Origin of the sequence: Mycobacterium lehmannii (genome assembly GCF_002245535.1) — a bacterium.
Lineage (GTDB): Bacteria > Actinomycetota > Actinomycetes > Mycobacteriales > Mycobacteriaceae > Mycobacterium > Mycobacterium lehmannii.
Genome location: NZ_NKCN01000015.1, coordinates 1 through 57,069 on the forward strand (window position 1 = coordinate 1; position 57,069 = coordinate 57,069).

Below are 57,069 nucleotides of genomic sequence, written 5' to 3' on the forward strand. Positions count from 1 at the left end.
CCCCGCCACGTAGCGCGCAGCCTGCGTCGGCAGCGCCAGATGGGTAGAAGAGACAGCCCACGCCCCCGCCGGCCGCCCCAGTCGCTCCGGCCGCCAACGTCGCCCCCGGCGTCCCGCCCAGCACAGCGGCACCCGGTGCCGGCACGGTGGGTGCCCCTGCGCCCGTTCCGGTTTCGACCGCACGCGCCCAACGCGAGGCCATTGCGGCCGCCACCCTCCGCGGGCCATCCGGCAGCGATCCCACTCAACTCGCCCAACGAATCGCGGCTGCCCTGAACGTCGGCATCACCGACGTGGGGTTCTACTGGGTCACCGGCCTCGCCAAGGACGGCACCATCGTCGTCGCCAACAACTACGGCCTCGGCTACATCCCCGAGGATGTCAAACTGCCCGACCGCGTCAAGATGGCCACCGCCGACGAAGGGATCCCCGCTCATGTTCGCGGATCCTGGGCGACGTATCCTATTCTCGCACTTCATGGTTGGGCCCAGCACCACAACACCGAACTCCGCGCCGTCATCGCGACCGAGGACCAGTTCAAGGGCTTCGACCCCGGCGCGCCCCGGATCGTCCTGCGTCCCGACGACATCCCCGAGAGTGGCCGGATGGACGGTCGCCATCGCCTACAGGTGATATCCCCCGACGCGGCAAGCAAATTGGCCGCTATCACGCCCACCGGCCTGTCCGAGGTGCTGCCTGCACCGCCCACCGACGCCACTCCCCCAGAAGACCGCCGCGCGCTGCTGTGGTTCGAGGTCTTTCGTCCCTTGCTCAGCAACTCACCCGACCGCGCCCCGGTCCAGTTGCAGTGCTTTGTCACCTATGCCGACCATGCCCAGGAACTGGCGCTGCACCGAGCACATACCGCGACCGATGCCGCCGATCAGCGCACCGCCATCGCCGACTGGATCTACTGGCAGCACCTGAGCGTCCTCATGCAGGACGCGATCGCCACGGACGCCACCGTCTGACCGGCGCCACCGGCTGAGAGCATCAAGCCGAAGTTTGGCACTCACTCGAATGGGCATGCCTCCCTCAGACCACGAGGAGGCGCCCATGCGAGCAGTCACCTGGCAGGGTCGTCGGAAAGTGTCCGTCGACAACGTGCCCGATCCCGCGATCAAGGAACCGACCGACGCGATCATCCGAGTCACCAGCACCAACATCTGCGGCTCGGACCTTCACCTCTACGAGGTGCTCGGCGCCTTCATGAACCCCGGCGACATCCTGGGCCACGAAGCGATGGGCGTCGTCGAGGAGGTCGGGCGCCAGGTCGACGGTCTACAGCCGGGCGACCGCGTGGTGATCCCGTTCAACATCTCCTGCGGCCACTGCTTCATGTGCGACCAGGGTCTTCAGAGCCAGTGCGAAACCACCCAGAACCGCGACCAAGGGACGGGCGCCGCGCTTTTCGGCTACTCCAAGCTCTACGGCGAGGTCGCGGGCGGGCAGGCCGAGTACCTGCGCGTCCCGCAGGCGCAGTACACCCACATCAAGGTCCCCAACGACGGCCCCGACGACCGCTACGTCTACCTTTCCGACGTCCTGCCCACGGCATGGCAGGCCGTGGAGTACGCCGCGGTACCCGAAGGTGGCACCCTGGTCGTCCTCGGCCTGGGTCCGATCGGCTCGATGGCCTGCCGTATCGCCGCACACCGCAAGGGCTGCAAGGTCATCGGCATCGACCTGGTCGACGAGCGGCTTTCCCGCGCTCGCGCCTACTGCGATGAGCTGATCGACCTTCGCACCGACGACGCCGACGAGGTCGTCAAGAGCCACACCGAGGGTCGCGGCGCCGACTCGGTCATCGATGCGGTCGGCATGGAGGCGCACGGTTCTCCCGTCGCCGAAACCATGCAGACCGCCAGCGGCTTCCTGCCCTCGCCCATCGGCCGCGTCGTGATGAAAAACGCCGGCGTCGACCGGCTCGCCGCTTTGAACTCCGCGATCGCCCTCGTCCGGCGCGGCGGGACGATCTCGCTGTCTGGCGTCTACGGTGGCGCCGCCGACCCGATCAACATGATGACGCTGTTCGACAAGCAGATTCAGCTGCGCATGGGCCAAGCCAACGTCAAGAAGTGGGTGCCCGACATCATGCCGTTGTTGACCGCCGAGGATCCGCTGGGCGTCGAGCAGTTCGCCACCCATCGGCTTCCGCTGGAGGACGCCCCCGGCGCGTACGAAACCTTCCAGAAGAAGGAAGACGGCATGGTCAAGACCATTTTGAAGCCCTGATGCCGATGGATCAGCCCGAGACCCTCGTTGCCGGACCACTACCGTCGCGAGTGCTACGGCCACCCCGACACAACGCTTGAGACAATCCGTGTTGTCGCTACCTGATACCCCTGGTTTCGGTATCGCGGGTTCTGGCAACATTACCGACGAGTAAGGAGTTTCCTCCGACTTCGGGTAGGTGGGCATATGACGAGTACTTGGAAAGCTTCAGAGATCTCGGTACTGGCGCAGAGCGAGGGCGGCGGCACCGCCATCCACGAGATCATCCTTTTGTCGATCGTCGCCGCTGTGATCGCGGCATTGATGTTGTGGATCGGCTGGATGCACCGCACGCACAAGATCGAGTGGCTGGCGCGTCTCGGCGACTGGTCCGGTCGCCGCTTCAAGCGGCCGTCATGGGTGGCGCTGCCGATCGCGATCTTCACCGCGTCGATCATCTGCGCGCTGTTCGGGTTCATCTGGGACGTCAGCCTGCACATCGGCAACGGCCGTGACGACGGCGCGCTCGCCAACCCCGCTCACTACTTCATTCTCATCGGCCTGTTCGGGATCTTCCTCGCCGGCTGCACCGCGATGGTGCTGCCCCGCGGCGAGGAAGAGCGCCCCGGCCCGGCCGCGGTGCGCATCACCGACCACTGGTACGCACCGGTGGGCGGGATCGTCATGGCCGGGTGCGGTGTCTACGCGCTGCTCGGATTCCCACTCGACGACATCTGGCACCGAATCTTCGGACAGGACGTCACGCTCTGGGGCCCCACCCACCTGATGATGATCGGTGGCGCAGGCTTTTCCACGTTGGCCGCGGCCTACCTCGAACTCGAGGGCAAGCGGGTCCGGACGCCTGACACGCCGCCCGACGGTATCGGCCTCAAATTCATCCAGTACCTGGCGTTCGCCGGCGTGCTGATCGGTATGTCCGTCTACCAGATCGAGTTCGACTTCGGCGTCCCGCAGTTCCGCCAGGTCTTCCAACCCATGCTGATCGCGGCAGCCGCAGCGCTCGCGTTGGTTGCCGCGCGCTTCTTCCTCGGCCGCGGTGCGGCGCTCATCGCCGCCGTCATTGCCATCGGCCTGCGCGGGATCGTGGCCTTCCTCGTCGGTCCCGTACTCGACGCCCCGATCAACTGGTTCCCCCTCTATCTCGGTGCGGCCGTCGTCGTCGAACTTCTCGGCCTGACCCCACTGATCAAGCGTCCGGTACTTTTCGGTGCCGTGGCCGGACTCGGCGTCGGCACCGTCGGGCTGTGGCTGGAGTCGCTGTGGATCAACGCCGTCTACCACCTGCCGTGGCACACCAGCATCTGGCCCGAGGCGTTGGCGATGGCCGTCCCCGTCGCCATCTTGACCGGCGCCTGCGGTGCATTGGTCGGCATGGTGTTGACCGAACAACGACTCCCGCGGCGGGCGCTCAGCGTGGGGCTGGTCGTGTTGACCGTGCTTGCGATCGGCGGCGCCACAGCCAATGGCCTCCGCTACAACGTTCCCGAGAACGCCAACGCCACCATCGTCTTGACCGAAGCTCCCGGTGACGACGACGCGCGGTTCGTGACCGCCGACGTGCAACTCACACCCGCCAACCTGCTGAGCGAGGATCCGAACTGGGTCTCGGTGCTCGGCTGGCAGGGCGGCCTGCCCAACCATCGAGGCATGTTCGTCGACAACCTCGAGCAGGTCGGGCCCGGGCACTACCGCTCCACCGAGCCGATGCCGGTCTCCGGCACATGGAAGACGCTGCTGCGCGTCCACGACGGCCGGATGCTGGCGGCGGTGCCGATCTACCTGGCAGGCGATCCCGGCATCGGCGCGGAGGAAGTGCCCGCCGAACCGAACATGACGCGTCCGTTCGTCTCGGAGATCACGATCCTGCAGCGTGAACGCAGCCCGGACATCCCCCAGTCGTTGTGGCTGATCGGATGCCTGATCGTGCTCGTGTGCTCGCTCGCCATGGTCGCCGGCATCACCTGGGGTGGCGGCCGCATCAACCGGAGCGAGCCCAGCGGAAGTGAGGCCGAACTACAACCCAGCGCGCAATCATGACGGGCGCGCCGGACAGCGCAGATGTCGTAATCCTCGCCGACCACCCGGTGTGGATCGCGGTGCCCGCCTTCGCCCCGGCGATCATCGTCGCCGGGGTGGTGGTTTACATAGCAGTGAAGAACCGTCGTAAACGAGAAGTCGAATCCAACGGGGAAAACACAACGTGAAACCGACACTCATCCGCTCCAGCGCGGCCTGCATCGCTGCGACACTTCTCGTCGCCGGATGCGGTGGCTCGCGCGATTCCGAACCGGAAGCGAGTAGTCCCGCCCAGTCGACCGTCGGCGCCGGCGACATGCCCGATCAACAGCGCCCGCCCGATCGCCTGACCATCGACGTCACGATCGAGAACGGCAACGTCGACCCCACCAACGCACAGATTCAGGGCAAGGTCGGTGAGCCGATCGTGCTGCGGGTCAACAGCGACGCGGCCGACGAACTGCATGTGCATTCAGTGCCCGAGCACACGTTCAAGGTGGATCCCACACCTGGCCAACAGTTCCAGTTCACGGTCGACGTGCCCGGCAACGTCGAGATCGAACTGCACGACCTGAATCGCGTCATCGCGACCGTTCAAGTCCAGCAGTGATGTCGGGGCCGTCGGTCTCCGTACTGGCCCACGGTCTCGGCGGCTCGACGGATCTGCCGATTCCGTTCACCTACGCGGTGGTCGGGGCCGCATGGGCGTTGACATTCACGTTCGCGGTGGTGGCGCTCGCCTGGAAGAAGCCCAAGTTCGATCCGGCCAATTCCGTTCGCCCCCTACCTCGTTGGGTGACAGCCGTGGTCGATGCGCCCGTGACCCGTTGGGCCCTCGCGCTCGGCGGGTTGGGTTTCGCGGTGTGGGTCGGTGTCGCCGCCGTCCTCGGTCCCCAAGACGCGAGGAATCCACTACCCGGCGTGTTCTACGTCCTGCTGTGGGTGGGCCTGGTGGCGGTCTCGCTGATCATCGGACCGGTGTGGCGAGCGATATCGCCGGTGCGGGCGGTTCTCCGGTTACTGGGCGGGCGGTCGCTGCGCCTGACGTACCCCGCGTGGCTGGGATACTGGCCCGCGGCCTTCGGACTGTTCGCGTTCGTCTGGCTGGAGTTGGCCAGTCCCGATCCGGGTTCCCTTGACGCCATCCGCATTTGGCTGCTGATCTACCTCGTGGTCACACTGGTCGGTGCGCTGGTGTGTGGTGAGCGTTGGTGTACGCGGGCAGACCCGTTCGAGATGTACAGTGTGGTGGCCTCGCGGCTCTCGCCGTTTCGCCGGGACCCCGACACGGGCCGCGTGGCGATCGGCAATCCGTTCGACCATCTCCCGTCGCTTCCGGTGCGCCCGGGCCTCGTGGTGGTCATGGCGGTGCTTTTGGGATCGACTGCGTTCGACAGCTTTTCGGCCATGCCCGAATGGCGGAACTTCGTTGACGACCATTCTTCGTCGACGCTGACCGCCACCCTGATCAAGACGGCCGGCTTGGCGACGTTCGCAGCCGTCGTCGCCGCAACCTTCTGGCTCGCTTCGATCGCTACCGGCGGTGTGGATCGCGACCAGCGCCGCCGGTTGCCCGGGTTGATGGCGCACTCGCTGATCCCGATCGTCATCGGCTACGTGTTCGCCCACTACCTGACCTATCTGGTCGAACGCGGTCAGCAGACGATCATCCTGCTGGCCGACCCGCTGGCACGCGGGTGGAACCTGTTGTGGCTGCAGGACGCAGAGGTCAGCTACTTCCTGTCGCAACACCCTGCCGTGCTGGCGACGCTGAAGGTCGGGTTCGTCCTGGCCGGGCACGTCGCCGGTGTGGTCGCCGCGCATGACCGCGCGCTGCGCCTGCTGCCGTCGGCCCATCAGCTGACCGGGCAGCTGGCGATGATGCTGGTCATGGTCGGCTACACGTTCACCGGGCTGTACCTGCTGTTCGGCGGGTAGCGTCGGGAGGCATGAAGGCGCTCATCATCGTCGACGTCCAGAACGACTTCTGCGAGGGCGGCTCACTGGCCGTCACCGGCGGCACCGACGTCGCCCGCGACATCAGCCAGTTGCTCGCCGACCAGACCGAATACGCGCATGTGGTGGCCACCAAGGACTTTCACATCGATCCTGGCGACCACTTCTCCGACAACCCCGACTTCGTGACGTCCTGGCCGCGGCACTGCGTCGTTGGTACCACCGGTGCCGACTTTCATCCGCAGTTCCGGCCCGATGCGGTCGAGGCCGTCTTCACCAAAGGCGAGTACTCGGCCGCCTACAGCGGCTTCGAGGGCAGCGACGAGGCCGGGACGACGCTGGCCGGCTGGTTACGTGAACGCGGAGTCGACGAGGTCGACGTGGTCGGCATCGCGACTGACCACTGCGTGCGGGCGACGGCGGCCGACGCCGTAGCCAACGGGTTCACCACGCGCGTCCTGCTGGACCTGACCGCCGGAGTCGCCGCCGAGTCGACCGCCAAGGCCGTCGAAGACCTGCGCGCGGTCGGCGTCCAAGTCGTTTAGTCGCCGGCCGTCGGGTCGACCGGCTTACCCGTCCACGACGGCGCCCGGCCCTCCAGGAACGCGCGCACGCCTTCCTTGGCGTCGTCGTGTCCCATCAGCTGCAGGTGGATCTGCGTCTCGCGGGCGCCGACTTCAGACCGGTCGAGGTCGTAGGAGTCCCACAGCAGCCGCTTGCTGGCCGCCACCGACATCGGCGCGGTGTTGACGGCGATGTCGCGGGCGAGGTCCAACGCGGCCGCCAGCACCTCGTCGGCGGGCAGTACCCGGCTGCCCAACCCGAGCTGCACCGCCCTCGTCCCATCGAAAGTGGCTCCGCTCAGCAGGATTTCGGCCGCATTGGCGACACCGACCAGGCGCGGAAGGATCCAGTGGGAATAGGCGTCACCGACCACTCCGCGCCGCACCTGCACGACGCCGTAGCGGCCTTCGACGGCGAAGAACCTGATGTCGCACTGCAGCGCCAGCGTCAGCCCCAACCCGATCGCGTGCCCGTTGACCGCCGCGATGACCGGCTTGGGCAGCGTCCACGCGGGCACATCGATACCGGCCGCGCTGAAGCCTGACCCCGGGGCAGCGAAGGTGGCTTCGCCGGCGGCCAGGTCGGCGCCTGCACAGAACGCAGGCGGAGTTCCGGTCAGCACGATCACCCGCACCGCGTCGTCTCCGCCGAGCCGCCGGTAGGCGTCGGCGAGTTCGTCGCGCATGCCGTCGCCGACGGCATTGCGCTGCCGCGGCCGGTTCAGCGTGATGGTCGCCACCCCGTCCTCGACGCCGGTCAGCAGCGTGCGGTAACCGGGCAGGTCGGGGCGGGCGGGCACGCGTTTCTCCTGGCTGGTGTGATGTTTGTGCGTAGTTGGTTGTGATGCTGCCGCATCGGGCACACCCGTATCGTCTCGTTGTCCGTGTGTGTCGTCGTCTGGAGTGAGAATTGACCCAAGCCCCCGCCCCCCAAGCCGCGTCCCTGGAGGTCTGGCCCGGTAAGGCCTACCCGCTCGGAGCGACCTACGACGGGACGGGCACCAACTTCGCGGTGTTCAGTGAGGCCGCCGAGAAGGTCGAGTTGTGCCTGTTCGACGCCGATGGCACCGAGACCCGGATCACGCTGCCCGAGAACGACGCGTTCGTCTGGCATGGATTCATTCCCAACATCGAGCCGGGTCAGCGGTATGGCTACCGGGTGCACGGCACCTATGACCCGCCGTCGGGACAGCGCTGCAACCCCAACAAGCTGCTGCTCGATCCGTACTCGAAGGCGATCGACGGCAATTTCGACTGGAACCAGTCGCTGTTCAGCTACAACTTCGGTGACCCCGACAGCCGCAATGACGACGACTCCGCTGCCAGCATGCCGAAATCGGTGGTCATCAACCCGTACTTCGACTGGGGCAACGACCGCCCGCCGGACTACGAGTATGCCGACTCGGTGATCTACGAGGCGCACGTCAAGGGCCTGACGCAGACGCATCCCGATATTCCCGAAAACATCCGCGGCACCTATTCGGCCGTGGCGCATCCGGTGATCATCGAGCATCTGCAGTCGCTCGGGGTGACGGCGATCGAGTTGCTGCCGGTGCACCACTTCGCCAACGACTCCACGCTGATCGACAAGGGCCTGTCCAACTACTGGGGCTACAACACCATCGGCTTCCTGGCGCCCGATTCCAAGTACAGCTCCAGCCCGAACCCCGGTGGACAGGTGCAGGAGTTCAAGGCGATGGTCCGCGCACTGCACGAGGCAGGCATCGAGGTGATCCTCGACGTGGTCTACAACCACACCGCCGAGGGCAATCACCTGGGTCCGACGCTGTCCATGCGGGGTATCGACAACGGCGCGTACTACCGGCTCGTCGAAGACGACAAGCGGTACTACATGGACTACACCGGAACCGGCAACAGCCTCAACGTCGGTCATCCACATTCGCTTCAGCTGATCATGGATTCGTTGCGGTACTGGGTGACCGAGATGCACGTCGACGGTTTCCGGTTCGACCTCGCCTCCACGTTGGCCCGCGAGTTCTACGACGTCGACCGGCTGTCGACATTCTTCGAACTTGTACAACAGGATCCGACGGTCAGCCAGGTCAAGTTGATCGCCGAGCCGTGGGATGTCGGTCCCGGTGGTTACCAGGTCGGCAACTTCCCGCCGCAGTGGACGGAGTGGAACGGCAAGTACCGCGACACGGTTCGCGACTACTGGCGCGGAGAGCCCGCCACGCTCGACGAACTCGCTTATCGCCTAACGGGTTCGGCCGATCTGTACGAGCAGACCGGTCGGCGCCCCGTCGCCTCCATCAACTTCGTCATCGCCCACGACGGCTTCACGTTGCGGGACCTGGTGTCTTACAACGAGAAACACAACGAGGCCAACGGCGAGGACAACAACGACGGCGAGAGCCACAACCGGTCCTGGAACTGCGGTGTGGAGGGGCCGACCGACGATCCCGAGATCAATGCACTGCGATCGCGCCAGCAGCGTAATTTCCTTACGACGCTGTTGCTTTCGCAGGGCGTGCCGATGATCGCCCACGGCGACGAGCTCGGCCGCACGCAGCAGGGCAACAACAACGTGTACTGCCAGGACAACGAACTGTCATGGATCGACTGGTCGGACCCCGACACCGATCTGATGGAATTCACCCAAAAAGTGTCGGCGTTGCGCGCGGCGCACCCGGTGTTCCGCCGGCGCCGGTTCTTCTCCGGGCGGCCGGTGCGCCAGCGCGGCGGGGAGGGTCTGCCCGACATCGCCTGGTTCGCACCCGATGGCTCGGAGATGAGCGACGAGGACTGGGAAACGGGCTACGCGAAGTCAATCGCGGTGTATCTCAACGGCAACGGCATTCCCGACCGCGACGTGCGGGGGCAGCGTATCGTCGACGACTCGTTCGTGCTGTGCTTCAACGCCCACTACGAACCGCTCGACTTCGTGATGCCGGAGAAGAGGTTCGGCGACTCCTGGATCGCGGTGATCGACACCGCGGCCGACGACGGCGACGAACCGACGCCTGTCGACGCCGGGCAGAAGGTTCAGGTCGCGGCGCGTTCCGTTCTGGTCCTGCAAGCGGCGACGGAGGAGTAGCAATTCGGCGCCGAAGAAGGTACCCCTACTCGACCACCGGGAAGAACGAGTCGCCGTCTTCGGGGGTGCCGTCGATCTGGCCCATGTCGCGGCCGTGCTGGTCGGGGTCGATGCGCTCGACCTGGTCGTCGGGGCGCAGCTCAGTGTCGCCGCTGGGCTCACTCATCGGCTGGTTCAACTCGGGCTGCTCGGGCTCTTCGGCGGCGAGTTTCTCGTCGAGGCTCTCGTCCACCTCGCCGTCGGCATTGATCTTGTCGGCTTCACGCCACCCCTCTGGCGGATCGACGGTCTCGTCGCCGTCGTCGTTGCGCACGTCGTCGGAGTCCAACGCCTCCGTCGGGCGCAGCGTGTCGCCGACACCGCCGCCGTCGTTGGGTGAATAACCTGGGTCAGGGTTTGCGCTCACAGGTATTCGGTTGCCCACCTGCCCGATGGCTAAACGCCGCACCGCGCGGCGGACGGAGCCCCACCGTCCGCCGACCGAGCCGCGGCAGCCGGCCGTATCCCACCCGGCAATCACCGAAACCGGCTGTGCGACAGGCGTCTTGACCGTCGAAATCCCTGACGGTGACATCCTTTTGTGCTACGGTTTGTCCCACAGCAACCGTGGCCGTCGCGAATGACAGTCTGAGTTGTCACACGCCTGGCGGGGCGAGTAGGAGCCGATGAGCGGCGGCGCCTACCGGCGGCCACGGTTGCCGTCCAATTTCCTTCGTCCCGTAATTTTCGTGAGTGTCAGTAATGCTGGGGCGCCCGCCGTATGCTGCCCTGCATGACGGCCCCCACCAGCACCGGGCGCCGGGTGACCGCTCAAGACTGGATCCAGACTGGTTTCGATGTGCTCGCCGACGGCGGCCCCGGCGCGTTGCGGATCGGCCGTCTGTGTGAGCGTCTCGACGTCACCAAGGGCAGCTTCTACTGGCACTTCACCGATATGCCTGCCTACCGCGACGCGCTGGCCCGTGCGTGGGCCAACCTGCACGACGAACAGCGACGACAATTCGAGGACATGCGCGGCGCCGAGCCCCGCGCCCGGTTGGCGGCGATGATCCAGACGCTGATGTGTCCCGACCAGTGGGCGTTGGAGCGCGCGATGCGGGTCTGGTCGTTGACCGACCAGACGGTGTTGGCCAGCGTCCAGCAGAGCGATGTGCGGGTGCGCAGCGCCGTGCGGGAGGCGCTCGTCGACTACGGATTCGACGACGGCGAGGCCGATCTGCGTTCGGCTCTCCTGTTCGCTACAGGCATCGGCTTGTTGCACGAGGTGCGGTCGGCGCCGCGCGAGCCGGAGGCGTTGAGCGAGCGCGTAATCGACCTCATGCTTCACCGATAGGCCGCGACGGTTTGAGCCCGGTCTTCCCGTCGAGGTACTGCAGCAGGTGGTGGGCGGCGAGTTCGACGTCCTTGTGTCGCCACTCCGACGCCCGGTACACGCACGCGATCAGCCCCGACCGGTGGAGTCGCCGAAAGTCGCCGTAGACGAACGCGTACCGCGCCTTGGTCTCGTCGCGCGCGCCCTCGGTCAGGCCGAGATGCCAGGCCGCATAGTCCTCCCACGAGTGCGTGTCCAGATAGGAGTTCTGCGCCTCGGCGCGCGGCTGTACCTCGCCCCAATCGCTGTCGAGCACGTACTGGCGCGCATCGATGAGCTCACGCGCTTTGGCCATCGCAGCGTCGTTGAGCGAGTACTTGGCCACGGTCAGATCAACCCTCAGATCAGCCGATGATGCGCGCGATCGACTTCATCGGGATCCGCAACCAACTCGGCCGGAAGCGCGCCTCGTACGCGGCCTCGTAGATCGCCTTGTCCAGTTCGTAGGCCGCCAGCAGCTGCCCGGAGTCTCGCGGGTCGGTACCCGACACCTCGGCGTACCCCTCGCAGAACGACGCGGCGTTGCGGTCCACCCACTCGCGGGCCCGCGCACCGAGCTGACGGTCGTGGTCTTCGTCGGATGACTGTTCCATCAACCGTTGGTAGGCGGCGTATTCGAAGGACCGCAGCACCCCGGCCACGTCACGCAGCGGGGAATCCGGTCGGCGCCGTTCCTCGAGCGGCTGACCGGGCTCACCCTCGAAGTCGATCAGCAGCCACCCCTCGGGGATGCGCAACACCTGGCCGAGATGCAGATCACCGTGGATGCGCTGAACGGTGACCGTCTCGTCCGACAGCTTGCGGTATCGCTCCTCGATCAGCGGCGCGTACCGCTCGAGGTCGGGCACGGACTTGGTCGCCGACGCCAACCGCTCCAAGGCCGTGTCGGTCGGGAACGCGGTGGTCTCGGTGCCCAGTTGGTCGGCCAGCGTGGCGTGGACCGACGCGACCGCCTCGCCGAGCCGATACGACTCGCCCGCAAAGTCGCCCCCGACCTCGTCGGCGTACAGGTCCCCCTCGGCGAACAGGTCGCGGGTGCTGGCGGTGGCCATATCCCAGCCCTCGGCCGAGGTGGCCGCGAACTCGGTGACCATGCCGAGCGCGCACGGCTCACCGTCCTCACTTCCGTCCCAGGTGGTCTCGAACGAGCCGAGCAGCCGCGCCACATGCGGGTTGTCGGCGCGGGCCAACACCCGATTCAGCTCGATGTCCGGGTTGATACCCGGCGTGATGCGGCGGAAGAGCTTGAGGATCGCCTTCTCCTCGAACACCACGCTGGTGTTGCTCTGTTCGGCCGACGAGACCCGCGGCGCAGCGCCCAGCGGCAACTCCACACCGGGTTCCTTGACGAAGCGCACGGCCTCGGCGCCGGACCCGACCGTCACTGACGAGTCGATCAGCGACAGCAGGTACTGCGCCGCGCCGGGGTCGTAGAGCGCGTCGTAGGCGGTGCGCTCGCCCAAGGAATCGGCGGACACACCGATCGTCGCGACCTCCGCGTACTCCTCTATCGGACCGGTGTTCCACCGCAACAGCACCTGATAGCGCTCGCTCGAGCCGTCGGTGTAGGACACATCGAGCAGTACAAGGTCAAGGTCCTCGCCCAGGGCGGTGCAGGCCGCCTGCTGCACATTGGCCAACTCGCGGCTGCGGCCGGCGTACCACCGCTGGTGTGGCAGCCACTCTTCGAACGGCAGGCTCATCACTGTTCTCCATGCTCCGGGCTGGGTGCCTTCAGCGAGAACCAGTAGAACCCATGGCCGGGCAGGGTCAACAGATACGGCAACTGGCCGATGCGGGGAAACTCCACGTATCCGGTCATCTCGACAGGCGTGTATCCGTTGTAGGCCTGCAGGTTCAACTCGATCGGCTGAGGGAATCGGGAGAGGTTGTTGACGCAGAGCACGGTGTCCTTCGCGCCGGCCCCGTCGCCTGAGTCCTTCTCGACCTCACGGACGTAGGTGAGCACCGACGGGTTGGAACCGCCCAGTTCGTGGAAGCTCCCGATGGCGAACGCCTCGTGACGGCTGCGCACCGCGAGCATCGTGCGGGTCCAGTTGAGCAGCGAGTTCGAGATGTCCCGCTGCGCTTCCACGTTGACGGCCTGATAGCCGTAGATCGCGTCCTGGTTCGGCGGCAGATACAACCGCCCAGGCGTCGCTGTGGAGAAGCCCGCGTTGCGGTCCGGCGTCCACTGCATCGGGGTGCGCACCGCGTCGCGGTCGCCGAGCCAGATGATGTCGCCCATCCCGATCTCGTCGCCGTAATACAGCACCGGTGAACCAGGCAGCGACAGCAGCAGCGCGGTGAACAACTCCATCTGGTTGCGGTCGTTGTCCAGCAGTGGCGCCAGCCGTCGGCGGATACCGACGTTCGCCTTCATCCGCGGATCCTTGGCGTACTCGGAGTACATGTAGTCGCGCTCTTCGTCGGTGACCATCTCCAGCGTCAACTCGTCGTGGTTGCGAAGGAAGATGCCCCACTGCGCCATCTCGGGGATGTCGGGCGTCTGCGCCAGGATCTCCGAGATCGGGAACCGCGACTCCCGTCGGACCGCCATGAAGATCCGCGGCATCAGCGGGAAGTGAAACGCCATGTGGCATTCGTCGCCGCCGGTGTCCGGATCACCGAAGTACTCGACGACGTCGGCGGGCCACTGGTTGGCCTCGGCCAACAGCACGCGACCCGGATACTCGTCGTCGATCACCTTGCGGCAGTGCTTGAGGAACGCGTGCGTCTCGGGCAGATTCTCGCAGTTGGTGCCTTCCCGCTCGAAGAGGTAGGGCACCGCGTCCAACCGGAAGCCGTCGATGCCGAGGTCGAGCCAGAACCGCAGGACATCGAGCATCGCCTCTTGAACGGCGGGGTTGTCGTAGTTGAGGTCGGGCTGGTGGCTGAAGAAGCGGTGCCAGTAGAACTGCCGTCGCACCGGATCGAAGGTCCAGTTCGACTCCTCGGTGTCGACGAAGATGATCCGGGCGTCGTTGTACTTGTCGCTGGTGTCGCTCCACACGAAGTAGTCGCCGTACGGACCGTCGGGGTCGCGGCGTGATTCCTGAAACCACGCATGCTGATCGGAAGTGTGGTTCATCACCAGGTCGGTGATGACGCGGATACCGCGGCGGTGCGCGGCGTCCAACAGTTCGACGAAGTCCTCGACGGTGCCGAACTCGGGCAGCACCTTGTAGAAGTCGCGGATGTCGTAGCCACCGTCGCGCAACGGCGAATCGTAAAACGGCGGGAGCCAAAGACAGTCCACGCCAAGCCACTTCACGTAGTCGAGTTGCTCGGTCAGCCCGCGCAGATCTCCGATGCCGTCGGAGTTCGAGTCGTAGAAGGCGCGCACCAGCACCTCGTAGAAGACGGCACGTTTGAACCAGGTGCGGTCCTCGGGAAGGATCCGGGCGTGGCTGAAGTCTTCGGCGGTGGGGTGCTCGACGACACCGTCTTCGACGTGACTGCCCTCCGCCGGGTCGTGGTCGGCGGATCCGTCGGATGCTCTGGCACCGCTGTGCTTATCCATACGGCTTTCAACCTACCCACGTCGCGAGGAAACGAATCGGCGGAAAAATCTGCCGTCGCTCACTTCGGTATCGTTCCGGCGTGGCCACACGTGATCACGGCGACCCGGGCGATGCACCGTCGATTCCTCCGCCGCTGACGGAGGTCGTCAACTCCGTCCGCCCGACGGCTGCCGAGGAAGCTCGGACCATCGCCGCATCCACCAATACCGCAACATTGGCGACGCTGACGGCCGACGGCGATCCGTGGGCGTCGTTTGTGACGTATGGGTTGCTCGACGGCGCCCCTGTGCTGTGCGTGTCCAACCTCGCCGAGCACGGCCGCAACCTGTTGGCCGACGCGCGGGCGAGCATCGCGATCGTCGCGCCGACGTCGGAGACCGACCCACTGGCCAGCGGGCGGGTCACGCTCGCTGGGGTGGTGGAGCGACCCGCCGACGATGAACTCGCCGCCGCGCGCGAGGCACACCTGTCGGCCGTCGCGGCCGCCAAGTACTACATCGACTACAGCGACTTCACGTTGTGGGTGCTGCGGGTGCGGCGGGTGCGCTGGGTCGGTGGTTACGGGCGGATGGAGTCGACGACGGGTGAGGCGTATTCGGCCGCGCAGCCCGATCCGGTGCAACCGTTGGCGGCCGGCGCCGTCGCGCATCTCAACGCCGACCACGCCGACACGCTGGTCGCGATGGCCAAGGCGCTGGGCGGCTACCCGGACACCACCGCGGCGACCTGCACCGGCGCCGACCGGTACGGCCTCGACCTGCGGCTCACCACCGAGCGCGGGCTCGCCTACACGCGGATCGGCTATCCGAAGAAGATCGACTCGATCGACGAATTGCGTTCGGCCGCCGTCGAGCTGACCCGCCTGGCGCGGCGCGGCTGAAATACCATCACCTCATGACTGCTGCGGCTCCCTCCGGGCGACCGGCCACCTGGCAAGCGGCGTTCGACCTGATCGCCACCCGCGGCCACGAGCGCCGTGAGGAGCCGTTCAAGTTGGCCAGCGGCCAGCTCAGCCACGACTACATCGACGGCAAGTACGCGATCGACACCGGTGAGCGGTTGACCATCGTCAGCCGCGCGGTCGCCGAGCTCGCCGACAGCCGCGGCATCGAGTTCGATGCGGTGGGCGGGTTGACCATGGGCGCCGACCCGCTGGCGCACGGCGTCGCGATGGTCACCGGCAAGGCGTGGTTCTCGGTGCGCAAGGAGCAGAAAGCGCGCGGTCGCGAGCAATGGATCGAGGGCACCCGCTTGGCGCCGGGTACGCGGGTGCTGCTGGTCGACGACGTGATCAGCACCGGCGGCTCGACCGAGATCGCGTTCGACCGGGTGGCCGCGGCGGGTGCCGTCGTCACCGGCGTGATCCCGATGGTGGACCGCGGCGACATCGCCGCCAAACGCTTTGCCGCGCGGGGCGTGCCGTTCGCCGCGCTGGTCACGTACCGAGACCTCGGCATCGAACCGGTCAGGGACGTCTGAACTCACCCGCGTAAGGTCAGCCGATCGCGGCGGCCCAGTGCTCCGATAGGTACTTGGTGGCGGCCTGGGTCTGCTGGGGTGAGGGCACCGTCACCGGCCCGTCGATGCCGGGCAATGACTCCGCCGCCGCCTTGTCCAAAGTACCGTCGACGGCCATGTTGTCGGCGCGGACCGGTCGAACACCACCGAGTGCGAACAAATTCTGGCCCTCGTCGCTGTACAGGAATTCCTGCCACAGCCGCGCCGCGGCCGGGTGCGGCGCGTCCTTGTTGATCGCCTGGTAGTAGTAGCCGGCGACGGTGTGATCCGGCGGTACGAACACCTGCCACGATGGCAGCTTCTTGCTCTCGGCCGCGTTGATGAAGTTCCAGTCGATTACGACAGGTGTCTGACCGGACTCGATGGTGGCCGACGTCGGGTTGACGGATACGAAGTTGCCCGCGTCGGCCAACTTCTCGAAGAACTCGACACCGGGCGCGATGTCATCGACCGAACCTCCTTGGGACAGCGCGACCATCACCACACCCGAGAACGCGGCACCTGCCTGGGTGGGGTCGCCGTTGAGCGCCACCTTGCCTTGGTACTCCGGCTTCAGCAGGTCGTCGATGCGCGTCACCGGCGGCACCTTCGCCGAGTCGTAGCCGATCGACATGTAGCCGCCGTAATCGTTGACCCACGTTCCGTCCCGGTCTTTGAACGCCGCGGGGATGTCGTCGAAGTTGACCACCTTGTACGGCGCGAACATCTCGGTGTTGGCCAGCGCGACGGACTGTCCGAGGTCGAACACGTCGGGTGCGGTGTTGCTGCCCTTCTGCTGCTTCGCCGCGTCGATCTCCTCCTGGCTCGACGCGTCGGGCTGCGCCGAGTTGACCTTGATGCCGTACTTGGCGGAGAACGCCTTGATGATCGCGCCGTAGTTTGCCCAATCCGGCGGTAGGGCAATCACATTGAGCTCACCCTCGTTCTTGGCCGCCGCCACAAGCCCGTCGATCCCGCCGAAATCCTCGGCCGATGTGGCTTCGGCGGCCTTGACATCGGTCTGTGTCTGCTCGCCGTCACCGCTTTCTTCCGGCGACGCGCACGCAACCGAACCGGCCAGCAGCAGAACGGATGCGGCGAACGAAGCCGCCAGAGTCGTGATCTTCAATGCCGAACCTTCCGATCGTCAGAGCGGTTTGCGACGACGTGCAACTCCCATCGGAGTTTGCCAGACCGTCCGCTTTGCCCGGCGTTAGCATTCTCGTGTGGCGCGACGCGAAGTTTCGGGGGACTTCGACTACCTGATAGACGATCCGGTGGATGTCGCGGATGCCGCCGATCCGGGGCCGCACGCCGACGCCGGGGTCTTCGACCCCGACAAGGTGCCCGGACGCGACATGATGTTCGACGCCTTCGACGAGAACAGCTGGTACTTCGAGCCCGCCCCGCCGCCCTGGTACCGGACGAAACGAAATCTCAGCATCTTGATCGCCGCCACGATCGCGGCCGTCGCGCTCGTCGTCTCCGCAGTCCTGCTGGTGTTCCAACCGTCCGGCGCGCCCGCCGACCAGAAGTCCGAACCGGTCCGCCCGACCGTCCAGACCACGGCACCTGCACGCACCCAACCGCAATCACCGAGCACCCCGCCACCGTCGCCACGGCCTGCTCCACCGCCACGCGTCCAGACGACGGCGGCGCCGATCGCCCCTCCGCCGCCGGCGACCAACCGTCCGCGCACTCCACCGACCAGAGCCGGCCGCGACCCGGAGATCGGGGTGACGCGCACGCCGGTGACCCGGTCGCCGATCAGCGTCGCGCCGCAGCGGCCGAGTCAGCGGTGAGCATGGCCGCGTTCGAGCCCGAGGCCAAGTTCGCCGCGGCGCCCGTCGCGACGCTCGCCACCGTGGGGCCCGCAGGGGCGCCACACCTGGTTCCGGTCGTGTTCGCCGTGCACGCCGGGACGGCCTACACCGCCGTCGACGCCAAGCGGAAGTCGACGCGCAGACTCCGGCGGCTGAGCAACATCGAGGGCAACCCACATGTGAGCATGCTCGTCGACCACTACGACGAGGACTGGGCGCAGCTGTGGTGGGTGCGCGTCGACGGCAGAGCCGAAATTCACTTCAGCGGCGAAGAATTGGCGACCGGATACACGCTGCTGCGCAACAAGTATCCGCAGTATGAGCGAATCGCCCTCGATGGCCCAATCGTCAGCGTGACCATCACGAAGTGGGCTTCGTGGCAGGCCTGAGCGCCAATTCGATCAAGCCCTTGTGCTCGCTGTCGGTTAGGGGAATTGTGGTCTAACACACACTTTGGCGGCGGCAGCGCAGCCGTCGTGGAAGGGAACGTCATGGCTGACAAGACGACACATTCCCAGGGCGCCGGAGCCGCCCCGAGCGCGGACAGTCCGGCCGCCATCCGCAATGTGGTGCTGGTGGGCCCATCGGGTGGCGGCAAGACAACACTCGTCGAGGCACTTCTGGTGGCCGCAGGAGTCCTGACCAGACAGGGTTGCGTTCAGGACGGCACCACGGTCTGCGACAGCGACGACGCCGAGATCGCCCAACAACGTTCGGTGGGCCTCGCGCTCGCGTCGCTACGACACGACGGCGTCAAGGTCAATCTCATCGACACGCCCGGCTACGCCGACTTCGTCGGGGAACTGCGAGCGGGATTGCGTGCCGCGGACTGCGCGTTGTTTGTGATCGCCGCCAACGAAGGAGTCGACGAACCAACCAAGGCGCTGTGGCTCGAATGCAGCCAGGTGGGCATGCCGCGCGCCGTGGTCATCACCAAACTCGACCACGCCCGCGCGAACTACGCCAACGCGTTGGCCGCCGCGCAGCAGGCGTTCGGCGACAAGGTACTTCCGCTGTACCTGCCCGCGAACTCACCGTGCACCGGGCTGATCGGGCTCCTGTCCGAGACCCACTACGAATACGCCGACGGTAAGCGCACCGCTACCCATGCACCCGACGACTCGTACGCCGACGCGATCTCCGAACACCGCGGCCTGCTGATCGAGGGCATCATCGAGGAGTCCGAGGACGAGACGCTGATGGAGCGCTACCTCGGCGGTGAGGAGATCGACCAGTCGGTGCTCATCGACGACCTGGAGAAAGCCGTGGCCAGGGCGACGTTCTTCCCCGCGCTCCCGGTGTGCAGCGGCACGGGCGTCGGCACACAAGAACTGCTCGAGATCATCACCGCCGGGTTTCCCCCACCGCCCGAACACCGGCTGCCCGAGGTTTTCACGCCGCAGGGCAAACCGCGCGCCGAGCTTCCGTGCGACCCGAACGGCCCGCTGCTGGCCGAGGTCGTCAAGACGACGTCCGATCCCTACGTGGGACGGGTGAGCCTGGTGCGGGTGTTCTCGGGAACCATCACCCCGGACTCGACAGTGCATGTGTCCGGCCACTTCTCGTCGTTCTTCGGCGGTAGCGGCTCCTTGACCGGCTCGCTCGCCGCGCACGAGGATCACGACGAGGACGAGCGCATCGGGTCGCTGTCCTTCCCGCTCGGCAAGCAGCAGCGTCCCGCTCCCTCGGTGATCGCCGGCGACATCTGCGCGATCGGACGTCTCAGCCGGGCCGAGACCGGTGACACGTTGTCCGACAAGTCCGATCCGCTCGTGCTGCGGCCATGGAGCATGCCCGAACCGCTGCTGCCCGTCGCGGTGCAGCCACGAGCGAAGACCGACGAGGACAAACTGTCCGTCGGTCTGCAACGGTTGGCCGCCGAGGATCCGACCCTGCGCATCGAGCAGAACCCCGAGACACACCAGATCGTGCTCTGGACGATGGGTGAAGCGCACGCCAACGTGGTCCTCGATGCGCTCTCCCGGCGCTACGGCGTCGCCGTGGACACCGTCGAGTTGCGCATTCCGTTACGAGAAACGTTCGGCGGCAAGGCCAAAGGACACGGGCGCCACGTCAAGCAGTCCGGCGGTCACGGTCAGTACGCGGTCTGCGACATCGAGGTTGAGCCGCTGCCCGAAGGCTCCGGATTCGAGTTCATCGACAAAGTCGTCGGCGGCGCGGTGCCCCGCCAGTTCATCCCGAGCGTCGAAAAGGGCATTCGGGCGCAGATGGAGAAGGGCGTCGGACCCGGCTACCCGGTCGTCGACATCCGCGTCACGCTGTTCGACGGCAAGGCCCACAGCGTCGACTCGTCCGACTTCGCCTTCCAGATGGCCGGCGGCCTCGCGCTGCGGGAAGCGGCCGCGGCGGCCAAGGTGAACCTGCTCGAACCGGTCGATGAGGTGACGGTGCTGATTCCCGACGACTTCGTCGGCGCCATCATGGGCGATTTGGCCGGGCGGCGGGGCCGTGTGCTGGGCACCGAGAAGGTCGGCGACGACCGCACTCTGGTCAAGGCCGAGATCCCCGAGGTCGAGCTGAGCCGCTACGCCATCGACCTGCGTTCGCTGGCCCACGGCGCCGGCACGTTCACCAGGACCTTCGCCCGTTACGACCCGATGCCCGACCACGCTGCGGCCAAGGTCGCATCCTCGGTCTGAATGCATCACCGGGGCCGATCCCCACGCCAGCTGAAGCTGTTGACGTATTTGCCCATATCCAGGGCGATCTGGAGGTTGGCACCGGACGGTTTGCCGAACCCGAAGTCGGGGCTGAACTGGTGGTACGGTCCGACTGCTGCCGCAATCAGCGCCAGGTCGTTTTTCACCGCGGCCACGACCAGAACCCGCATGCGCAGATAGCTGCTGTTGGCGCCTTGCGGCCAACAGTCGGCGACTTCGCCGTATCCCGAATGGAAGCCGACCATCGCGTTGGGAATTTCGTAGGCGGTGCGGGTGTCGGGAAAAGTGGCTTTCACCAACGACTTTGCGATCTCCTGCGCGGACCGGCCCGCAGCGGGTTCGCTGAACAACTGCAGCGTCCCACCGTCACCGGCGAGGAGTTCGGCGGTCACCCCGTTGGGCTCGGTGCTCACCCGGTAGGCCGACTCCGGCGCGGGATAGGACACCGAGAACGCGCCGTCCGGCGAGGTGAACCGAGGGTTGATGGACACCGGGGTGCCGGTCGGCGGACGCCCGCAGTCGGGTGGGCATACGTAGCGCACCGGCGGCTTGGCCATCATCGCCGACATTCCGACGAGGACGGCGGCAATCACCGCGATCACGGCCAACCACGTCAGCACCAGCCGCCTGCGCGACGTGCGGTGCGGCGCCGCGGCCGCGTATGCACCGGCCGGAACCGCATATCCGGGAAAGAAATTCGTCGGTGCGCTCATTCGGGGGCACCGCGAACCGGCCGTGATTCGCGCCTCGCCCGGCGCGAGGAGCGCGACGACGCGCGCGTCGCCACCCCGCACGCGGGGCAGAACGCCATGTCCGGCACGACATGTCCACAGTGCGGGCACAGCAGCGGTTCCTCCGCGCGGATCTCGTCGTGCGCCTCGTGGAGCAACGCCAGGTGCAGGCCCAACCGCAGCAACAGCAGCGCCACCCCCGCCGCCACGAGATAGGCCACCAACATCAGCACCTGCGGGAAGCGGGCGACGTCGATCAGGCCCAGCGCCAGATACACGCCCAGCACCGCGACCGCGAAGCCGATCAGCATCGCGCGCACGACACCCGGGCGTTGGTCGCGTTTGCTCGGGGGCCGGGTGAACCACAGTGCGGCACCGATCAATCCACCGGCCGCCGCAGCGATCAACGGCGCCGCCAGCCCCCGGATGCCCGCCTCGACCAGCAGGCTCTCCATCGGACGCTTGCTCACCACTCCGGTGCCGAACTGCGGAGCCAGCCGCGTGAGCGTCGCCGCCGCGGAGAAACTCAAGGCGCCGAGTGCTCCGATCATGAAGCCGTCCAGCGCTTCTCGTGAGGACGGACGCGTCAGGCGGACGATCACGGCGGGTGTCAACATCAGGACAACTCCGCCGAGCGGAATCGCGACGCCCATGCGCAGCATGCGCTCACCGACGATCGCCGAACCCAGCGCGACACCATAGGATTTGGCGAGCACCGCCCCCGTCAACGACACCCAGCCCACCCCGAGACCGACGGCCAGGGTGACCGTGAGAAGCATTGTGGCAATGGGGAAGTCGCGGAACGCATCCGACTCGCGCAGGTACAGGACGAACAACAGCGGCAGTCCCAGCGCGGCGACCGTCACCACGGCAGCGGGCAACCGCAGCAACGTGAAGGCGATCAGCGCCGCCACCAACACCAGCAGGCCGATCCGGAACGCGGTGCGCGAGCGCTGCGGCAGGTGCGGGAACAGCGAGCTCGCAACCGAGACCTGCAGAAGGTGCTCGTTCGGCGCGGCGCTGAAGTCGAGCGGCCGCAACCAATCCGGGCCTTCCCTCGGCCGCGGCGTCAGGTGACATCCGCACAACCCGCAGTACTCGCCGGCGGGCACATCGGTCTTGCAGATCCGGCATTCTTCGGTCGGCACGGTCTGGTCGTCGCCGGTACTCATGCGGCCGCCTTCTGGAGGATGAGCACGTTGCGCACGAGGTTGTCGACATTCGGGGTGCCCAGGCCGGTCACCAGGTCGTAACCGGGCAACGCGTCCGCGACCGCGTTACCTCCGAGGGTGACGTCGCGGAAGGCCGGCAGCGGGGCGCCCCGCGAGATTCGATACAGCAGCGGGTTCAGGTCGCCGAGCAGGCGGCCGCCGTTGGCGAGCAGGTACTGGTTCATCACCGCGGCCAGGCCGGCCCAGATCGGTGCCGACTGGGACGTGCCGCCACCGACCAACGGCGTCTGCGCAAAGACGATGCGCACGCCGGTGAACGGGTCCGCGACGGCTGCGACGTCCGGAGTCAGCCGGCGGTCGGTGTCGCGGTCGGGCCACACCTCGCGCTGCCAGTCCGGACGGTCGAACACCGCCGAGACACCGCCGCCCGTGCCGACCGACAACGGCACGTCGAACCAGGCCTGCTCGGACAACCACCGCCCGTCGCTGTCCGTGGACAGGGTGGTGCCGCCCACGTCGGTCATCTCCGGCAGCGAGGCGATCGAGTCCAGGCCGACGTCGGACTCGCCCGGCGGCGAGGACCAGTCGTCGCCGCCTTTGCACTCGAGACCGGCGAGGTCGCCGCTGGCGTTGAACGCCGTCGTGCCGTGTGACTGCGCGGTGGCCAGCGCCGAGCGCACGGGGGCTAGGTCGGCGGCGGTGATCAGCCTGTCGCAGCCCCACCCGATGGAGAAGCTCCACACGGCGCCCGGATAACGGCGGTCCGTGTCCTCGAGCATCTGGCCGATGCGTTCGAACGCGCCGTCGGCGGTGACGGTCGGAAGCGCGCTGACCACGACCTTGCGCGCATCGGGAGCGACGGCGTGCGCCACCTGAAGGTCCATCGTGGCTTCCCCGCGCGGGTCGTCGAGTTCACCGATCACCTCGGGGGTGAAGCGGGGCAGGTCGTAGGTGTCGGCGAAGGTGTCGAGGTCGGCCTGGTCGAAGCCGTCGAAGGCGAAGAACACGATCGTGGTGCCCTTGCCGGTGTAGCCCGCAGCGGCCAGCGGAGCGGCGTTGTAGGTGTTGCGCAGCGCCTCGGGGGTCAGGCCCTTGTCCGGCACATCCAGCGGCAGCGTCCAGATGTGCGACGTATGGTGCGGCATGTATCCGAGGATCCGGCCGACCTCAGAAACCTCCTCGCGCAATACATCCGGCACGTGCGGTTGTTGCGGGGACGCGTAGAACACCTGGCCGCGGCGGCCGCGGTAGTCGCGCACCTCGACCTCGAATGCATCGGCGACGGATGCCGCCGGTCCTTCCACCACGGCCCAGTGATGACCGGGACGCCAGCGAACCGAAAGGCCGTGGCCGTGTGCCCATGCGTACACCCCCGCGGGGCGGTGTTCGTCGCGCAGCGCCATCGTCAGCTGAACCCCACTGTCGAGCGAGGCCCCTAGATCGGTCGAGCTCGCCAACAGGTAGGAGTACGGCCCGGCGATCACCTCGCCGCCGAAGCGCGCGGAGACGGGGCGCAGATCGGAGACGAGGACGAATACGCCCGCCGTGATCAGCGCCAGCACGCCGAGATGCCGCACACTCACCGTCCGGCCCCGGGTCGATGGACGGCTAGTGGTCGCCCGGGATCGCCGTCGGGGCAGGGGGTGCGGTCACCGTCGGCGAGAACGGGTTGGGTCCCGGCGAGATGCGCGGCGCCTTGTCGGTGGTCTCGACCGGCGGCGGAGGAGCCTCGGTCGTGGTTGTCGTGGTGGTCGTCGTCGTGGTGGTCTCTTCCGGCGCCTTCTCCTCGGTGGAGCACGATGCGCTGAACATGACCATCGCGACCGCGGCGGTACCACCGGCGACGGCGGCGATACGACGTCCGATCTGAGCTGACCTCATGATTGCAGTCCTAACTGTCCCGACCGGTGCGGAGAAGCTTCAAGATCAAAGCCGGCGTTGGAAACTCTAACCGAAGATCGGGACCCGCGCTCCGTGAGAAATCGCAGCTAGCGACTCTGCGGGACTAGGAGCCGGACTTCAGCGCGCCCAACGCCTCGGCCAGGGTCGGATACAGCGAGAACACCTGATCGAGTCCGGTCAGCTGGATCGGCCTGCTGGTCGCAGGCCCGTCGGCCACCACCGCGAAGCGGGCCGACTTGCTCACGGTCTCGTGCGTCGCGACCAGTGCCTGCAAACCCGCGGACGCGAGGAAATCCACCGCCAGCAGGTCGACGACGAGGGCGGAGGGCTCCTGCGTGAGCGCCTCGGTGATCGCCGCCTGGAACGTCGGGACCGTGGCGAGGTCGACGTCACCGCCGACCGTCAACACAGCGATGCCGTCCTCGTGGGAGATCGAAGTGGTTATCGGCTCAATTCGTGACAACGGTGGTCCTCCGGTAGGCGCCGCCACCACGACGGCAATGGGGCGAGCTTAACGCGTCGCGTCCTGCCATAGATCAGTGCTTCAGGGGAACATGCTGCGATACGCAGGCTAATGTCGGGAAGAGACTTCTGCGCTGGGTGATTCCGGTGTGAGCGCGAGCTGGGAGGGCCGACTGCCGCGAACATGACCGACGCCGCAGACTTCTACCAGCGCTACGAACGTGAACGGGCGAGAGCCGACGATCTCGCCGATCGCGACGTGTTCCGCAGCGCGCTGGTCAACTCGCTGCAAGATGGCTTCTTCGTCACCGATGGCACCGGGTGCGTCGTCGAGATCAACGACGCCTTCGCGGAGGTCACCGGATACGGCCAGGACGGTCTGCCCTATCCGATGCCTCATCCCTGGGCGGTCGACGGCGTCGCGGCCGACGATCGCAGGGCCGCCCTCGTGCGCGACGGCCGCATGACGGCCGAGACCAAGATCAGGCACCGCGACGGACGCACGCGCTGGGTCGCGATCAGCATCAACGCCGTCCCCGACCACAACTCGCGGCGCGGTCTCTATGTCGGCACCATCCGCGACGTCACGGCACCCCGCGCCGCGGCGGAGCGCGACCGGGCGATGGCGCGGTTGGCGACGGCGGTGAGCGTCGCCAAGGACGTCGACGAGGTGCTGGCGATAACGCTCGCGCAGTGCCGCGTACCGCTGGATGCGCAGCGGCTGATCGCGGTGACGTGGCCGAAGGTCAACGGTGAGGAGCCGACCGTCCGGGTGGCCGGCGAACCCGCTGTCACCTCGTGGAGGGACCTCGGAGAGGACTGGCGCCGCACGTTCGAGGACGCCCGCACCTGGATTCCGCTGACGGTGACGCCGGTCGGTGCGGTGCCCAGCGCCGGCACCACCAGGGGCTTCGTCGCGGTGCTCTCCGGGGCGCGGGATGTCGTGCTGTGCCTGGAGCACCAGGTTCCGCGGGTGGTCAGCGCGGAGGACCGGCGCCTGGTCTCGGCGCTCGTCGGCCACTTGAGCGCGGCCTTGCAGCACGTCCGGCAGTTCGAGAGCGCCAGGGAGACGTCGCTGACGCTGCAGCGATCGCTGCTGTCCCCGATCGATCTCCCGCCCGGGTTCGCCGTGCGCTACGAGCCCGCCGTCCATCCGCTGGAGATCGGCGGCGACTTCTACGACGTGCTTCCCGTCGGTGACGGCCGGATCGGAATCGTGGTCGGGGACTGCGTGGGGCGCGGACTCGCGGCCGCCGCCGTGATGGGGCAGTTGCGTGCGTCGACGCGCGCGCTGCTACTCACCGGGGCGAGGCCGTCGACGGTGCTCGAACACCTCGACGCGGTCGCCGAGTTCATCCCCGACGCCTACTGCACCACCGTGTTCGTCGCGATCGTCGACACCGTGTCCGCATCCGTCGAGTACAGCAACGCCGGTCACGTCCCGCCGGTGCTGGTGTCTACAACCGCGTCACCGCAACTGCTCGACGAGGCGAGTTCGGTTCCCCTCGCCGTGGCGCACTCGCGGCCCCGCCCGCAGACGACGCATCCGTTACCAGAGGGCTCGACGCTGATGCTCTACACCGACGGCCTGATCGAACGCCGTGACCGGTCGATCGACTCCCAGATCGACCGGATGTCGGCGGTGTTGACCGATACCGCCAGGAGGCCAATCGAAGGTGTCGCCGACGCGGTGCTGCGGGCGTTGGTGCCTGACGGCGGGTTCGACGACGACGTGGCGATCGTGATCTACCGGTCGCCGAAGGCCTCCCTCGTCATCGACGACACCGCCACCGCGGCGAAGTTGACCGAGATCCGGCACAGGTTGGCTGCGTGGCTGGCGGCCAACGGCGCCTCGAACGAGTCGGTTTCCGATCTCATCCTCGTCGTCAACGAGGCCTGCTCCAACAGCGTCGAGCACGCCTACCGCGGGCACGAGCCAGGGCGCGTGCGCGTCGAGGCCGAGATCCACGACACGGCGATCCACGTGCGGGTCACCGACTTCGGGTCGTGGAAGGCGCCGCCTCCCGATCCCGGCACCCGAGGCCGGGGCCTGTTGTTGATGCGCGCCGTCAGCGATCGCGTGGACCTCGACGGCACGGCGGCCGGCACCACCGTGGATATGACGTTTCAGTTACCGGAGATTCGAGTTTGAACCAGCTCTGCCCGCCTGGACGCCGCTGTCGTGGTATTACAAGTATTGGCAAGGAACGTCTGTCGGGAAGAGGCAGCGATGCGGACTATGTGGCATGCACAGAGGCGGTGCGGCGGCCTCTAGGACATCGGGAGGTTCTGTGATCGGACTCGCTCACACTGCCGTCCATTGGTGTTGACGGTGGGGGACTGAAAGTAGTGACCCGCAACCAGTTCCGGCTCGAGCCCGGGGGCGCTGAGGCGCCACCGGTGGTCACCGCGGTCGGCGAGATCGACTTGGCGAACGTCGACGAGTTCAGCGACGTGTTGACGCGCGCAGCCGCGGACAATTCCTCCGTCACGGTCGACCTCACCGAGGTCACCTACTGCGACAGCGCCGCCCTGCGGGAGCTGTTCTCTCTCGCGGCGAACGCCAAGCTCGAGCTGGTGGTGCCCACGAACGGGCCGATCACCACGCTGCTCGGTATCTCCGGCCTCGACAAGGTCGCGACGGTCACCGTCGTCGACTGAGCGGATCGCCGTGCCAGCACCCAGTTTTCAGCCTCGCCAGCACCCCGAGCTGATCACGCTGTTGCACCGGATCCTCGAACGATTGCAGGCCGACGTGTCGAACACCCTGGGGGTTGCCGTCACCGTCCACGACAAACGGTTCAACGAGCACGCGTCTGCACTTGCGGCGCTCGGTATCGAAGAGAAGATGATCGCAGCTCAGCTGTCTGGGCTGGGCGGCCCCGTTGCCGACGCGCTGACCCATCAGGTGCCGGTGCTAAGCCTCGATCTGTGGACCGACGACCGCTGGCCCGGGCTGACCTTCGATGCGGCCGCCGACCTCGCCGGCGGGATCACGGGCGACTTGAAAGCCGTACACGGAGCGGCGGCGGTGCCGGGCTTCTGGCGCGAGGACGCGGCGATTGTGCTGTCGTGCACGCTAACCGAGCCCGCCTCGGCGGTCACCGTCACGACGCTGGCCGCCTACGAGCAACTCGTCTCGGCGGCCCTCGTCACCACCGCGGCCCAGAACGAGGCCGCGTTCGAGGACCTGCTGGCCGCCCTGCAGTCGCGCGGGGCGATCGAACAGGCCAAGGGCGCGTTGATGGGGTTGGTCGGCTGCGACGCCGAGCAGGCGTGGAGCATGCTGCGTCGCGCGAGTCAGGAGTTCAATGTCAAGCTGCGCGAACTGGCGGTGGCGTTGTTGGAACACGTCAGCGGTCGTCCGGCCCAGCAACCCGGCGTCGCCGAGCCGATCGCTCCGCAGCAGTCGGCGCGTGCCGCCGCTCAGCTGTTGTGGACGGCGATGGCGCACGAGCAGCGTCGATCCAACGGGCCGTAGCGTCTGACGTTTGAGGTCCGTGCTGTCAGCGCCGTGCTGTCAGGGTCCGTGTTTGGCCGCCGCCGCCGCGGCGGCGGCCTCCGCCTCGAGCTCCTCTTCGAGCGCGCCCTCGTCGCGGCCGAGCGCGATCGTGGCCGCAGCCATCGCGACGACGGCGGCTGAGATCGCGATCGCCTTCACGCCGCCGACGGTCATGTGCTCACCGAGGACCACCGCGCCCAGCACGACGGCGACCACCGGCTCGAGAACCAGCATCGTCGGCACCGAGGTCTGCAGGGATCCGGCGTGGAACGCGGACTGTTGCAGGAACACCGCGAGGACGCCCAGCACGAGGAGCAGATAGAGCGCAGGGGTGGTCACCACCTTGCCCACGCCGCCGTTGGCGAGCAGGAACATCACCAGCTTCGTCAGCAGCGCGACGACCCCGAACAGCAATCCGACCGCGACCGCGAGCAGCACCGCACGTTTCCACCCGGCGGTGCGGACGGCCAAGATCACACACGCCGTCACCGCACCGGCGCAGACGACTGCCACGAGAACGGAAAGGGGAACGGACGCCTCGTAGTCACCGGGTCGGGTCTTGGCAAGCACCACGAACACCGCGAGCGCGGCGGTGAGCACCATCGCCCACATCCACTCCCGGCGAGTGACCCGACGGTTGGCGAGCCGGGCGCTCAGCGGCAGAGCAAACAGGAGAGCCGACGTCAGGATGGGCTGAACAAGCAGCAGCGAACCCTTGATCAAAGCGAGGGCCTGGAAGCCATAGCCTGCCAGCGCGGCGGCCGTGCCGGCCCACCACAGCGGCCTGCGCAGCAGCGTCGTCACCATCACGGTGCTGATGCCGTGCTCCTCCGGTACGTCCAAGGTGGCGCGCTGCCTAACCACGATGCCGATCGCCAAGAAGACCGCGGCGAGCAGGGCGAGCAGGACGACCAGACCCTGATCTACCACGAGGGGCCTACCAAAGCGTTTCGCTCCCTTCCGGCCAGGCTGCGCACATCGGACAAGAACAACATACGGACCGCGGGCCTGCGCGCCTGGCTCGGAGGCAGCGACCGTTTGCGAGGTTTGGTGCCCCACCTATCGGGGCATCAAACCGATCATGAATCTGCGACGTTTGCTTGTGCTGGTCGGTGCGGTGGTCCTTCTGGTTGGAGTCATCGCCATGCTGGTCCCAGTGTCGATCTCCGGGCCGGACAACCAGAAGATCTCGTGCGGCAATGCCATCGCCGCGGACGACTCCGAGGCCAGCCAGGCCAACAGCAACGATCCCAACCAGCTGAAGAACCTCCCGATCATCGATGAGCTGACTGAGGATCCGCCGGACTATGTCGCGCAGTGCCACTCGGCGGTGTCCGATCGTCGCATGTGGTCGATTCCGGTCGCGATCATCGGTCTGGTCGTGCTGGTCGCCGGATTCCTGGTCGGCGGCCGCAACGCTCGGGCAGGCTGACGCCAGTCGAGGTCGGCCGGCATCGACCCAGCCGGGCCTTCGACGCTAGCTGGCCTCGCGGTCGCCCGTGACCACCCGCAGTGACGGTGCTGTGCGCTCGGGGGCGATCCGATCGTTGACGGTGGCGACGACGGTGTCGACGCGGTTGACCGCCCGATCGCACAGACCACGGACTCTGTCGCTGACGGAGTCGACGTCATCGGCGGCGCTCAACAGGTAGGAGCGCACGTTGACGCGCAGTCGCTCGCCTGCGGCTCGAGCGCGGCGGCGCAAGTGATCGTCGATCTCGACCGTGACGTAGGGCATCACGCGAAGCTTCATGAACCCACCCTAGACGCCCGCTGTCGATCGGCGGTCTGTGCGAGCGGCCGGCCCGCGGACTCCCGCAGCGTGATGATCGTCGCGAGCGAGACCACCGCGGCAACGACTAAGTACCACGCTGGCGCGAGATCGTTGCCGGTCTCGGCGGTCAGCCAGGTGACCACGTACGGGGTGGTGCCGCCGAATCCGGCGACGCAGATGTTGTAGCCGATCGAGAATCCGCTGTAGCGCACGGTGGTGGCGAACAGTTCGACACCGGCCGACACCGCGGTGGAGACGTAGATCGACTCGATGACCGCCAGACCGCAGTGGGCGGCGATCGCGGCGACCAGCGACCCGGAGTTGAGCAGCAGGAAGAGCGGATAGCCCAGAACCGCGAAGGCCACCGATCCGGCGATCAGCATCGGCCGTCGGCCGATCCGGTCCGACAGCGCGGCTAACGGAAGGATGAGGACGAGTGCGACGAGGCTGGCCAGCGTGACCGACAGGAAGGCGTCGGTCTTGGAGAACTCGAGCGTCTGGATGAAGTAGGTCGGCAGGAACGTGAACACCACGTAGTAGCCGACGTTGAAGACGATGAACATGCCGACGACTTGCAGGATCGGCCGCCATGACGTCGTGAACGCCTCACGCAGCGGCGACTCCGCGACGCGGTCGGTCTTGCTGAGCTCGGCGAAGTGGGGGGTGTCGTCGAGGCGCAGCCGGATGTAGAGGCCGACGAGGCCCAGCGGCCCGGCGATCAGGAAGGGGATGCGCCAGCCGTAGCTCTCCATCGCCTCGGTGGGCAGCAGCGCCTGAAGCAGGGTCACGGTGATGGAGCCGAGCAGAAAGCCCAGCACGCCGGACCACGCCATGAAGGTGATGGTCAGCCCGCGGCGGCGTTGGGTTGCGAACTCCGCGAGATAGACGGCGCCTCCGCCGTATTCACCGCCGGCGGAGAACCCCTGCAGGCAGCGCAGGAGCAGAAGGAGCAGCGGGGCGGCGACGCCGATCGAGGCGTAGGTGGGCAGCACGCCGATGAGGACGGTCGCGCCCGACATCAGCAGGATCACCAACGCCAGGACCCGTTGCCTGCCGATCTTGTCGCCCAGGGGGCCGAAGACGAATCCTCCGAGCGGGCGCATGAAGAAGGCGGCCGCGAATATCGCGAACGTGTTCAGCAGTGCCGCCGTCTCGTTGCCCGCCGGAAAGAAGTTGGCCGCGATGAATGTCGCCAGGAAGCCGTAGATAGCGAAGTCGAACCACTCGACGGCGTTCCCAATCGATGCGCCCGTGATCGCCTTCCGCACATCGCTTGGCATCCGACCTCCCGAAAGTAAGCGCTGCGCTGAGCATTTCGCTTACCGGGCCGGTAAGCGCCCTACGAAGATATCGGGCTACGTCCCCGCCCGCGAGCGCTGCACATGCTCATCAGGACATGGCCGTTCTTGGGCTTTTGGGCCGAGTCAGCTTGGCCCGAGTCGACGAGTTGATCAGAACGGCGCGGGATCGGTGTCCGTGGTGTCAATGCCGGCGTCGGTGGCGATTTCCCACAGGTCATCGTCCTGCGGGGGTGGCCTGCTGGGTTGGGTGGTCGCGGGCGCGGCCCATCTCTTGCGGTCCATGGCGTTGAGGGCACGCTCGCGTTCGATTCGTTGAAGCCGGTCTTGGGCACGCGTTCGTCGGCGGCGCGGCATCATCGCGCCTTTGTCGCCGTGTCGTGCTGGTCCGGCGGGCACGGGCAGGGTGGCGGTGGTGGTGTCCCAGCCGGGGTAGAACAACCGGCTTCCGGGGTGGGTGAAATAGGTTCTCCCAGACGGCGCGGTCCACAAGACGGTTCCGTCGGGGTGCTGTTGATCGCCCCACCCACCGAACGTTTTGAGCAAGTGATGAATTCGACACAGGCACTTGAGGTTCGACGGATGGGTGGCACCAGTCGGAGAGGGCGTGGTGTGGTCAAGGTCGCAGAATTCTGCCGGGCGAGTACAACCGGGAAACCGGCATGTCATATCGCGCATCCGAACGAATTGTGCGGTCTTGCGCGAGGGGCGATAGCCGGTCTCGGGCGCGGCGGGGGGTTTGTGAACCCACTGGACCTTGGCCCCGTTTTTGATCAGCTCAGCCAACAACGGGGTCGGGATCATCCCGCCGCCGATGATCAGCGCCGCAGCGGATCTCGGCTTCGGCCGCTCTGTCGCCGGTTCGGCAGCTTGCGGCTCTGTCGGTGGTTCGGCGGGTTGCGGCTCTGTCGCCGGTTCGGCAGCTTGCGGCTCTGTCGCCGGTTCCACCGGCCCGGCCGCCGGCTCTGCCGTCGCGGATTCGGCAGGTGTTGCGGGTACGGGTTCTGTGTTCGGAGCGTTGGCTTCGCTGATGACATTGATGACGAAGTGCGCTGCGCGGGGATCGTCCTGTCCGGCTGACGGGCAGTCGGGACTACCGCATTTGCAACTCAATCCCTCGGCGTTGGCGGCGATGGCGCCGAGCGCTTCGGCGCGGCGCTGTCCCGCGGTGCGCGGATCGTCTTTGCACACCTGGCTCGACAGCTGCGCAAGCCGGCGTTTGAGCAGTTCACCATCGGTGATGCTCAATCGGCCCCACAGTGACATCGTTCCGGTCACGTCATCACGCTTGCCCAGGCGTACATCCCGGTTCTGGGCGGCCTCGCGCATGCGTCGGCGCGCGTCGGGATCGTGCTCATCGACAAGGGAGTCGATCGCTGATTCCAGCCGCGCCACCGACAACCCACCCCACTCGCCGGCGCGCTGCGCGATCGCAGTGTCGATGCGCTCGCCGATCTGCGAGTCCACGATCAGTTGTGTGCGCCAGGTGATCGTCGACACCAGCGCCGCACTCAACCGTCCCTGCGTGAACAGCGCCGCGACTTTCGGGAGCCGCTCGCGCAGCGCCATCGCGATGCACATCTGCCTCGAAGCCGCCCGGTCCCCGACCCCCATCGCCGCCGAGATCTCCGCCGACGCCATCCGCCACCCGTCGACGGCTAGATGATCGCGCTCCTCATCGGGTTCGGTGTAGCGCGCGGTCAACTCCGCGGTGGCGGCCAGCCGCCGCGCGGCCAGCATCGCCTCAGAGCGCGCACACTCCTCGATCGCCGCCACGACTGTCTTGTCGTCGGCATCCGCGAAGTCGGATTCGAACATGTGTTCGATTGTGCCATCGCCCACCGACAAATCGGGACTACGTCAGCGCAACATCTGGCATTGCGGTTCACCGCTGCGAGGCACCCAACCAGAACGGCCGCGTCGCGAGCACGACAACCGCCAATATCGCGATCGGTGCCGCCAACGGCACCCATGGCAGCTCCGGTGACAGCAGCACCGCCGCCAAAGCGATACCCGTGAACCCCAGTGCCCCAACGACTGTAGGCACGGTGACATCGGCGGTATGCCGCAACACGAGATATGCCGCACCGGCCAATCCACACAGCGCCGCCAGCACTGGACTCGCCGATGCCATCACGATCGCCGTGGCCGCCGACAACACCGCCAACGTGGCGGCCACCCGAAACACGTTGCCCAGCACCACCATCGCTACCGCAAGACCACACGCAACCAACGCCGCATCGTCAGCAGACAGCGCGGCCGCCGCCACCATGACGAAACCGAACCCTGTGGACAACGCGCGATTCACCGTCGCCTCCGCACCGGTCTGCGGTGCTGGGGTACCAGCTGCATGGCCTGGTCGAGCGTGTCGTCCTCGCGCCACGCCACGATGTCCACACCGACGGTGCCCATGTCCCGATACATGAACGATCGCTGCAGCGCCCACATCCGTGCCACCAACGCGTCGCATCCCTCCTCGAACGGCGCACCCTGTAAAACGTCCACCGCCACAACGGTGTGGCCGCGCTTGCACAGGTCGATCAACGCCAGCGCGAACTCGGTGTCGAGCATCGTCGAGAACGCGACGACGATTGCGCCCGGCGGGACCGCGGCGCGCGGGGCCAGAGTGCCCGATGTGGTGTCGTAACCACCGCTGACACCGAGCATCGCGTCGAGCACCCGATAGAACTGCCTTCGGCCGATGTCCGCGCTCAACCACCGCGGATGCCGGTCACCGAGCGCGACGATGCCGGCCCGGTCGCCGCTGCGCAGCGCGCTCTGCACCACCTGTACCGCACCGCGTGCCGTGCGCTCAGTGGCCTCGGTGGCGGGACCCGCCGGCTGGGCGTAGTTGTCGATCAGCACGACCACGTCGACGGCGCGGTCGGTCAACCGTTCGGTGACGTGCAGGCTGCCCCTACGCGCGCTGACCGCCCAGTTCACGGTGCGCAGTTGATCTCCCGGCACATACCGGCGCACGTCGGCGTACTCGACACCGGGACCGATGTGCCGGGTCAGGTGAGTGCCCAGCCGATCGAGCAACTCGGTGCGCGGGACCGCCGTCGACTGCGGCGGCGCCATCGGGAACACGAATACGTCTGCGGCGTCGACCACTCCGATCCCCTCGACCAGACCGCTCCGCGCCGCCACCGTCAGGTGCGCCTGCAGCGGATAGCGGCCCCACCGCTGCGCGGTCGCCACCACGGTTTGCCTCGAACTCTCCCGCGAAGCGACCTCCAGCGTCATCCCCTCGACGGAGCAGCTCACCAGCCTCACCGCCTCGTTCCCGGCCTCCGCCCACAGCGTGATGCGCGCCGGCTCACCTTCGAAGCAACGGTGGACGCCGGGATCAGCGCACACTCGCACCGTGGGGACCCCGCGCTGCCACCCAACCGAACACAACACCCCGATCAGCGGCGCGGCAAACGCGATGAGCTCCCAGCGCGACCCGAGCACCGCCACGGCCATGGCCGCCACCGCACAGGTCAGCAGCGCCCGCGCCAGAGGTGAAGCGCGCCAGCCTAACTCGGCCTCGGTGCAGCGGACTTCGATCACGGGTCGGTCCGCGGCACCGGCAGTCGCCGCAGTAGCTCGTCGACCACATCGCTGCCACGGACTCGGCGCACCCACATCTCCGGTCGCAAGGTGATCCGGTGCGCAACTGCCGGAACCGCAAGCATTTTCACATCCTCGGGTACGACGTAATCACGACCCTGCAGCAGCGCGCGGGCGCGGGCCAGCTGGACGAGATCGAGTTCGGCGCGGGGACTGGCGCCCACCGCGATCTGCGGGTGGTTTCGGGTGGCGGCCGCCAACGACACCACGTAACGCAGCACATCGTCGTGCACGGTGACCTGTTCCACCGACTCCCGCATCGCGACGAGATCGTGGGCGTCCACGACCTGAGCGACCGTCGGTTCGGCGGAGCCGCGGTCGATGCGGCGGCGCAACATCGACGCCTCTTCCTGTTCGGAGAGGTACCGCAGTTCGAGCCGGATCGTGAAGCGGTCGAGCTGAGCCTCGGGCAAGGGGTAGGTGCCCTCGTACTCGATCGGGTTGTCGGTCGCCAACACGATGAACGGGGCGGGCAACGGGTGCGTCGCACCGTCGATGCTCACCTGGCTCTCGGCCATCGCTTCGAGCAGCGCCGCCTGTGTTTTCGGTGGTGTGCGGTTGATCTCGTCGGCGAGAAGCAGATTGGTGAAGATCGGGCCGCGACGGAATTCGAATCGCCCCGACTGCATGTCATACACCGTCGAGCCGAGCAGATCGGCGGGCAGCAGGTCGGGGGTGAACTGCACGCGTTTGAACTCCAGTCCGAGCGCCGCTGCGAAGGACCTCGCGATCAGCGTCTTGCCGAGACCCGGCAGGTCCTCGATCAACACGTGTCCCCCGGCCAGCACGGTCGTCAGGATCAGCGCCAACGCATCGCGTTTGCCGACCACCACCCGCCCGATCTCGTCGAGCACCGCTTCACAGTTCGCGGTGGTAGCCGCCGCAGGCAGTCCTGTCGTCATACCCGCTCCAACCGTTGCAGGATCTCATCGAGCGTCGCCCTGCCGGGTCCGGGTTCTTCGGTCCCGCGTTTGGCGACGTTCTCGGGGTTGACCCAACCCCACAGTTCCGGGCCGAACAGCATCTCACCGGTGGCGTGGTAGGCGGATCGGTTGCGGTTGCGACGTTGGCCAGTAGCCAACTCGAACTGCCGCGCGAGCATGGGCCTTAGGTGCCTGTCCCAGTCGGTGCGGGTGGCCTCCGCACGGCTGATCAGGGTCTCGGTGCGTGATCGCCAGCGACGCAACGACTCTGCGGCATCGTCGGAAGGTGTGTCGACGCCGCCGGTTTCGGCCTCACGGGCCAGCTGCCACCGCAGGCCGAGCAATGCCAGCGCCAGCGCGATGCCGGAAACGATCAGGATCAGCTCACGATCACGGCTGGCGACCGCGATCAGTTCCGCACCCACAACCAACAGAAACGCCGCGGCGACAAGCCTTCTCACGACGCGACCCCCGTCGTGCGCTGCGGTAGTTCGCTCAGCACCCGGTTGAGCACCTGCACCGCGGCTTCACGGTGCTGCTCGCTCATCACGTGCGGCGAGAACCGCGCCTCCTCGAACAACTCGACGAGTTCGGTAGCGCTGTCGGAGCGTAACGCCCCGCTGGCGACCGCCCGCGCGAGCACCTCGGTCGGGGTGTCGTACGCCTGCGGCGCTGCGCCGGGGACCCTCGTCAGTTCGCGTTCCATCGCGGCGTAGCAGGCGATGATCGCCTCGCGCGGTTCGCGGCTCAGGTCACCGATCTCGGCGAGGCCGACCTCGGCGGCCCTGGCAAGAGATGTCGTGGGCGCCGGGGCCACCGGCTCGTCCACCGCCACGACGACGTCGGCCGAAGTCGGGGGGCGCCCCTGTCGCCGCGATGCGACCGCCGTACCGACGACGATCAGCGCCATCAACAGAAGTATCGGGGGAATCAGGTAGTTCACGACGTTGCTGCCGGGCGCGTCGTCCTCGTCCGGACGCGGTGAGACGGAGTCGTCGGGGTCGCCGCGTACGGACGTGTCGGGTGTGGCGGCCGGCGGCGCCTCTTCGGTCGGCACCGGGAGCGACAGCCGGGATAGAAGTAAGACCAGGAACACCAACCCGATCAGCGCGGCCAACGCGACGAGGGTGAACCGCCACGACGGCCGGTCGCCGGGCCGTCGGTCCCGAGGCAGGCTCCCGGCCGCCGCCGGGAGTGGCCGCTTGTCCCGCATCCGCACGATGATCGCGAAACCGATGATCGCCACCGCCGCGCACAGCAACACGATGACGGCCGCCAACGCCAGCGGGTTGCTCTGGCGTTGCCCTGGCTCTTCGGCGGTGCGCTCCACGCCGGGGACGTAGCCCCGCAACGCCCAGGCCGCAAGCACCATGAGCGCGATCACCGCGATCACGCGTCGAGTCGACGTGCCGGAAGTCCCCATGGCCCTGTGGTCATCCTGACACGAATGGCCGCCGGCCCGATACGTTCGACAACTATGACGATCACACTGCACGAGTCCCGCGTCGCCGGGGCGATCGACCGGATGTACGCCGAAGCGCGGTATCAGATGGAGGCACTTCGGCGCGCCGACTTCGCCCGCCTGTCGGAGGCGACACCGCAGGAGCGCGCCGACGCTCTCAGCGACTTCTATCTGCCGGTGACGCCGGAGGCCGGCAGGCTGCTGTACGCGCTGGTGCGGGCGACTAAACCTGCCACCGTCGTCGAGTTCGGCATGTCCCTCGGCCTGTCCGCGATCCACCTGGCCGCGGCGGTGCGGGACAACGGAAGGGGCGGCGTCGTCACCACCGAACTGAGCGCGGCAAAGGTCGCCGCGGCAACGAAGACGTTCGTCGACATCGGTCTCGACGACGTGATCACGGTGCTGGCCGGCGATGCGCTGCATACGCTGCAAACCCTGGCCGGCACAGTCGATTTCGTCCTTCTCGACGGCTGGAAGGAGTTGTATGTGCCGGTGCTCGAGCTGCTGGAACCGCGCCTGACGCCGGGCGCACTGGTCGTCGCGGACAACACGTCGATGGATGAACTGGTGCCCTATCTCGACCACGTCCGCGACCCGGCTAACGGCTACGTCAGCGTACCGATCCCGGCACGGGAGAGCGACAGCATGGAGATCAGTTGCCGCGCAGTCACTTAACGCGCTGCAGTCGCGCCTTGGCGTCCTTGACCGCGGCGGCGGCTTCGCGCGAGGCCTGCTTGGCCTTGTCGTAGGAGTCCTCGGCGGCGGCCAGGCCACGCTCGGCCTCCTGCAACCGGCGTCGGGCGTCCTGGTGGCGCAGACGCGCGGCGGCCAGGTCGGACTGCAGTTCGGACAGTGCGTCGTCGGCTTCGGCCCTGGCGCGCTCGGCGGCAGCCAGTTCGGCGCGCGCCTGCTGTCGTCGCCTGCTCGCCTCCGCGTCCTTGCCGTCGCGTCCTTCGTCGCGCGGCTCCGCGGGTTCGGGCTCGGGTTGGCGCTTCGGCTTGCGTTTCGTTGTGGGGCTGAAAACAATTGCGGTGTCGCCGAACTCGCCGAATCCGGACCACTCCTCGGCCTTGGTCAGCCTGCCGAGCCGATCCGCGACATCGGGGTCGGCGATGGCGGCCTGCAGCGTGCCGGTGACGTCGTCGTGCAGCGCTCCCGTCGGGCGCTTGAGCTCCACCTCCTCGAACGCGGTACGGGTCAGATCGTTGACCAGCCGACGCTGTTCGGCCGACAGCTCCCGGATCCGCTCACCATCCATTGCCGCGTGTGCGTCGCGCAACCGTTCACCGAGACCCTTCAGGCGTTGCGTGACGTCCTCGTCGGCGAGCGCTAGCCGGTTGACCACCCACGCAGCGGTCGTCGGCTTCCGTGCGGCCGAGATCCGCTTGGCCGCATCGGCGTCGCCGCGTTTCTTCGCCTCACCGGCGAGCTTGGTGCGCAGCGCGGTGAAGTCCTCGAGCTTGGCGGCATAAAGTTCGTCGAGCGCGTCGTCGGCCACGGACTCATCCTCCCAAAGCGCACCGGACCGCATTGCCGCAGTGCCGATCCGCCGCGAACGAGCCGACGCTCGGCGATGATCATCGAATGCGAGCAGCGCCGGGTACCACGTCGCTGCGGCCGGCCGTGGTGATCGCCGCGCTCGGCGTGGTGTTCGGCGATATCGGCACCAGCCCGATCTACACGATCCAGACGGTGTTCAATCCGCGCGATCCTCATCCCGTGCCCGTCGCTCACAGCCACGTCTACGGCGTCGTATCGCTGATCTTCTGGTCGGTGATGATCATCGTGACGCTCACCTACGTGACGCTGGTGATGCGGGCCGACAACCGCGGCGAGGGCGGGATCATGGCGCTGATCACGCTGTTGCGCCGGTGGACCGGCCGGCGCGGGCGACGGGTGACGGCGACGCTGGCCGCGTTGGGTCTGTTCGGCGCCGCGCTGTTCTTCGGCGACAGCATGATCACGCCGGCGATCTCCGTGTTGTCGGCGGTCGAGGGCCTCAAAGTGATCGACCCGGAGCTGGCCGACTTCGTCGTTCCGGTCACCGCCGTGATCATCGTCGCTCTGTTCTCGGTTCAGCGCCGCGGCACCGCCACCATCGGACGGTTCTTCGGCCCGGTGATGATCCTGTGGTTCGTCGCGATCGGGCTATGCGGGGTGCGTGGCATCACCGGGCATCCGGAGATCCTCAAGGCGTTGTCGCCGACCTACGCACTGACCTTCATCACCGAACACTTCCACATCGGCTTTTTCGCGCTCGCGGCGATCGTGCTGGCGGTGACGGGTGCCGAGGCGCTCTACGCCGATATGGGCCACTTCGGCAGGCGGGCAATCACTTTCGGGTGGCTCGGGCTCGTCCTGCCCGCCTGCACGCTGAACTACTTCGGCCAGGGTGCGCTGGTGTTGGGCGACGAGTCGACGGTGGCGGCCCCGTTCTTCCTGCTGGCACCGGAGTGGGCCCGCGTCCCGATGGTGCTGTTGGCCACCGCCGCGACGGTGATCGCCTCACAGGCCGTCATCACGGGCGCGTTCTCGGTGACCTCGCAGGCCGCGCGCCTCGGATACCTGCCGCGGCTGCGCATCGAGCACACCTCGGCGTCGACCATCGGGCAGATCTACGTGCCGTGGATCAACGGCGCGCTGCTGCTGGGAGTGCTGATCCTGGTCTTCGCCTTCCGCAGTTCGGCGTCGCTGGCCTACGCGTTCGGCATGGCGGTTACGGGCACCATCACGATCACCACGACGCTGTTCTTCTATTACGCGCGCACACGGTGGCGGTGGCCGCTGTGGGTGGTGGTGCCCGGCGCGGGTGCACTGCTGGTGGTCGACCTGATGTTCTTCGGCGCCAACCTCACCAAGCTGGTGCACGGCGCGTGGTTACCGCTGACCATCGCCGTGGCGGCGTTCACGGTGATGACCACCTGGCAACGCGGGCGCGCCGTCATCACCGCAGCGCGCGAACGCGCCGAAGGACCGCTGCGTGAGTTCGTCGCGGACTTGTCGCACTGCGAACCGCCGCTGATGCGTATACCGGTCACCGCCGTGTTCCTGAACCGCAGCCAGCACACCGCGCCGCTGGCGATGCGGACCAACGTCGAACACAACCGCGTCCTGGCCGAGCATGTGCTCATCGTCTCCGTCGAGACCGAGACCGTGCCGCGCGTGCCCGACGCCGAGCGGATGACGCACGACGACCTCGGTTACACCCGAGACGGGATCGTCCACGTCGTCGCGCGGTTCGGTTACATGGAACGGCCGAACGTGCCGCGGGCGCTGGCCCTGCTCGATCCCGCGGACACCGAGGGCCCGGTCGACCTGGCCAACGCGTCCTACTTCTTGTCCAAGCTCGAAGTATTTCCCGGCGACGCCCCGACCATGGCGCCGTGGCGCAAACGACTGTTCATCGCGACGTCGCACATCACCGCCGACGCCGCAGCGCACTTCGGCCTGCCGCTGGACCGCACCGTGATCGTCGGCTCCCGCATCCAGCTGTAGCGGGTTTCAGGCCAGACCGAGCGACGCCAGCAGATCGACGGTGCGCCACCAGATCAGCGCCGCGAAGACCACGAGCGCTGCCGCGCTGGCCCCCGCCTGGACCATGTTGCGCGAGCCGCGCGGCGCATACACGTAGGCCGTCGCGATCGCGGCACCCGTGACGAGCCCCCCGAGGTGACCTTGCCAGCTGATGTTCTGCGAGCTCACCAGCGGGATGATGAACGTGAACGCCAAGTTGATCGCGATGATCGCGCCCACCCATCGCACGTCCATGTTCAACCGCTTGCCCACCACGAATATCGCCCCGAAAAGCCCGAAGATCGCGCCCGACGCTCCGGCGGTCTGCGCCACGGGCGACGACAGCAGATAGACGAGGACGGATCCACCGAGCGCGCTCAGCAGGTAAAGGGCCGAGAACCGCAACCGGCCCAGCGCCGCCTCGAGTGGCGGGCCGACCACGTAGAGGGCCCACATGTTGAGCAGGATGTGGGCCGGCCCGTAGTGCAGGAACGCCGACGTGATCAGGCGGTACAACTCTCCATCGGCCACGGCGAAGGACTGCAGCACGAGTTCGCGCTGGAAACCGGGCACCGCCATCTGCAGCACGAACATCACCACGTTCGCGGCGATCAGCACGTAAGTGACCATCGGTTTGGCCGTCGCGACGCCGCCGAACTGGGTGCGCACCTGCCGAACCTGCTGCGCGCCGGCGTTCACACATTCCACGCACTGATGCCCGACCGATGCCGCCCGCATGCACTCGGGACAGATGTAGCGGTTGCACCGTGCGCAGCGCACATAGGTCACCCGATCGGGGTGGCGGTAGCACGTCGGCGTCACCGGAGGGGTCGACATGGGTTGGGAGCCGGTCACAGCGTTCCGAACATTTCGATCCAGTTGCCGTCGGGGTCGGCGACGAACATCCAGCCCATACCCGGCACCGGCGCGAACTCGGTCAGCGGTTCGACGACGTCGTACCCGGCGGCGGCGAATTCCTCGGCGATGCCGCGCAGGTTCTTCACGCCCACCGTGAAATACCGGATCCCGGCCTGCGCCCGGCCGCCACCGGTCGTAACCGGTTGCGGCGGCGGCGACTCGTAGGTCACCAGCTTGACCACGCTGCCGCCAAGCGAGTACCGCCGCTGCGAACCGCCCGGAAACTCGATCTCGCCCTGGGGTTCGAGCTCGAGGAAGCCCTCATAGAAGGCGACCATCTCGTCTCGGTTCGTGGTGACGAGGCCGACTTCGACGCCGGGGCTCAGCAGATCCAGCTTCACAGGGACCACCTTATGTTCAGCCCTGTGTTCGACGCTCCACCCATCCGCGTTGGATAACGATTCGGTCACCATGCAGATCACGATCAATTAAAGATCGGTAGCTAATTCTCAGAGTTATCGAAGTTTCTGGTCGCACGCTTATCGAATTCCTGTGATATTGCGGTACAGATCACGCCGGTGCGGTGTAACGCCTGCATGTGGTCCGTTTCCGGGTTGCGCGGCGGCGTTTGTGCTCGTTTGCCTTGGGTACCTTGGTTTTCGGGGGCGGGGGAATCAGCGACAAACGCAATGAAGGAAAGAAACGATATGAAAATCCGTGGTATCGCCGCGCGTCGGCAGATCGCCGGCGCCTGTGCCGCCAGCCTGCTCGGCGGCCTGGCCGCAGCAACCATCGCCGCGCCGTCGGCGATGGCCGCACCGGACTGCAGCGCAAGCGCCGTGTCCGGCACCGTCAGCAATGTGACGGGTCAGGCACGTTCGTACCTGGACGCCCATCCGGGTGCCAACCAGGCCGTGACCACCGCGTTCGGCCAGCCTCGCAACGAAGCGTCGGCCACCTTGCGCGGGTACTTCAACGCCAACCCGCAGGAGTACTACGACCTGCGCGGCATCCTCGCGCCGATCGGCGACGTGCAGCGCACCTGCAACGTCCAGGCGCTGTCGCCGGAGCTGGCGTCGGCCTACGACGAGTTCATGGCCGGCTAATCCGGTCGACCTCAGATGCACAAAGCCCGTCGCCGCAGCTCCGTGCTGCGGCGACGGGTTTTTTCCTTCCCATGCCCGCTGTCCGTTTAGACTGGCTCGCATGACTTTGCCGCGACTGGCCGCCGTTGCCGCGACGGCGCTCCTCGCCCTCGGCGGGCTGGGTGTCGCGCAGGCCCAACCGGATGAGCCGCATCATCCCGATCCGGGGGCTCCCGGACCGTCCGCCGCGCCGGGCCCGTCCTCCGCACCGGGGCCGCCCCCCGCGGGGCCCCTGACCTCCATCGACAAGGACGGCACCTACGAGGTCGGCACCCAGATCCTGCCGGGTACGTACTCCTCGGCGGGCCCCGTGGACGACGGCGCCTGCTACTGGAAGCGGGTCAACGACGACCAGGTCCCCGACAACGCGCTCACCAAAAAGCCTCAGGTGGTGCGCATCGAGGCGACCGACACCGCCTTCACCACGCGTGATTGCCAGCCCTGGAAGCAGACCAACGCCTCGCCGCCGCCGCAGGCCTCCCCCACCGACCTGCTCGGACAACTGGGGTCGTTCATCGGCAAGGGCATCCTGAGCGGCGGGCCCCGCTAGCCTGGCCGGGTGGCCGACCTTCACCCCGACATCGCCGTGCTGCGCCCACTGCTCGGCGTCTGGTCCGGTCGAGGCGCCGGTGAGTACCCCACGATCCAACCGTTCGGATACCACGAGCAGATCGCGTTCGACCATGTCGGCAAACCGTTCCTGACGTACCGGCAGAAGACGACCGCCGACGACGGCCGGCCCCTGCACGCCGAGACGGGTTATCTGCGGGTGCCGTCCCCCGGCCGTGCCGAATGGGTGCTGGCCCATCCGACCGGGATCACCGAGATCGAGGAGGGCACGCTCGCGATCACCGGACCGGTCATCGAGCTCGACCTGACCGCGACCTCGATCGGGCTCACCTCCACTGCGAAAAATGTTGTTGCGGTGGGTCGTTCGATCCGCGTCGACGGCGACGAGTTGGTTTACACGCTGCGGATGGCCGCGATGGGTCAGCCGCTGCAACACCACCTGGGTGCGACCCTGCACAGGGCGGCCGAATGACCGCGCCTGACGGCAGGATACGAGTGCCCGACGATCTCGACGCCGTGACCGCGGTCGGCGAGGAAGACCACTCGAACGTCGACCCCGTGGCGATCGAACGCATCTGGCAGGCCGCACGCCACTGGTATGAGGCCGGGATGCATCCCGCCATCCAGATATGCCTGCGGCACAACGGAAAGGTCGTGCTGAACCGGGCGATCGGACACGGATGGGGCAACGGTCCCACCGACCCACCCGATACCGAGAAGGTGCCCGTCACCACCGAGACACCGTTCTGCGCGTACTCGGCGGCCAAGGCGATCACGACGACGGTCGTGCACATGCTCGTCGAGCGCGGCGTCTTCTCTCTCGACGACCGCGTCTGCGAGTACCTGCCCAGCTACACCAGCCACGGCAAGCACCGCACCACGATCCGGCATGTGATGACCCACAGCGCGGGCATCCCGATCCACACCGGGCCGCGCCCGGATCTGCGGCGCATGGACGACAGCGAGTACACCCGGGAAAAGCTCGGCGAGCTCAAACCGCTGTATCGGCCGGGCCTCGTGCACATCTACCACGGACTGACCTGGGGTCCGTTGATGCGCGAGATCGTCGGCGCCGCGGCCGGACGCAACATCCGCGACATCCTGGCGACCGAGATCCTCGAACCGCTGGGTTTCCGGTGGACGAATTACGGCGTTGCGGCACAAGACGTTCCGTTGGTCGCACCCAGCCATGCCACCGGCAAGGAGCTCCCTCAGCCCGCCGCCACGGTGTTCCGCTTGGCGGTCGGCGGCTCAATGTACAAGATCATCCCGTTCTCGAACAGCCCGCAGTACCTGACCAGCGTGCTGCCCTCGTCGAACACGGTCTCCACGGCCTACGAGCTGTCGCGGTTCGCCGAATTGCTGCGACGCGGCGGCGAACTCGACGGCGTACGCATCATGGCGCCGGAGACCCTGCGCAATGCGACCGCCGAAGCCCGGCGGCTGCGCCCCGACGTCGCGGTCGGGCTGGCGCCGCTGCGCTGGGGCACCGGTTTCATGCTCGGGTCGAAGCGGTTCGGGCCGTTCGGTCGCAATGCCCCCGCCGCGTTCGGGCATACGGGCCTGACCAACATCGCGGTATGGGCGGATCCGCAGCGCAGTTTGGCCGCCGGGGTGATCAGCAGCGGCAAGCCCGGCCCCCATCGCGAGGCCAACCGGTACGGGGCCCTGCTGGACACGATCACGTCGGCGCTGCCTCGAAACTGAACTTCTGCTCGAGAAATCACCGCAGCTTGCGGCATATCTTCAGGTTCGGCGGGAAGAATCCGAGCGCACGCCGCGGTAGAAGCCGCGCCAGACGATCCACGGCATCAGCACGCGGTCGATCGACCAGCCGGGGAATCGGAACGCCTGCCCCTTGGGGGTGAACACCTCGAGCCCGTCGGCCTGCGGTCCGAGCACCGAACCCCACCGCCGGCTCGCGGGGCGGTAGGCGCGCAGCGGTTTGCCGCCGAAGTGGGCGCGGATGTTGTGGGCGAGCAGCCCGTCGGCGCGGTTGCGGGCCGAGCTTCGCAGCGGGTCGGTCGCGGCGACGTCGCCGACGGCGAATACACCGGGCGCGCCGGGCACCCGGAGTTCGGGGGTGACACGCACGAAGCCGTGTTCGTCGAGCAACTCGGGCGGCAGCCACTGCGTGTTGGGTGAGACCCGGCCGATGGCCCACAGCACCGCGTCGGCCGACGCCGCCGGCTGCCCGGTACTCCACTGCACCGGTGCGTCGGTGATCTCGTCGCACGCGAAGCCGTCCGGGAGCACCGCACGATGGCCCGCGTGCAGGCCGACGCCGAGGCCGGTCAGCTGACGGCTGATCTGCTGCCACACCCGCGGGTGGTGGTGCACAAGGGCACGCTCTGAAGGGAAATAGAGGTCGACGCGTTTGTCGGGCCACACCTTGGCGAGGTTGGCGGCGCTGCTGACCGCGGCGGCGCCACCGCCGATGACGATCACCGACCGCGCCGATCCCAGTCGCTGGTGTGCCGCACCGAGTTCGGTGGTGATCTCGTCGGCCGACTGCAGATGCGGTTGCCGCCAGAAGCCGTTGCTGACCCCGGTCGAGATCACCAGGGCGTCATAGGGTTCGGCGACAGTGCCGCCGGCGGCGGTCTCGACGAACACTTTTCTGGCCGCCCGGTCGAGCCCGGTCAGCGTGCCGTGCACGGTGCGGACGTGGTCGAGTCCGCGGAATCGGTGGAACGGAATCCAGTTGTAGCGGGCCCAGTCCTGCGGCCTGCTGATGCGCATGCCGAGTTCCTGGCCGCTGAGCAGTCCAGGTTTGGCGGAGACACCGACGACGTCGGCGTGCCGGGCGAGTTTGATCGCGGTCAGCACGCCGCTGTCGCCGAGGCCCGCGACGACCACCCGAGGACGCGTCACCGTCCGCCGATCCTGCCCAGTCGCATTCACCTCACCCTAGTCACCGGGCAGGCTGCCGACCTCCAGACCCGCGATCTCGGACTCCCCGTCGAAGATCACCCTGCCGAAATCCCTGACAACGCAGCGCAACCTGCCTGCGAGGTGTTCAAAGTCGGTGTCGACGTTGCGCCGCTCGGCGGGCAGGGGCACCGGAAGTACATGCGGATCGAGATGCGTACCGTCGCCGTGCAATTCGATCTGGTACCGAAGCGACGTCGCGCGCAGCCGCCACGTACCGTCGCCGATGTCCGAGCGCACCCAGGCCGTCGGCGGGGTCAAGCGCAGCACCTTGTTTTCGAGCCGGACGACGACGCCTGCCACATCCTGTTTGAGCGGTCCGAGCGCGAGCAGTCCACCGGAGAACGCCACCGAGACGTCGGCGTCGCCGAAGTCGTGTGCCTGACCCCACCACCACCGCTGTGGGAAGCCCGCGCCCCAGTTGCGTTCGGTGTAGAGCTTGGCGCGGTCGAACTCCCAGTGCTCACCGCCGAATTCGACGGTGCCGGTGGCGGATCCACCGAGCCGGTACGGATGCCAGTACTGGTTGAGGAACGGTATGACCGAGGCGAGCCCGCCGCCGGCCAGCGCCTTGGGCCAGCGGATCGGGTCGTCGAAACGCATGTCGACGCGCACGCCGGGAAGGTCGGCATGCAGCCGGTCGTATGTCGCGTGGAACCGTCCGTCGGAAGCGTCGAGCCGAAACGGGTCCGCGCCGGCGTGGGCGCCGTCAAACGCCGCGCTGTACACCCGCTCGCCAGGGTGCAACGCCACCGCGGTGGTCGCCCAGTCGCCGTCGGGATGCTGGTTGACGCTGAACAACGCCACCACGGCGCGTCCCGACGCGGCATCGGTCAGGCGCCAGAACCAGCCCTCCATCTCCGTGCCGTGCGAGGTCAGCGGATCGCCGAAGGGCAGATCGGCGCCGGTGCGCCGATAGACGCCTGCGATGGGCCCCGCGACGAGCCGCGTCGCGTCCCTGGTGGTGTCGAGAGCGGTCATGACCGCTACGTTGACGGTTCGGCCGCGGTGCAAACCCTCAGCCCGGCGGGTCGAGCCGAACCCGGTACATCGACGGCCAGAACTTGCCGGTCAGCAGGTATTCGTCGCCGCCGACGTGCGCGATGCCGTTGAGCACCTTCTCCCGGTCGTCGCCCTGACCGGGCCACAGCCCGGCGGCGTCGACGACGGTGTTGACCCTGCCCGTCGCCGGATCGATGCGCACGATCTCATCGGAGTGCCAGACGTTGGCCCAGACCTGGCCGTCGACGCACTCGAGCTCGTTGAGATTGCGCAGCGGCTGGTCGTCGCGGGTGACGGCCACCGAGCCGGTCTCGGCGAAGGTCGCCGGGTCGTGGAATCGCAGCCGGTCGGTGCCGTCGCTGCGGACCAGCCGGTCACCGTCGTGACACAGACCCCAGCCCTCCCCGTCGACCGCCGCCTCTCGCACTGGGGTCAGGGTGGCCCTGTCCCATTCCACCGCCACCCCGTTGCGCCACGTCAGCTCCCAGATACGGTCGCCGACGACGGTGATGCCCTCGCCGTAGTAGTTGTTCGGGGCCGGTGCCGCGCGCCGCACCGCACCGGTGGCCGGGTCGAGCTCGCGTACCTGTGATTGGCCCACGATGCCCGTGCCTTCGTAGAGGATGTTGCCGTCGAGCTCGAGGCCCTGCGTCCACGCGGTGATGTCGTGCGGAATCTCCTCGAGGACAACGGGTTCGATGACGGGCGCAGATCCCGACGGGGCGGGTGTGTCGCTCTGGGCGGGCGGCGACGAGCCGCCGCACGACACCGTCGCGACCGCGAGCAGGACCGCGGCCGCACGCCGGATCAGCGAGGCATACATAGGTCACATGCCTACCGGATGCGCGGGCGTCGTGCCGCTATATGGCTCTCAGCGGGCCAGCACCGCGTCGATCGCGCGGTAGATGCGCTGCTCGCTGACCGGGCGGGGCGTGCCCAGCTGCTGCGCCCACAGGCTGACGCGGAGTTCCTCGATCTGCCTGCCGATGTCGCGGATGTCGGCGCCGGCGGCGCGCGCGGATGACAACGCGCGCACCAGCTCGTCGTACGCGTCTTCGACCGCATGTACGCGGTCCATCCGCTCGCGGTCGGCGGCGGGCGCCTGCGGCAGCCGCTCCAGCCGCCTGCCGATGGCAAGCAGATAGCGGGTCAGGTCGGCCAGGTGCGCGGCGCCGGTGGCCGCGACGAAGCCGCGCGGCAACAACCGGTCCAGCTGTGCGCGGATGTCGGCGATCGCGTCGGCCTGCGCGGCCGAAGGCGCCGACGGCAACGCCACCTCGACGTCGTGCGCTGCCGCGAGCACCTTCTCCACGCGGGTGACGATTCCGGCCGTCGTGGCCACCAGGTCGGCGGCGACGCGCTCGCGCAGCGCGGTGAACTCCTCGCGGGTCCACGCCGGCGCGGGTGCGAGCATATCGGTTGCGGCGTCGGCGCAGTCCTCGATCAGCGCCTGCAGAGACCCGTCGGGATTGGCGCCGAGGACGAGCTTGGTGCGCGGCTGCAGTCCTCGTTCAACGGCTTTCACGGGTGACGGCGCCGCGAGGCGCAACAACCTGCGGGTGCCGGGCCCCATCGACGCCTGCTGTTCGGCCGCGGTCGGGAACACATGCAGGTCGACGGCGCCGCCCTTGTCGACCAGCGCTGGATATCCGCGCACGGTGTGGCCGCCGGCGGTCCGCTCGACAGTGCGCGGCATCTCGTCGAGATCGTCTGGCCACGTGCGCAATCCGGTGCGCTCGAGGCCGCCCGCCACCGCATCGGCGACCGCGCGCCGGACCGGCGCGGCGAGTTCATGCTGCAGCGCGTCAAGATCCTTACCCCGCGCCAATTCGGTGCCGTCGGCGCCTTCGACGGCGAAGGTGACGCGCAGGTGCGACGGCAGCTTGTCGAGGTCGAACGCGTCGACCGGCACCAGCACGCCGGTGCGGCGGTGCAGTTCACGCTGCACGGCCTCGAGCAGCGGCTCGGCTCCCGGAGTGATCGCGTCGAGCACCGCGCGCGCCGTGTCAGGTGCGGGCACGAAGTTGCGCCGCAAGTCTTTCGGCAGCGAGCGAATCAACGCGGTGACCAGCTCCTCCCGCAATGCCGGTACCTGCCAGGCGAACTCGTCGCCGCCGAGCCGGGCCAGCACCCCCACGGGCACGTGCACGGTCACACCGTCGTCCTCGGCTCCCGGCTCGAAGCGGTAGCTCAGCGGCAGCGCCAAGTCGCCCGCCCGCCACGCGTCGGGCTGGCCATCGACCGCGTCCTCGGTACGAAGCAGATCGTCGCGGGTGAACGTGAGCAGCTCCGGGGTGACGTGGCGCTGCTTTTTCCACCATGCGTCGAAGTGCCGCGCGGACACCACATCCGCCGGGATGCGTGCGTCGTAGAACGCGAAGATCTCCTCGTCGCCGACCAGCAGGTCGCGTCGGCGGGCCTTCTCCTCCAGTTCCTCGAGTTCCTCGCGCAGGCGGGCGTTGTCGCGGAAGAAGTGGTGCCGCGTCTGCCAGTCGCCCTCGACCAGCGCGTGCCGGATGAACAAGTCGCGCGCCAGGTCCGGTTCGATCTGCGAGTAGCCGACCCGGCGACGGGCAACCAGCGCCAGCCCGTAGAGCGTCACCCGCTCGAAGGCCATCACCGCCCCGCGCTGGGCGTCCCAGTGCGGTTCGCTGTAGGTGCGCTGCACGAGATCGCCCGCGATGCGCTCGACGACTTCGGGTTGGATACGGGCCCCGACGCGGCCGAACAGCCGGTTGGTTTCGACGAGATCGGCGACGACGATCCAGCGCGGCGGACGTTTCGTGAGCGCCGAACCGGGCGCGAGGACGAACTTGGAGTTGCGCGCGCCCTGGTATTCGCGGCCGTCACCGTCGCGCAGCCCGATATGCGATAGCAGGCCCGCCAGAAGCGCGGCGTGCACACTTGCGGGGTCGGCGGGTTCTCGCACGTCGCTGGACTCCGTGATCCCGAGGTCGCGCGCGATGCTGCGCAGCTGCCCGGTGAGGTCCTGCCACTCCCGGATCCGCAGATAGTGCAGAAACTCGTCTCGGCACATCCGGCGAAACGCATTGCCGGACAGCTCTTTGCGCTGCTCGCCGAGGTACCGCCACAGGTTGAGGTACGACACGAAATCGGAATGCTCGTCGGCGAATCTGGCGTGTTTCTGCCGCGCGGCGTCCTCGCGGTCGGCAGGCCGCTCCCGAGGGTCGGGGATGGACAGCGCCGCGGCCAGCACGAGGATCTCGCGCACGCAGCCCTCGGTGTCGGCCTGCAGGATCATGCGGCCCAGACGGGGGTCGACGGGAAGCTGCGCGAGCCTGCGGCCGACATCGGTGATCGCGCCGTCGGCATCGAACGCGCCGAGTTCCTGCAACAGCTGCACACCGTCGCGGATGCTGCGCCGGTCCGGCGGGTCGAGGAAAGGAAAGGTCTCGATCTCGCCCAGCCCGAGGGCCGCCATCTGCAGGATGACCGCGGCCAGGTTGGTCCGCAGGATCTCGGGCTCGGTGTAGCGCGGCCGCGCCGCGAAGTCCTCCTCCGAGTAGAGGCGGATACATACCCCCGGTGCCGTCCGTCCGGACCGCCCGGCCCGCTGCGCGGCCGACGCCTGGGAGATCGGCTCGATCGGCAGCCGCTGCACCTTGGTTCTGCGGCTGTAGCGGGAGATGCGGGCGGTGCCCGGGTCGACGACGTAGCGGATTCCGGGCACCGTGAGCGACGTCTCGGCGACGTTGGTCGCGAGCACGATGCGGCGGCCGGTGTGGCGGGGCGCGAACACCCGCTGCTGGTCGGCCGTCGGCAACCGTGCGTACAGCGGTAGCACTTCGGTCGTGGCACCGACCAATCCGCGCAGCACCTCACTGGTGTCACGGATTTCCCGCTCACCCGACAGGAACACCAGCACGTCGCCGGGCGGTTCGTTCTCCAACTCGGCAATGGCGTCGACGATCGCCTCGGTCTGGTCGCGGGTCTGCGTGCGCACCACCTCGTGGTCGGGATCGTCGGGGTCATCGCTCTCGTCGACCGGGGCGGCGACTTCCAAAGGGCGGTAACGTATTTCGACCGGATAGGTGCGCCCTGACACCTCGACGATCGGCGCACCGCCGAAGTGGGCCGCGAAGCGCTCCGGTTCGATCGTCGCGGAGGTCACGATCAGCTTGAGGTCGGGCCGCCGAGGCAGAAGCCCCCGAAGGTATCCGAGTAGGAAGTCGATGTTGAGGCTGCGCTCATGGGCCTCGTCGAGGATCAGGGTGTCGTAGCGCAGCAACCGGCGGTCACGCTGGATCTCGGCGAGCAGGATGCCGTCGGTCATCAGCTTGACCAGGGTGCGGTCGCTGGCCTGGTCGGTGAAGCGCACCGTGTAGCCGATCGTGTCGCCCAGCGGGCTGCCCACCTCGTCGGCGATGCGCTGGGCGACGGTGCGGGCGGCGAGGCGTCGCGGCTGGGTGTGCCCGATCGTGCCGCCCACACCGCGGCCGATGTCGAGACAGATCTTGGGCAGCTGGGTCGTCTTCCCCGAACCGGTTTCGCCGGCGACGATCACCACCTGGTGTTCGGTGATCGCCTTGGCGATCTCGTCGCGGCGTTCGCTGACCGGAAGCTCGGGGTAGGAGATCGTCGGGACCGCGGCGGCGCGGGTCGTGACGACCGCTTCCGCGGCAGCGATCTGCTCGGCGAGTTTGGCGAGCTTCTCCGGAGGCGCGCCGCGCATTTGACGAAGGCGCCTGCCGAAGCGGGCCGCGTCGCGGATCATCAGCCCGTCGAGGCGCTCGCGAAGCTCAGCGACAGACGGGCCGGACACTCCGGCCAGGATAGGCGGCCGGTCAGCGCGTCGGCAGGTGGGCGTCGCTGTCGGCGGTCGACGGGGTGCCCGTCCAGTTGGCCGGCAGGCGAAGTGCACTCTCCGACGGGAATCCGGCTCGGCGGTGTAGATGCACAACGTCGGGCGTCGTGAGTGCAACCAGCACGGTGCGGTCCTACGTGGGCCGCACCGTGCCGCTGCGCGCGGAGGTCGCGTATGCGTCACGGGCGGAATCGATTTCGTCGCAGAGACGCTCGGCGTCGGTGTACAGCCCGCCGAAGATCGCCCACTGGTTGGGACGGTCGAGTTCACGGTTGGCGACGTGCGCGGTCAGTTCGTCGAACGCCGCCCGGCACCGGCGGGCCTCCTCGGCCAGGGGTTGCCCGCCGAAGTCGGCGACGGTGTGCATCGACCCCGCAGCCGCGACGGCATCCCGCACGGCCGCCAGCAGCGTGCCGTAGCGGCGGAGGAACTCGTCGTGGTGTGCGCCCGACTCTTCCCGCGCGACGGCACGGACCACCCCCGTGGCCACCCATCGCAACTCTTCGCCGATCCGCTCGAGCGCATTGACCGTCACCCGGTGACCTGCCACCGCGGTGTCGGTGTGGACCAGCAGCCGGCGCACATTGAGCTTCGTGGTGCGCACGGCGTGGTCAAGGGTGTGGCGGGCCTGCGCCGCCTTGTTCGGCAAGGTGTCGGCGCGCCACTGCCAATCCCGCGCGACCTCCTCGCTCACCTCGTCGTCGTCCACCAGCCCCTCGGCCATATCCGTCAGCAGCTCGACCATCGACCCGCTGACCGATTCCACGGCGTGCCGGACGCTGCGATACCGCAGCGGCGGCGCGACCACCAACGTCACCACGAGCGCCACCGACGCACCCAGCAGAACCATCCCCGCGATCGACGGAAGGGGGCTGCCGCCCGAGGCGTCACCGGAGGGCAGCGCGAAGGTGCCGTAGGCGAAGATCGCCGCCACCGCGACGTTGATCCCCTGAGCGCCCAGACGGCGCCACCGCCCGATCACCAGCGCGACGATCAGCATGACCGGGAACAGCCACACCACCACACCCCACAGCCACACCGCCGCGCCCGCCAGGCCGATGCCGACGAGCATCGCGGCCGTGTAGCGAACGGCCTTCGCGATCGAGTCCGCGATCGTGATCTCGACCAGCATCAGGGCCGAGAACGCCGCGAAGGTGGCGTGCGAGGAACCGAACACCCTGGTCGCCAGGAGCCACGCGATGGTGCACGCGATGACGGCCTTCAGCAAGGCCAGTGCGGTCTCGCGATCGAGCCGCACGTGATGGAACGCGTGCCGGGCACGGGATAGCAGACTGCCCACCACGTGGTGGGCCTTCCCGCTGCCGGGAGGCGTAAACCGTCAGGGCGTGTCGGGCGCCCAGTAGTCGAGCATCTCGGCGAACGTCTCGAACGCCGGGGTGGACACGCCGTAGGTGGCCTCGAGGTGGATGCTCAGCGGGAAGCCGAGGTCGCCGACACCGTCGATGACGCGTTTGTACAAGTCGAGCATCAGTTTGCGCTTCTCCGCCGGCTCTGTGGAGGCGAGCTTCTTGACGAACTCCTGCTCGGCGGCGACGGCGGCGTTACCCGGATCCTGGATCAGCCAGTTGATCAGGCCGACCTTGCTCTCCAGCTTCGGCACGAAACCGAACGACAGCAGGATCTCGGGCCGGTGATCGGTCTGCTCGGCGAAGTCGCGCAGGAACCCGACGATCGCGTCGGAGTACAGCAACTGGGTCATGCCGTAGGTGGCGCCCTGATCGCACTTGAACCGGAACCGGCCCTGCTCACCATCGCGGGTTGGGATGAGAATCGCCCCGCGGTTGGGCACGACGTCGGAGTAGATCGACAGCGCGTCGGTCGGAGCGACCCCGGTACCCTCGCCGTCGCTCATCGTGCGCGGCACCCCGACGAACGCGATGCCGTCGAACCCGGCGCTGGACAGATCGGTCAGCCGCCGACGCAACGTCGGTTCGTCCATGAACGCGGTGACCTGGGTGCACAGCCCGTTCATCCCGGACAGTTCGGGGGTGATGATCGCCCAGAAGTCGAGCACATCCATTTTGGGCTTCATCTCGATGGGACGGTCGTCGTCCTCCTCGATCATGCCGGGGATCATCACGTGCTTGATGCGGCCGTCGAGCCCGGTTTCCGCGGAGCATCGCAGCACCTTCTGCGCATCCTCCAACGCCTGCTCGTGCCCACGCTCGACGTTCGGCGGCACCAGCTCGAGCGCGATGGTGTTCAGCGTCACCGGGCTGCTCCTCATCCGACGGTTTCTTCCCGCGCGCGGCAGGTCTTCTTTGACCACCATCCGCGCTCGCCAGGAAGCCTCACCATACAGACAGCACCGTTGGGACCCGTTCCGGCTCCGCAGCTCGAGGGCTCCCAGTCGATTCCCAGCGTCTGACCAACCGTGTGCCGACTGCGGTTGGTACCAACGGAGCCATGACTCCCGGACGACAATGCTTGGACACCGCGGAAGGTGTTCTCATCGCGCTTCGCCACTGCACGGTCGACGAGGCGTTCCGCGAGATGATCCGCGCGGCGCAACACCATCGGGTGCCGTTGTTCACGCTCGCCGACGCGCTGGTCACCGCCGCAAGCGGCAAAGGGGAATGTGTGAACGCGGCGGCGCGAACCGCTGTGCTCACCGAGTGGGGCGCCCTGTTGGGAACTTCGACCTCGGCCCGTTTGTGAATCTGACGACGACACGGAGCACCGGTTACCGCTCGTACTGTGGAAAGGGTGAGCATCGCACCCACCGCCGTCACCTTCGCCGACCGCTACGCCAGCGACCTACCCGAGCTCGCGGTCCGCTGGCAGGCCGAGTCGGCGCCGGAACCGCGGCTGCTCGTCCTCAACGAGCCGCTGGCCGCCGAACTCGGCATCGACCCCGCCTGGTTGCGCGGACCCGAGGGGCTGCGGCTGCTGGTCGGCACGCAGGTTCCCGACGGCGCGAACCCGGTCGCGCAGGCCTATGCCGGTCACCAGTTCGGTGGGTACGTCCCGCGACTGGGCGACGGGCGCGCGCTGCTGCTCGGCGAACTCACGACGACCTCCGGAGAGCTTCGCGACCTGCATCTGAAGGGTTCCGGCGCGACGCCGTTCGCGCGCGGCGGCGACGGTTTGGCCGCCGTCGGCCCGATGCTGCGTGAATACATCGTCAGCGAGGCGATGCACGCGATGGGTATTCCGACCACCCGCTCGTTGGCCGTGGTCGCGACCGGACGCCAGGTGCAGCGCGAGACGCCGCTACCCGGTGCGGTGCTGTCGCGGGTGGCCCGCAGCCATCTGCGCGTCGGCACCTTCCAGTACGCCGCGAACACCGGCGACATCGAGCTCTTGCGGCGCCTGGCCGACCACGCGATCCAGCGGCACCATCCCGACGCAGCCGGCGCGGGCAACCCCTATGTCGCGTTGTTCGAGTCGGTGATCGCGGTGCAGGCCGCGCTGATCGCCAAATGGATGCTGGTCGGCTTTGTGCATGGCGTGATGAACACCGACAACATGACGATCTCCGGGGAGACCATCGACTACGGGCCGTGCGCGTTCATGGAGGCCTACGACCCCGAGACGGTGTTCAGCTCGATCGACTCGTGGGGCCGCTACGCCTACGGCAACCAGCCGGCGATCGCGGTGTGGAACCTGGCCCGGCTGGCCGAGGCACTGCTGCCGTTGTTCGCCGACGAACAACAGCAGGCGATTGCGATCGCCGAAGGCAGCCTCGGTGGTTTCGCGCCCAAGTTCCAGGACGCGTTGTCGGCGGGCATGTGCGCCAAGCTCGGGTTGCCCGACACCACGCCCGACGAGATCGCGGTGCCGTTGATGAACGACCTGATCGCCCAGCTGCACCAGAGCCACGTCGACTTCACGTCGTTCTTCCGCCAACTCGCGCATGCGGCCCGCGGTGACGACGAACCCGCACGCGGCCTGTTCCTCGACCTCGCCGCGTTCGACGAGTGGCTGTCGCGGTGGCATGCGTTGCGGCCCGACGCGACGGTGATGGACCGCGTCAACCCGGTCTACATTCCTCGCAACCATCTGGTCGAGGAGGCGCTGACCGCCGCGACCGGCCAGATTGGCGGCACCGCCGCCGAAGGCGACCTCGACCCGCTGTACCGGCTGCTGGACGCGGTCACCGCGCCGTATGACGAGCGCCCAGGTCTGCAGCGGTACGCCGAACCCGCACCCGATGACTTCGGGAAGTACCGAACCTTCTGTGGGACCTGAGCCAGCCGACCTAGACTGCCTTCATGATGCGACGGTCACTGATCGCGGGGCTTTTCGTGGCCGCGCTGGCGGCAGCACCCCTTTCGCCCGTCGTCGCGGCAGCCCAGCCGGGCAACTGTTGCTGCCCGCCGGGTCAGACGGGCGTCATTTTACGGTTGCGCGTCCTTCTGCGTCGACGGTAAGGCCTTGGACACCAGCACCGGATTGTGCGTGCCGGTCCCCCCGCCGTATCCGCATCCGCCGGTGGCCTGAGGCGCGTCAGCCGGTCGCGGGGGTTAGGCCGACGCGGTGTCGGTTACTTCAAGATCTATGCCTGACGACCCGTTGCGCCGTGACCTGTTGCAGGAACTGCTCCACGCGTACGGCCCCTGCGGTCAGGAAGACGCCGTGCGGGAGGTGTGCCGCCGCGAGCTCGAACCGCACGTCGACGAGATGTGGGTCGACGAG

The 57,069-nt window shown here is 67.7% G+C and carries 57 protein-coding genes (1 of these 57 only partly in view); 27 read left to right on the forward strand and 30 right to left on the reverse strand.

The features are described 5' to 3' along the window. The first annotated feature begins 146 nt into the window (after window positions 1–146). From CEX87_RS16995 to CEX87_RS17020, 7 genes are all read left to right on the forward strand, one after another. Window positions 147–971, forward strand: a complete 825-nt coding sequence (locus CEX87_RS16995) for a secretion protein EccK (RefSeq protein ID WP_233151419.1) — start codon at window positions 147–149, stop codon at window positions 969–971. An 85-nt stretch (window positions 972–1,056) separates the two neighbouring features. Continuing rightward, window positions 1,057–2,235: a zinc-dependent alcohol dehydrogenase gene (locus CEX87_RS17000; protein ID WP_064417874.1), complete on the forward strand. Its 1,179-nt coding sequence runs from the start codon at window positions 1,057–1,059 to the stop codon at window positions 2,233–2,235. A 186-nt stretch (window positions 2,236–2,421) separates the two neighbouring features. Beyond that, complete coding sequence (locus CEX87_RS17005) at window positions 2,422–4,272, forward strand: hypothetical protein (protein WP_094288203.1); 1,851 nt, start codon at window positions 2,422–2,424, stop codon at window positions 4,270–4,272. Continuing rightward, window positions 4,269–4,439: a hypothetical protein gene (locus tag CEX87_RS27390; RefSeq protein WP_164674037.1), complete on the forward strand. Its 171-nt coding sequence runs from the start codon at window positions 4,269–4,271 to the stop codon at window positions 4,437–4,439. The genes CEX87_RS17005 and CEX87_RS27390 overlap by 4 nt, the downstream gene beginning before the upstream one ends. Then, window positions 4,436–4,861 (forward strand): cytochrome c oxidase subunit II, encoded by a 426-nt coding sequence (locus tag CEX87_RS17010; RefSeq protein WP_094288205.1) that lies wholly within the window; start codon window positions 4,436–4,438, stop codon window positions 4,859–4,861. Before CEX87_RS27390 ends, CEX87_RS17010 begins: the two co-directional genes overlap by 4 nt. Beyond that, window positions 4,861–6,189 (forward strand): hypothetical protein, encoded by a 1,329-nt coding sequence (locus tag CEX87_RS17015; protein WP_094288207.1) that lies wholly within the window; start codon window positions 4,861–4,863, stop codon window positions 6,187–6,189. Before CEX87_RS17010 ends, CEX87_RS17015 begins: the two co-directional genes overlap by 1 nt. 11 nt (window positions 6,190–6,200) lie before the next feature. Next, window positions 6,201–6,752 (forward strand): nicotinamidase, encoded by a 552-nt coding sequence (locus CEX87_RS17020; RefSeq protein ID WP_064395967.1) that lies wholly within the window; start codon window positions 6,201–6,203, stop codon window positions 6,750–6,752. Here the strand turns inward: CEX87_RS17020 and CEX87_RS17025 are convergent. After that, complete coding sequence (locus CEX87_RS17025; protein ID WP_082694978.1) at window positions 6,749–7,570, reverse strand: enoyl-CoA hydratase/isomerase family protein; 822 nt, start codon at window positions 7,568–7,570, stop codon at window positions 6,749–6,751. The two genes, CEX87_RS17020 and CEX87_RS17025, sit on opposite strands and share 4 nt — an antisense overlap. 110 nt (window positions 7,571–7,680) lie before the next feature. Between CEX87_RS17025 and glgX the strand changes: the two genes are divergently transcribed. Beyond that, a complete protein-coding gene (glgX, locus tag CEX87_RS17030; protein ID WP_233151420.1) occupies window positions 7,681–9,828 on the forward strand; it encodes a glycogen debranching protein GlgX in 2,148 nt (715 codons plus the stop codon). Window positions 9,829–9,853: 25 nt separating this feature from the next. Here the strand turns inward: glgX and CEX87_RS17035 are convergent, their stop codons facing one another. After that, window positions 9,854–10,234, reverse strand: a complete 381-nt coding sequence (locus CEX87_RS17035; RefSeq protein ID WP_064395965.1) for a hypothetical protein — start codon at window positions 10,232–10,234, stop codon at window positions 9,854–9,856. Window positions 10,235–10,600: 366 nt separating this feature from the next. Here CEX87_RS17035 and CEX87_RS17040 point away from each other — a divergent pair, with 366 nt between their 5' ends. Next, on the forward strand, window positions 10,601–11,161 hold the full coding sequence (locus CEX87_RS17040) for a TetR/AcrR family transcriptional regulator (RefSeq protein ID WP_233151421.1): 561 nt from the start codon (window positions 10,601–10,603) through the stop codon (window positions 11,159–11,161). Here the strand turns inward: CEX87_RS17040 and CEX87_RS17045 are convergent. Genes CEX87_RS17045 through treS form a run of 3 tightly spaced genes read right to left on the reverse strand, consistent with a single transcriptional unit; the run spans window position 11,145 to window position 14,723 of the window. Next, the gene (locus CEX87_RS17045; protein WP_064395962.1) at window positions 11,145–11,525 is read right to left on the reverse strand and encodes a hypothetical protein; all 381 of its coding nucleotides are present in this window, start codon (window positions 11,523–11,525) and stop codon (window positions 11,145–11,147) included. The genes CEX87_RS17040 and CEX87_RS17045 overlap by 17 nt on opposite strands. A gap of 19 nt (window positions 11,526–11,544) precedes the next feature. Beyond that, window positions 11,545–12,903: a maltokinase N-terminal cap-like domain-containing protein gene (locus CEX87_RS17050; protein WP_094288209.1), complete on the reverse strand. Its 1,359-nt coding sequence runs from the start codon at window positions 12,901–12,903 to the stop codon at window positions 11,545–11,547. After that, window positions 12,903–14,723, reverse strand: coding sequence for a maltose alpha-D-glucosyltransferase (treS, locus tag CEX87_RS17055; RefSeq protein WP_094288211.1), 1,821 nt, complete (start codon window positions 14,721–14,723; stop codon window positions 12,903–12,905). The genes CEX87_RS17050 and treS overlap by 1 nt, the downstream gene beginning before the upstream one ends. Before the next feature lie 80 nt (window positions 14,724–14,803). On the opposite strand from treS, the gene CEX87_RS17060 reads away from it, so the two are divergent. Beyond that, a complete protein-coding gene (locus tag CEX87_RS17060; RefSeq protein ID WP_094288213.1) occupies window positions 14,804–15,604 on the forward strand; it encodes a HugZ family pyridoxamine 5'-phosphate oxidase in 801 nt (266 codons plus the stop codon). A 14-nt stretch (window positions 15,605–15,618) separates the two neighbouring features. Beyond that, on the forward strand, window positions 15,619–16,203 hold the full coding sequence (gene pyrE, locus CEX87_RS17065; protein WP_064417849.1) for an orotate phosphoribosyltransferase: 585 nt from the start codon (window positions 15,619–15,621) through the stop codon (window positions 16,201–16,203). 16 nt (window positions 16,204–16,219) lie between these two features. Here pyrE and CEX87_RS17070 read toward each other — a convergent pair whose 3' ends face one another. Continuing rightward, window positions 16,220–17,350 (reverse strand): ABC transporter substrate-binding protein, encoded by a 1,131-nt coding sequence (locus tag CEX87_RS17070; protein ID WP_082698996.1) that lies wholly within the window; start codon window positions 17,348–17,350, stop codon window positions 16,220–16,222. Window positions 17,351–17,447: 97 nt separating this feature from the next. On the opposite strand from CEX87_RS17070, the gene CEX87_RS17075 reads away from it, so the two are divergent. The 3 genes from CEX87_RS17075 to CEX87_RS17085 all read left to right on the forward strand — a co-directional run bounded on the left by CEX87_RS17075 (window position 17,448) and on the right by CEX87_RS17085 (window position 20,704). Continuing rightward, window positions 17,448–18,023 (forward strand): hypothetical protein, encoded by a 576-nt coding sequence (locus CEX87_RS17075; RefSeq protein ID WP_064417848.1) that lies wholly within the window; start codon window positions 17,448–17,450, stop codon window positions 18,021–18,023. Window positions 18,024–18,025: 2 nt separating this feature from the next. Next, window positions 18,026–18,433 carry a TIGR03668 family PPOX class F420-dependent oxidoreductase gene (locus CEX87_RS17080; RefSeq protein ID WP_094288305.1) on the forward strand — a complete coding sequence of 136 codons (408 nt, stop codon included), beginning with the start codon at window positions 18,026–18,028 and terminating at the stop codon, window positions 18,431–18,433. A 102-nt stretch (window positions 18,434–18,535) separates the two neighbouring features. After that, window positions 18,536–20,704 carry an elongation factor G-like protein EF-G2 gene (locus CEX87_RS17085; RefSeq protein WP_094288215.1) on the forward strand — a complete coding sequence of 723 codons (2,169 nt, stop codon included), beginning with the start codon at window positions 18,536–18,538 and terminating at the stop codon, window positions 20,702–20,704. Between the two features lie 5 nt (window positions 20,705–20,709). Here the strand turns inward: CEX87_RS17085 and CEX87_RS17090 are convergent, their stop codons facing one another. From CEX87_RS17090 to CEX87_RS17110, 5 genes are all read right to left on the reverse strand, one after another. Next, on the reverse strand, window positions 20,710–21,438 hold the full coding sequence (locus tag CEX87_RS17090) for a hypothetical protein (RefSeq protein ID WP_094288307.1): 729 nt from the start codon (window positions 21,436–21,438) through the stop codon (window positions 20,710–20,712). Continuing rightward, window positions 21,435–22,628 (reverse strand): hypothetical protein, encoded by a 1,194-nt coding sequence (locus tag CEX87_RS17095; RefSeq protein WP_094288217.1) that lies wholly within the window; start codon window positions 22,626–22,628, stop codon window positions 21,435–21,437. The genes CEX87_RS17090 and CEX87_RS17095 overlap by 4 nt, the downstream gene beginning before the upstream one ends. Beyond that, window positions 22,625–24,211, reverse strand: coding sequence for a S53 family peptidase (locus CEX87_RS17100; RefSeq protein ID WP_094288219.1), 1,587 nt, complete (start codon window positions 24,209–24,211; stop codon window positions 22,625–22,627). The genes CEX87_RS17095 and CEX87_RS17100 overlap by 4 nt, the downstream gene beginning before the upstream one ends. Window positions 24,212–24,236: 25 nt before the next feature. After that, window positions 24,237–24,509: a hypothetical protein gene (locus CEX87_RS17105; RefSeq protein ID WP_064395943.1), complete on the reverse strand. Its 273-nt coding sequence runs from the start codon at window positions 24,507–24,509 to the stop codon at window positions 24,237–24,239. A gap of 124 nt (window positions 24,510–24,633) precedes the next feature. Further along, window positions 24,634–24,993 (reverse strand): STAS domain-containing protein, encoded by a 360-nt coding sequence (locus CEX87_RS17110; protein WP_198957245.1) that lies wholly within the window; start codon window positions 24,991–24,993, stop codon window positions 24,634–24,636. A gap of 183 nt (window positions 24,994–25,176) precedes the next feature. Here CEX87_RS17110 and CEX87_RS17115 point away from each other — a divergent pair, with 183 nt between their 5' ends. From CEX87_RS17115 to CEX87_RS17125, 3 genes are all read left to right on the forward strand, one after another. Then, window positions 25,177–27,144, forward strand: coding sequence for a SpoIIE family protein phosphatase (locus tag CEX87_RS17115; protein ID WP_094288221.1), 1,968 nt, complete (start codon window positions 25,177–25,179; stop codon window positions 27,142–27,144). Between the two features lie 197 nt (window positions 27,145–27,341). Continuing rightward, window positions 27,342–27,653: an STAS domain-containing protein gene (locus CEX87_RS17120; RefSeq protein ID WP_064395938.1), complete on the forward strand. Its 312-nt coding sequence runs from the start codon at window positions 27,342–27,344 to the stop codon at window positions 27,651–27,653. 10 nt (window positions 27,654–27,663) lie between these two features. Next, window positions 27,664–28,473 carry an ANTAR domain-containing protein gene (locus tag CEX87_RS17125; RefSeq protein ID WP_094288223.1) on the forward strand — a complete coding sequence of 270 codons (810 nt, stop codon included), beginning with the start codon at window positions 27,664–27,666 and terminating at the stop codon, window positions 28,471–28,473. Between the two features lie 39 nt (window positions 28,474–28,512). On the opposite strand, the gene CEX87_RS17130 is transcribed toward CEX87_RS17125, so the two are convergent. Further along, window positions 28,513–29,424, reverse strand: a complete 912-nt coding sequence (locus CEX87_RS17130) for a DMT family transporter (protein ID WP_066810877.1) — start codon at window positions 29,422–29,424, stop codon at window positions 28,513–28,515. Between the two features lie 151 nt (window positions 29,425–29,575). Between CEX87_RS17130 and CEX87_RS17135 the strand changes: the two genes are divergently transcribed. Next, a complete protein-coding gene (locus tag CEX87_RS17135) occupies window positions 29,576–29,926 on the forward strand; it encodes a hypothetical protein (RefSeq protein WP_064417839.1) in 351 nt (116 codons plus the stop codon). A gap of 45 nt (window positions 29,927–29,971) precedes the next feature. On the opposite strand, the gene CEX87_RS17140 is transcribed toward CEX87_RS17135, so the two are convergent. The 8 genes from CEX87_RS17140 to CEX87_RS17175 all read right to left on the reverse strand — a co-directional run bounded on the left by CEX87_RS17140 (window position 29,972) and on the right by CEX87_RS17175 (window position 37,527). Then, entirely contained in the window at window positions 29,972–30,247 is a 276-nt protein-coding gene (locus CEX87_RS17140; RefSeq protein WP_064428060.1) for a hypothetical protein, read from the reverse strand. Further along, window positions 30,244–31,548, reverse strand: coding sequence for an MFS transporter (locus CEX87_RS17145; RefSeq protein WP_064428059.1), 1,305 nt, complete (start codon window positions 31,546–31,548; stop codon window positions 30,244–30,246). Before CEX87_RS17145 ends, CEX87_RS17140 begins: the two co-directional genes overlap by 4 nt. 171 nt (window positions 31,549–31,719) lie before the next feature. Beyond that, window positions 31,720–33,384, reverse strand: a complete 1,665-nt coding sequence (locus tag CEX87_RS17150; RefSeq protein ID WP_082694208.1) for an HNH endonuclease signature motif containing protein — start codon at window positions 33,382–33,384, stop codon at window positions 31,720–31,722. Between the two features lie 67 nt (window positions 33,385–33,451). Continuing rightward, entirely contained in the window at window positions 33,452–33,838 is a 387-nt protein-coding gene (locus CEX87_RS17155; RefSeq protein ID WP_233151428.1) for a hypothetical protein, read from the reverse strand. 32 nt (window positions 33,839–33,870) lie between these two features. Continuing rightward, a complete protein-coding gene (locus CEX87_RS17160; RefSeq protein ID WP_094288227.1) occupies window positions 33,871–35,121 on the reverse strand; it encodes a DUF58 domain-containing protein in 1,251 nt (416 codons plus the stop codon). Continuing rightward, window positions 35,118–36,083 carry an AAA family ATPase gene (locus tag CEX87_RS17165; RefSeq protein ID WP_064395923.1) on the reverse strand — a complete coding sequence of 322 codons (966 nt, stop codon included), beginning with the start codon at window positions 36,081–36,083 and terminating at the stop codon, window positions 35,118–35,120. Before CEX87_RS17165 ends, CEX87_RS17160 begins: the two co-directional genes overlap by 4 nt. Beyond that, a complete protein-coding gene (locus tag CEX87_RS17170; RefSeq protein WP_064395921.1) occupies window positions 36,080–36,565 on the reverse strand; it encodes a hypothetical protein in 486 nt (161 codons plus the stop codon). The genes CEX87_RS17165 and CEX87_RS17170 overlap by 4 nt, the downstream gene beginning before the upstream one ends. After that, entirely contained in the window at window positions 36,562–37,527 is a 966-nt protein-coding gene (locus tag CEX87_RS17175; RefSeq protein WP_064424790.1) for a DUF4129 domain-containing protein, read from the reverse strand. Before CEX87_RS17175 ends, CEX87_RS17170 begins: the two co-directional genes overlap by 4 nt. 54 nt (window positions 37,528–37,581) lie before the next feature. Between CEX87_RS17175 and CEX87_RS17180 the strand changes: the two genes are divergently transcribed. Continuing rightward, a complete protein-coding gene (locus tag CEX87_RS17180) occupies window positions 37,582–38,241 on the forward strand; it encodes an O-methyltransferase (protein WP_094288229.1) in 660 nt (219 codons plus the stop codon). Here CEX87_RS17180 and CEX87_RS17185 read toward each other — a convergent pair. Beyond that, window positions 38,234–39,064 (reverse strand): hypothetical protein, encoded by an 831-nt coding sequence (locus tag CEX87_RS17185; RefSeq protein WP_233151422.1) that lies wholly within the window; start codon window positions 39,062–39,064, stop codon window positions 38,234–38,236. The two genes, CEX87_RS17180 and CEX87_RS17185, sit on opposite strands and share 8 nt — an antisense overlap. 86 nt (window positions 39,065–39,150) lie before the next feature. Between CEX87_RS17185 and CEX87_RS17190 the strand changes: the two genes are divergently transcribed. Then, window positions 39,151–41,061: a potassium transporter Kup gene (locus CEX87_RS17190; protein ID WP_082962283.1), complete on the forward strand. Its 1,911-nt coding sequence runs from the start codon at window positions 39,151–39,153 to the stop codon at window positions 41,059–41,061. Between the two features lie 6 nt (window positions 41,062–41,067). Here CEX87_RS17190 and CEX87_RS17195 read toward each other — a convergent pair whose 3' ends face one another. Both CEX87_RS17195 and CEX87_RS17200 read right to left on the reverse strand, forming a co-directional pair. Beyond that, window positions 41,068–41,916 carry a rhomboid family intramembrane serine protease gene (locus CEX87_RS17195; protein WP_064395911.1) on the reverse strand — a complete coding sequence of 283 codons (849 nt, stop codon included), beginning with the start codon at window positions 41,914–41,916 and terminating at the stop codon, window positions 41,068–41,070. 14 nt (window positions 41,917–41,930) lie between these two features. After that, a complete protein-coding gene (locus CEX87_RS17200; protein WP_231984741.1) occupies window positions 41,931–42,338 on the reverse strand; it encodes a VOC family protein in 408 nt (135 codons plus the stop codon). 306 nt (window positions 42,339–42,644) lie between these two features. Here CEX87_RS17200 and CEX87_RS17205 point away from each other — a divergent pair, with 306 nt between their 5' ends. The 4 genes from CEX87_RS17205 (at window position 42,645) to lipE (ending at window position 45,359) form a co-directional block, all read left to right on the forward strand. Beyond that, entirely contained in the window at window positions 42,645–43,043 is a 399-nt protein-coding gene (locus CEX87_RS17205) for a heme-binding protein (protein WP_064395909.1), read from the forward strand. Between the two features lie 100 nt (window positions 43,044–43,143). After that, window positions 43,144–43,632, forward strand: coding sequence for a hypothetical protein (locus CEX87_RS17210; RefSeq protein WP_094288231.1), 489 nt, complete (start codon window positions 43,144–43,146; stop codon window positions 43,630–43,632). A gap of 9 nt (window positions 43,633–43,641) precedes the next feature. Further along, on the forward strand, window positions 43,642–44,124 hold the full coding sequence (locus tag CEX87_RS17215; protein WP_094288233.1) for a peroxynitrite isomerase: 483 nt from the start codon (window positions 43,642–43,644) through the stop codon (window positions 44,122–44,124). Beyond that, the gene (gene lipE, locus CEX87_RS17220; protein WP_066810886.1) at window positions 44,121–45,359 is read left to right on the forward strand and encodes a lipase LipE; all 1,239 of its coding nucleotides are present in this window, start codon (window positions 44,121–44,123) and stop codon (window positions 45,357–45,359) included. The genes CEX87_RS17215 and lipE overlap by 4 nt, the downstream gene beginning before the upstream one ends. 39 nt (window positions 45,360–45,398) lie before the next feature. On the opposite strand, the gene CEX87_RS17225 is transcribed toward lipE, so the two are convergent. Genes CEX87_RS17225 through CEX87_RS17250 form a run of 7 tightly spaced genes read right to left on the reverse strand, consistent with a single transcriptional unit; the run spans window position 45,399 to window position 54,643 of the window. Beyond that, entirely contained in the window at window positions 45,399–46,526 is a 1,128-nt protein-coding gene (locus tag CEX87_RS17225) for an FAD-dependent oxidoreductase (RefSeq protein WP_068202148.1), read from the reverse strand. Between the two features lie 36 nt (window positions 46,527–46,562). Next, window positions 46,563–47,564 (reverse strand): tocopherol cyclase family protein, encoded by a 1,002-nt coding sequence (locus CEX87_RS17230; RefSeq protein ID WP_082962278.1) that lies wholly within the window; start codon window positions 47,562–47,564, stop codon window positions 46,563–46,565. 37 nt (window positions 47,565–47,601) lie between these two features. Further along, on the reverse strand, window positions 47,602–48,408 hold the full coding sequence (locus CEX87_RS17235) for a glutaminyl-peptide cyclotransferase (protein ID WP_082693565.1): 807 nt from the start codon (window positions 48,406–48,408) through the stop codon (window positions 47,602–47,604). A 48-nt stretch (window positions 48,409–48,456) separates the two neighbouring features. Next, on the reverse strand, window positions 48,457–52,368 hold the full coding sequence (hrpA, locus tag CEX87_RS17240; RefSeq protein ID WP_094288235.1) for an ATP-dependent RNA helicase HrpA: 3,912 nt from the start codon (window positions 52,366–52,368) through the stop codon (window positions 48,457–48,459). A 22-nt stretch (window positions 52,369–52,390) separates the two neighbouring features. Then, the gene (locus CEX87_RS27245; protein WP_158220780.1) at window positions 52,391–52,534 is read right to left on the reverse strand and encodes a hypothetical protein; all 144 of its coding nucleotides are present in this window, start codon (window positions 52,532–52,534) and stop codon (window positions 52,391–52,393) included. Between the two features lie 9 nt (window positions 52,535–52,543). Beyond that, window positions 52,544–53,713 (reverse strand): FUSC family protein, encoded by a 1,170-nt coding sequence (locus CEX87_RS17245; protein WP_142301102.1) that lies wholly within the window; start codon window positions 53,711–53,713, stop codon window positions 52,544–52,546. Between the two features lie 36 nt (window positions 53,714–53,749). Next, on the reverse strand, window positions 53,750–54,643 hold the full coding sequence (locus tag CEX87_RS17250; RefSeq protein WP_066810889.1) for a mycobacterial-type methylenetetrahydrofolate reductase: 894 nt from the start codon (window positions 54,641–54,643) through the stop codon (window positions 53,750–53,752). Between the two features lie 194 nt (window positions 54,644–54,837). On the opposite strand from CEX87_RS17250, the gene CEX87_RS17255 reads away from it, so the two are divergent. The 3 genes from CEX87_RS17255 to CEX87_RS17270 form a co-directional block, all read left to right on the forward strand. Further along, window positions 54,838–55,089: an ANTAR domain-containing protein gene (locus CEX87_RS17255; RefSeq protein WP_064428051.1), complete on the forward strand. Its 252-nt coding sequence runs from the start codon at window positions 54,838–54,840 to the stop codon at window positions 55,087–55,089. A 48-nt stretch (window positions 55,090–55,137) separates the two neighbouring features. Next, the gene (locus CEX87_RS17260) at window positions 55,138–56,622 is read left to right on the forward strand and encodes a protein adenylyltransferase SelO (RefSeq protein ID WP_064395891.1); all 1,485 of its coding nucleotides are present in this window, start codon (window positions 55,138–55,140) and stop codon (window positions 56,620–56,622) included. 309 nt (window positions 56,623–56,931) lie between these two features. Then, a protein-coding gene (locus CEX87_RS17270) for a M42 family metallopeptidase (protein WP_064395889.1) crosses the window boundary here: on the forward strand, window positions 56,932–57,069 show its beginning. It continues 933 nt past the right edge of the window; the window shows 138 of its 1,071 coding nt (coding positions 1–138); it begins with the start codon at window positions 56,932–56,934; the stop codon falls past the right edge of the window.

Excerpts from the sequence above, each read along its gene's own strand:
- CEX87_RS17000 (WP_064417874.1), top strand. The coding sequence starts at position 1,057 with ATGCGAGCAGTCACCTGGCAGGGTCGTCGGAAAGTGTCCGTCGACAAC.
- CEX87_RS17005 (WP_094288203.1), top strand. The coding sequence starts at position 2,422 with ATGACGAGTACTTGGAAAGCTTCAGAGATCTCGGTACTGGCGCAGAGC.
- CEX87_RS27390 (WP_164674037.1), top strand. The coding sequence starts at position 4,269 with ATGACGGGCGCGCCGGACAGCGCAGATGTCGTAATCCTCGCCGACCAC.
- CEX87_RS17015 (WP_094288207.1), top strand. The coding sequence starts at position 4,861 with ATGTCGGGGCCGTCGGTCTCCGTACTGGCCCACGGTCTCGGCGGCTCG.
- CEX87_RS17020 (WP_064395967.1), top strand. The coding sequence starts at position 6,201 with ATGAAGGCGCTCATCATCGTCGACGTCCAGAACGACTTCTGCGAGGGC.
- CEX87_RS17040 (WP_233151421.1), top strand. The coding sequence starts at position 10,601 with ATGACGGCCCCCACCAGCACCGGGCGCCGGGTGACCGCTCAAGACTGG.
- CEX87_RS17050 (WP_094288209.1), bottom strand. The coding sequence starts at position 12,903 with ATGAGCCTGCCGTTCGAAGAGTGGCTGCCACACCAGCGGTGGTACGCC.
- treS (WP_094288211.1), bottom strand. The coding sequence starts at position 14,723 with ATGGATAAGCACAGCGGTGCCAGAGCATCCGACGGATCCGCCGACCAC.
- pyrE (WP_064417849.1), top strand. The coding sequence starts at position 15,619 with ATGACTGCTGCGGCTCCCTCCGGGCGACCGGCCACCTGGCAAGCGGCG.
- CEX87_RS17080 (WP_094288305.1), top strand. The coding sequence starts at position 18,026 with ATGGCCGCGTTCGAGCCCGAGGCCAAGTTCGCCGCGGCGCCCGTCGCG.
- CEX87_RS17085 (WP_094288215.1), top strand. The coding sequence starts at position 18,536 with ATGGCTGACAAGACGACACATTCCCAGGGCGCCGGAGCCGCCCCGAGC.
- CEX87_RS17090 (WP_094288307.1), bottom strand. The coding sequence starts at position 21,438 with ATGAGCGCACCGACGAATTTCTTTCCCGGATATGCGGTTCCGGCCGGT.
- CEX87_RS17095 (WP_094288217.1), bottom strand. The coding sequence starts at position 22,628 with ATGAGTACCGGCGACGACCAGACCGTGCCGACCGAAGAATGCCGGATC.
- CEX87_RS17105 (WP_064395943.1), bottom strand. The coding sequence starts at position 24,509 with ATGAGGTCAGCTCAGATCGGACGTCGTATCGCCGCCGTCGCCGGTGGT.
- CEX87_RS17115 (WP_094288221.1), top strand. The coding sequence starts at position 25,177 with ATGACCGACGCCGCAGACTTCTACCAGCGCTACGAACGTGAACGGGCG.
- CEX87_RS17135 (WP_064417839.1), top strand. The coding sequence starts at position 29,576 with ATGAATCTGCGACGTTTGCTTGTGCTGGTCGGTGCGGTGGTCCTTCTG.
- CEX87_RS17140 (WP_064428060.1), bottom strand. The coding sequence starts at position 30,247 with ATGAAGCTTCGCGTGATGCCCTACGTCACGGTCGAGATCGACGATCAC.
- CEX87_RS17145 (WP_064428059.1), bottom strand. The coding sequence starts at position 31,548 with ATGCCAAGCGATGTGCGGAAGGCGATCACGGGCGCATCGATTGGGAAC.
- CEX87_RS17150 (WP_082694208.1), bottom strand. The coding sequence starts at position 33,384 with ATGTTCGAATCCGACTTCGCGGATGCCGACGACAAGACAGTCGTGGCG.
- CEX87_RS17155 (WP_233151428.1), bottom strand. The coding sequence starts at position 33,838 with ATGGTGGCGGCGGCCGCGCTGTCTGCTGACGATGCGGCGTTGGTTGCG.
- CEX87_RS17165 (WP_064395923.1), bottom strand. The coding sequence starts at position 36,083 with ATGACGACAGGACTGCCTGCGGCGGCTACCACCGCGAACTGTGAAGCG.
- CEX87_RS17175 (WP_064424790.1), bottom strand. The coding sequence starts at position 37,527 with ATGGGGACTTCCGGCACGTCGACTCGACGCGTGATCGCGGTGATCGCG.
- CEX87_RS17180 (WP_094288229.1), top strand. The coding sequence starts at position 37,582 with ATGACGATCACACTGCACGAGTCCCGCGTCGCCGGGGCGATCGACCGG.
- CEX87_RS17190 (WP_082962283.1), top strand. The coding sequence starts at position 39,151 with ATGCGAGCAGCGCCGGGTACCACGTCGCTGCGGCCGGCCGTGGTGATC.
- CEX87_RS17195 (WP_064395911.1), bottom strand. The coding sequence starts at position 41,916 with ATGTCGACCCCTCCGGTGACGCCGACGTGCTACCGCCACCCCGATCGG.
- CEX87_RS17205 (WP_064395909.1), top strand. The coding sequence starts at position 42,645 with ATGAAAATCCGTGGTATCGCCGCGCGTCGGCAGATCGCCGGCGCCTGT.
- CEX87_RS17210 (WP_094288231.1), top strand. The coding sequence starts at position 43,144 with ATGACTTTGCCGCGACTGGCCGCCGTTGCCGCGACGGCGCTCCTCGCC.
- lipE (WP_066810886.1), top strand. The coding sequence starts at position 44,121 with ATGACCGCGCCTGACGGCAGGATACGAGTGCCCGACGATCTCGACGCC.
- CEX87_RS17230 (WP_082962278.1), bottom strand. The coding sequence starts at position 47,564 with ATGACCGCTCTCGACACCACCAGGGACGCGACGCGGCTCGTCGCGGGG.
- CEX87_RS17235 (WP_082693565.1), bottom strand. The coding sequence starts at position 48,408 with ATGTATGCCTCGCTGATCCGGCGTGCGGCCGCGGTCCTGCTCGCGGTC.
- CEX87_RS17255 (WP_064428051.1), top strand. The coding sequence starts at position 54,838 with ATGACTCCCGGACGACAATGCTTGGACACCGCGGAAGGTGTTCTCATC.